General features: G+C 73.6%; 38 protein-coding genes. 8 read left to right on the top strand and 30 right to left on the bottom strand.

The genetic code is table 11. The features are described from left to right. Positions 1–285: 285 nt before the first annotated feature. The 9 genes from ACFWIC_RS33255 to eccD form a co-directional block, all read right to left on the bottom strand. The gene (locus ACFWIC_RS33255; RefSeq protein WP_329877570.1) at positions 286–1,971 is read right to left on the bottom strand and encodes a ribonuclease J; all 1,686 of its coding nucleotides are present in this window, start codon (positions 1,969–1,971) and stop codon (positions 286–288) included. Between the two features lie 173 nt (positions 1,972–2,144). Next, a complete protein-coding gene (dapA, locus tag ACFWIC_RS33250; RefSeq protein WP_329877568.1) occupies positions 2,145–3,044 on the bottom strand; it encodes a 4-hydroxy-tetrahydrodipicolinate synthase in 900 nt (299 codons plus the stop codon). A 239-nt stretch (positions 3,045–3,283) separates the two neighbouring features. Then, positions 3,284–4,015, bottom strand: a complete 732-nt coding sequence (thyX, locus tag ACFWIC_RS33245; protein ID WP_380520725.1) for an FAD-dependent thymidylate synthase — start codon at positions 4,013–4,015, stop codon at positions 3,284–3,286. Then, positions 4,012–4,518 (bottom strand): hypothetical protein, encoded by a 507-nt coding sequence (locus tag ACFWIC_RS33240; protein ID WP_380360658.1) that lies wholly within the window; start codon positions 4,516–4,518, stop codon positions 4,012–4,014. The genes thyX and ACFWIC_RS33240 overlap by 4 nt, the downstream gene beginning before the upstream one ends. A gap of 25 nt (positions 4,519–4,543) precedes the next feature. Continuing rightward, positions 4,544–5,290, bottom strand: a complete 747-nt coding sequence (gene dapB / locus ACFWIC_RS33235; protein WP_329877562.1) for a 4-hydroxy-tetrahydrodipicolinate reductase — start codon at positions 5,288–5,290, stop codon at positions 4,544–4,546. 14 nt (positions 5,291–5,304) lie between these two features. Next, positions 5,305–6,681, bottom strand: coding sequence for a M16 family metallopeptidase (locus ACFWIC_RS33230; RefSeq protein ID WP_380360661.1), 1,377 nt, complete (start codon positions 6,679–6,681; stop codon positions 5,305–5,307). An 86-nt stretch (positions 6,682–6,767) separates the two neighbouring features. Continuing rightward, positions 6,768–8,975, bottom strand: coding sequence for a polyribonucleotide nucleotidyltransferase (locus ACFWIC_RS33225; protein ID WP_329877558.1), 2,208 nt, complete (start codon positions 8,973–8,975; stop codon positions 6,768–6,770). A 471-nt stretch (positions 8,976–9,446) separates the two neighbouring features. Further along, entirely contained in the window at positions 9,447–9,737 is a 291-nt protein-coding gene (gene rpsO, locus ACFWIC_RS33220) for a 30S ribosomal protein S15 (RefSeq protein ID WP_329877556.1), read from the bottom strand. 196 nt (positions 9,738–9,933) lie between these two features. Then, positions 9,934–11,394, bottom strand: a complete 1,461-nt coding sequence (gene eccD, locus ACFWIC_RS33215) for a type VII secretion integral membrane protein EccD (protein ID WP_380520724.1) — start codon at positions 11,392–11,394, stop codon at positions 9,934–9,936. Positions 11,395–11,908: 514 nt separating this feature from the next. Here eccD and eccCa point away from each other — a divergent pair. Both eccCa and ACFWIC_RS33205 read left to right on the top strand, forming a co-directional pair. Continuing rightward, complete coding sequence (gene eccCa / locus ACFWIC_RS33210) at positions 11,909–15,856, top strand: type VII secretion protein EccCa (RefSeq protein ID WP_329952538.1); 3,948 nt, start codon at positions 11,909–11,911, stop codon at positions 15,854–15,856. Positions 15,857–16,351: 495 nt separating this feature from the next. Further along, complete coding sequence (locus ACFWIC_RS33205; protein ID WP_329877550.1) at positions 16,352–17,764, top strand: APC family permease; 1,413 nt, start codon at positions 16,352–16,354, stop codon at positions 17,762–17,764. A gap of 90 nt (positions 17,765–17,854) precedes the next feature. Here ACFWIC_RS33205 and ACFWIC_RS33200 read toward each other — a convergent pair whose 3' ends face one another. From ACFWIC_RS33200 to ACFWIC_RS33175, 6 genes are all read right to left on the bottom strand, one after another. After that, positions 17,855–19,126, bottom strand: a complete 1,272-nt coding sequence (locus ACFWIC_RS33200; protein ID WP_380520723.1) for a hypothetical protein — start codon at positions 19,124–19,126, stop codon at positions 17,855–17,857. Between the two features lie 183 nt (positions 19,127–19,309). Continuing rightward, the gene (locus tag ACFWIC_RS33195; RefSeq protein WP_329952540.1) at positions 19,310–19,852 is read right to left on the bottom strand and encodes a SigE family RNA polymerase sigma factor; all 543 of its coding nucleotides are present in this window, start codon (positions 19,850–19,852) and stop codon (positions 19,310–19,312) included. Positions 19,853–19,948: 96 nt separating this feature from the next. Continuing rightward, complete coding sequence (mycP, locus tag ACFWIC_RS33190; RefSeq protein ID WP_380520722.1) at positions 19,949–21,208, bottom strand: type VII secretion-associated serine protease mycosin; 1,260 nt, start codon at positions 21,206–21,208, stop codon at positions 19,949–19,951. Between the two features lie 86 nt (positions 21,209–21,294). Then, the gene (locus tag ACFWIC_RS33185; RefSeq protein ID WP_329952542.1) at positions 21,295–21,588 is read right to left on the bottom strand and encodes a WXG100 family type VII secretion target; all 294 of its coding nucleotides are present in this window, start codon (positions 21,586–21,588) and stop codon (positions 21,295–21,297) included. Between the two features lie 76 nt (positions 21,589–21,664). After that, on the bottom strand, positions 21,665–21,964 hold the full coding sequence (locus ACFWIC_RS33180) for a WXG100 family type VII secretion target (protein WP_329952543.1): 300 nt from the start codon (positions 21,962–21,964) through the stop codon (positions 21,665–21,667). Between the two features lie 186 nt (positions 21,965–22,150). Further along, positions 22,151–23,812, bottom strand: a complete 1,662-nt coding sequence (locus ACFWIC_RS33175) for a type VII secretion protein EccB (RefSeq protein ID WP_380520721.1) — start codon at positions 23,810–23,812, stop codon at positions 22,151–22,153. A 170-nt stretch (positions 23,813–23,982) separates the two neighbouring features. Here ACFWIC_RS33175 and eccE point away from each other — a divergent pair, with 170 nt between their 5' ends. The 3 genes from eccE to ACFWIC_RS33160 all read left to right on the top strand — a co-directional run bounded on the left by eccE (position 23,983) and on the right by ACFWIC_RS33160 (position 28,511). After that, on the top strand, positions 23,983–25,377 hold the full coding sequence (gene eccE, locus ACFWIC_RS33170; protein ID WP_380520720.1) for a type VII secretion protein EccE: 1,395 nt from the start codon (positions 23,983–23,985) through the stop codon (positions 25,375–25,377). After that, a complete protein-coding gene (locus ACFWIC_RS33165) occupies positions 25,377–26,150 on the top strand; it encodes a hypothetical protein (protein WP_329877534.1) in 774 nt (257 codons plus the stop codon). Before eccE ends, ACFWIC_RS33165 begins: the two co-directional genes overlap by 1 nt. Before the next feature lie 129 nt (positions 26,151–26,279). Next, positions 26,280–28,511, top strand: coding sequence for a MinD/ParA family protein (locus tag ACFWIC_RS33160; RefSeq protein WP_380520719.1), 2,232 nt, complete (start codon positions 26,280–26,282; stop codon positions 28,509–28,511). A gap of 85 nt (positions 28,512–28,596) precedes the next feature. Here the strand turns inward: ACFWIC_RS33160 and ACFWIC_RS33155 are convergent, their stop codons facing one another. From ACFWIC_RS33155 to rimP, 10 genes are all read right to left on the bottom strand, one after another. Next, positions 28,597–29,541 (bottom strand): bifunctional riboflavin kinase/FAD synthetase, encoded by a 945-nt coding sequence (locus tag ACFWIC_RS33155; RefSeq protein ID WP_329877530.1) that lies wholly within the window; start codon positions 29,539–29,541, stop codon positions 28,597–28,599. Positions 29,542–29,607: 66 nt separating this feature from the next. Next, the gene (locus ACFWIC_RS33150) at positions 29,608–33,411 is read right to left on the bottom strand and encodes a serine protease (protein WP_380520718.1); all 3,804 of its coding nucleotides are present in this window, start codon (positions 33,409–33,411) and stop codon (positions 29,608–29,610) included. A gap of 319 nt (positions 33,412–33,730) precedes the next feature. After that, a complete protein-coding gene (gene truB, locus ACFWIC_RS33145; protein WP_329952548.1) occupies positions 33,731–34,669 on the bottom strand; it encodes a tRNA pseudouridine(55) synthase TruB in 939 nt (312 codons plus the stop codon). Positions 34,670–34,788: 119 nt separating this feature from the next. Further along, entirely contained in the window at positions 34,789–35,904 is a 1,116-nt protein-coding gene (locus ACFWIC_RS33140) for a bifunctional oligoribonuclease/PAP phosphatase NrnA (protein WP_329952549.1), read from the bottom strand. A gap of 2 nt (positions 35,905–35,906) precedes the next feature. Then, entirely contained in the window at positions 35,907–36,350 is a 444-nt protein-coding gene (gene rbfA, locus ACFWIC_RS33135) for a 30S ribosome-binding factor RbfA (protein ID WP_329877522.1), read from the bottom strand. A 153-nt stretch (positions 36,351–36,503) separates the two neighbouring features. Then, positions 36,504–36,800, bottom strand: a complete 297-nt coding sequence (locus ACFWIC_RS33130) for a DUF503 domain-containing protein (protein ID WP_030397729.1) — start codon at positions 36,798–36,800, stop codon at positions 36,504–36,506. Between the two features lie 134 nt (positions 36,801–36,934). Then, a complete protein-coding gene (gene infB / locus ACFWIC_RS33125) occupies positions 36,935–40,138 on the bottom strand; it encodes a translation initiation factor IF-2 (protein WP_329877516.1) in 3,204 nt (1,067 codons plus the stop codon). Between the two features lie 251 nt (positions 40,139–40,389). Beyond that, complete coding sequence (locus ACFWIC_RS33120; RefSeq protein WP_329877514.1) at positions 40,390–40,638, bottom strand: YlxR family protein; 249 nt, start codon at positions 40,636–40,638, stop codon at positions 40,390–40,392. 145 nt (positions 40,639–40,783) lie between these two features. Further along, on the bottom strand, positions 40,784–41,803 hold the full coding sequence (nusA, locus tag ACFWIC_RS33115) for a transcription termination factor NusA (protein WP_329877512.1): 1,020 nt from the start codon (positions 41,801–41,803) through the stop codon (positions 40,784–40,786). A 57-nt stretch (positions 41,804–41,860) separates the two neighbouring features. After that, positions 41,861–42,445, bottom strand: coding sequence for a ribosome maturation factor RimP (gene rimP / locus ACFWIC_RS33110; RefSeq protein ID WP_380361211.1), 585 nt, complete (start codon positions 42,443–42,445; stop codon positions 41,861–41,863). Between the two features lie 840 nt (positions 42,446–43,285). On the opposite strand from rimP, the gene ACFWIC_RS33105 reads away from it, so the two are divergent. Both ACFWIC_RS33105 and ACFWIC_RS33100 read left to right on the top strand, forming a co-directional pair. Continuing rightward, positions 43,286–43,909 (top strand): ferritin-like domain-containing protein, encoded by a 624-nt coding sequence (locus ACFWIC_RS33105; protein ID WP_380361215.1) that lies wholly within the window; start codon positions 43,286–43,288, stop codon positions 43,907–43,909. Positions 43,910–44,131: 222 nt separating this feature from the next. Next, the gene (locus ACFWIC_RS33100; RefSeq protein ID WP_380520717.1) at positions 44,132–45,055 is read left to right on the top strand and encodes an aminoglycoside phosphotransferase family protein; all 924 of its coding nucleotides are present in this window, start codon (positions 44,132–44,134) and stop codon (positions 45,053–45,055) included. Here ACFWIC_RS33100 and ACFWIC_RS33095 read toward each other — a convergent pair. The 5 genes from ACFWIC_RS33095 to dxr form a co-directional block, all read right to left on the bottom strand. Next, entirely contained in the window at positions 45,028–45,606 is a 579-nt protein-coding gene (locus ACFWIC_RS33095; protein ID WP_329877506.1) for a GNAT family N-acetyltransferase, read from the bottom strand. The genes ACFWIC_RS33100 and ACFWIC_RS33095 overlap by 28 nt on opposite strands. Before the next feature lie 88 nt (positions 45,607–45,694). Next, entirely contained in the window at positions 45,695–46,588 is an 894-nt protein-coding gene (locus ACFWIC_RS33090; RefSeq protein ID WP_329877503.1) for a GNAT family N-acetyltransferase, read from the bottom strand. Positions 46,589–46,722: 134 nt separating this feature from the next. After that, entirely contained in the window at positions 46,723–47,883 is a 1,161-nt protein-coding gene (gene ispG / locus ACFWIC_RS33085) for a flavodoxin-dependent (E)-4-hydroxy-3-methylbut-2-enyl-diphosphate synthase (RefSeq protein ID WP_329877501.1), read from the bottom strand. Between the two features lie 138 nt (positions 47,884–48,021). Continuing rightward, positions 48,022–49,326 carry a M50 family metallopeptidase gene (locus ACFWIC_RS33080; RefSeq protein ID WP_380520716.1) on the bottom strand — a complete coding sequence of 435 codons (1,305 nt, stop codon included), beginning with the start codon at positions 49,324–49,326 and terminating at the stop codon, positions 48,022–48,024. Positions 49,327–49,419: 93 nt separating this feature from the next. After that, on the bottom strand, positions 49,420–50,664 hold the full coding sequence (gene dxr, locus ACFWIC_RS33075) for a 1-deoxy-D-xylulose-5-phosphate reductoisomerase (protein WP_329952553.1): 1,245 nt from the start codon (positions 50,662–50,664) through the stop codon (positions 49,420–49,422). 136 nt (positions 50,665–50,800) lie between these two features. On the opposite strand from dxr, the gene ACFWIC_RS33070 reads away from it, so the two are divergent. Further along, positions 50,801–51,466: an NAD(P)H-binding protein gene (locus tag ACFWIC_RS33070; RefSeq protein WP_329952554.1), complete on the top strand. Its 666-nt coding sequence runs from the start codon at positions 50,801–50,803 to the stop codon at positions 51,464–51,466. Positions 51,467–51,528 lie beyond the last annotated feature (62 nt).

Below are 51,528 nucleotides of genomic sequence, written 5' to 3'. Positions count from 1 at the left end.
TCCTTCAGGCGGCTTTCACACCGGCCCTCCGGGCGCTTCGTTCTTTCGTGTTTCCAGCTTACCAGACGTTTTCCGCTCCGTTTTCCGGAGTTTCATTCATCCGATTTGCTTCGGCCTTTCGGCGCTCCCGAACTCTAGCAGAGTTTTTCGGGCCGTTTTCCGCGCTCCGTTCTCGAATTTCGTTCGAGAACTTCTGCCGGGGCCGTCCCGTGGGGCAACCCGGAGAACATTACGCACCGGGCTGCCCCACGTCAAACCGAGGTCAAGGGGTCGCGAGCCGAAGGCTCAGACCTCGACGACGACCGGCAGGATCATCGGTCGGCGGCGGTAGTTGTCCGCCACCCACTTGCCGAGAATCCGGCGGACGAGCTGCTGGACCTGGCGGACCTCCAGGACACCGTCGCCGGCCGAACGGTCGAGCGCCTCCTGCAGCTTGGCCGTCACGGGGGCGAACGCGGCGTCGTCGATACCCGAGCCACGGGCCTGGATGCTCGGGCCGCCCACGATCTTCCCGTTGGTGGAGTCGACCACCACGAAGCAGGAGATGAAGCCCTCCTCGCCGAGAATCCTGCGGTCCTTGAGCGAGGCCTCGGTGATGTCACCGACCGAGGAGCCGTCCACGTACACGTAGCCGGCCTGGACCTTGCCGACGATCCGGGCGACGCCGCCTTCCAGGTCGACGCAGACGCCGTCCTCGGCGATGACCGTCCGGTTGCGCGGCACGCCGGTGGCGATACCGAGATCGGCGGCGGCACGCAGGTGACGCCATTCACCGTGGACCGGCATCAGGTTGCGCGGCTTGCAGATGTTGAAGAAGTACAGCAGCTCGCCGGCCGAGGCGTGGCCGGAGACGTGCACCTTGGCGTTGCCCTTGTGCACGACCTTGGCGCCCCAGCGGGTCAGGCCGTTGATGACCCGGTAGACGGCGTTCTCGTTGCCCGGGATCAGCGACGAGGCCAGGACGACGGTGTCGCCCTCGACGATGCGGATCTGGTGGTCGCGGTTGGCCATCCGGGACAGCGCGGCCATCGGCTCGCCCTGCGAACCGGTACAGATCAGCACGACGTCCTTGTCCGGCAGGTCGTCCAGCTGCTTGACGTCGACGACCATGTTGCCGGGGACCTTCAGGTACCCGAGGTCGCGGGCGATGCCCATGTTGCGGACCATCGAGCGGCCGACGAACGCGACCTTCCGCTTGTACTCGTGCGCGGCGTCCAGCACCTGCTGGATGCGGTGCACGTGGCTCGCGAACGAGGCCACGATGATGCGCTTGTCGGCGTTCGCGAAAACGTTTCGCAGCGCGACCGAGATGTCGCGCTCGCTCGGGATGAAACCGGGGACCTCGGCGTTGGTGGAGTCCACCAGCAGCAGGTCCATGCCCTCCTCCGCCAGCTTGGCGAAGGCCGGCAGGTCGGTGAGGCGGCCGTCGAGCGGCAGCTGGTCCATCTTGAAGTCGCCGGTGGCGACGACCATGCCGGCGGGCGTGCGCACGGCGACGGCCAGCGCGTCCGGGATGGAGTGGTTGACCGCGATGAACTGGCAGTCGAAGGGGCCGATCCGCTCGCGGTCGCCCTCCTTGACCTCCAGGACGTACGGCCGGATGCGGTGCTCGGCGAGCTTCGCCTCGATCAGCGCGAGCGTGAGCTTCGAGCCGATCAGCGGGATGTCCGGGTTCTCCCGGAGCAGGAACGGCACGGCGCCGATGTGGTCCTCGTGGCCGTGCGTGAGGACGATGCCGTCGATCTTGTCGAGGCGGTCCCGGATGTAGGTGAAGTCCGGGAGGATCAGGTCGACGCCGGGCTGCTCGTCCTCCGGGAAGAGGACGCCGCAGTCGACGATGAGAATGCGGTCCCCGTACTCGAAGACCGTCATGTTGCGGCCGATCTCGCCGAGACCGCCGAGCGGAGTGATACGCAGGGCGCCCTGCTTGAGAGCGGGGGGTGCGCCGAGTTCGGGATGCGGGTGGCTCAAAAGACTCTCCTCACGGCGCACGCCATATGCCCGGGGGTCCTCCCCCGCGAGACATATGGCGTGCGTACTCAGTGTCGGTTTTTCCTACTGGGTCTGTGCATTCGCGCCTTCGGTCCGGTCCAGCGGCGAACCCGTGAGGGTCCGGCGAGCCGGGGCGCGCACGTCTGTGTCTGTTACAGGTCTACCCCGCCGGCGGCGAGATCCTTCTTCAGTTGCGCGATCTCCTCGGGAGTCGCGCCGACGAGGGGCAGCCGCAGCGGCCCGGAGGGGTGTCCCTGGAGCTCCAGTGCGGCCTTGGTGAGGATGACGCCCTGCGTGCGGAAGATACCGGTGAAGACCGGCAGCAGGCGCTGGTGGACGGCCGTGGCCTTGGCCACATCGCCGGACAGGAAGGCCTCGACCATGGCCCGCAGCTCGGCGGCGACCAGGTGTCCGACGACGCTCACCACACCGACGGCTCCGACCGACAGCAGCGGCAGGTTGAGGATGTCGTCGCCGGAGTACCAGGCCAGGTCCGAGCGGGCGATGGCCCAGGCGGCGGCGCCGAGGTCGCCCTTGGCGTCCTTGTTGGCGACGATCCGCGGGTGCTCGCCGAGCCGGACCAGGGTCTCGTGGCTCAGCGCGACACCGCTGCGGCCGGGGATGTCGTACAGCATGACCGGCAGGCCGGTGGCGTCGGCGATGTGCGTGGTGTGCCGGTACAGGCCCTCCTGCGGGGGCTTGCTGTAGTACGGCGTGACGACCAGCAGGCCGTGCGCCCCGGCGGCCTCGGCCTGGCGGGCCAGGTCGGCGCTGTGGTGCGTGTCGTTGGTGCCGACGCCGGCCACCACGTGTGCCCGGTCCCCCACCGCCTCCACCACCGCGCGGACGAGCCGGGCCTTCTCGGCGTCGCTGGTGGTCGGGGACTCGCCGGTGGTGCCGTTGACGACGAGGCCGTCGTTGCCCGAGTCGACGAGGTGCGCGGCGAGGCGCTGGGCGCCGTCGAGGTCGAGGCCGCCGTCGGCGGTGAACGGGGTCACCATCGCGGTCAGGACCCGGCCGAAGGGCGTCTGGGAGGTGGAGGTCGGAGCCATGCGTCCAAAGCTACTCGTAGGCGGTGGGGCGGTACCCAGGCCGGTCCAGGGTTCGGACAGGTGCGCCGCTCGGGCGGCCGCACCGGAGGCCGCGCCAACAGCGCGGACATGGGATTCCGGTGCTGCGTGCTCGGGGGTTCAAGCAGCACCGGAATCCGTGTTCACGAGCGTAGGGAGAGGTCAGAAATGCCGCAATCCAGACATGCTCGACACTCCGCCCATCTGCTCGTCTTCGCAGGTCAGGGGGCGACCCAGCCGTGCTTCTCGAAGGCCGCACGGGTGAGCGGCATGAGCTCGGCCCACCGCTCCTCCATCTGCTCGGCCACCATCTCGATCTCGCGCTGGGGGAACGACGGGACCGCCGAGTTCTCCCGCTTGGTGCGCAGCGACAGGAAGTGCATCAGCGAGCGCGCGTTGCAGGTCGCGTACATCGAGGAGAAGAGACCGACCGGCAGCACCGCACGGGCCACCTCGCGGGCCACGCCCGCGTCCAGCATCTCCTGGTACCGCTCGTAGGCCTCGCGGTAGGCGGCCTCCATCGAGGCGGTGACGGTCCTGTGCTGCTCCGCCGTGCCCTCGACGAACTCGTACCGGCCCGGGCGGCCCTGCTGGACCAGCTTGCGCTCCTCGGCGGGCACGTAGAAGACCGGCTCCAGCTCGCGGTAGCGCCCGGACTCCTCGTTGTAGGACCAGCCGCTGCGGTGGCGGTGGAACTCGCGGAAGACGAAGATCGGCGCGCTGATGAAGAAGGTCATCGAGTTGTGCTCGAACGGCGTGCCGTGCCGGTCCCGCATCAGGTAGTTGATCAGGCCCTTGGACTTCTCCGGGTCCTCCTGGAGCGCCTCCAGGGACTGCTCCCCCGCCGTCGAGACCCGGGCCGCCCAGATGACGTCCGAGTCGGCGGCGGCGCTGCGGACCAGGTCCACGGTCACGTCGCTGCGGAACTGGGGGGCCGTCGTGCGGTCGCTCACGCGTTACTCCTCGCGGATTCGGTGGTGCCGGTGGTGCCGGTGGTGCCGGTGGTACTGGTCGCGCCCGCGGTGCGGTGCAGCCGGATCGCGTGCTGCATGGTCTTGCGGGCGCGCGGCACGTCGCCCGCGTCGGCGTACGCGACCGCCAGGCGGAAGAAGACCCGCCAGTCCCCCGGGGCCGCCTCGGCCTCGGCCCGGCGACGGGCGAACACCGCATCGGCCGAGGCGCGGTCGATCCGCCCGCCGGTGGTGCGCTTCAGCTCGTCGACCGGCAGGCCGCCCTCGGCCTCCAGCTCCTTGGCGAGCCGCTCGCTGTACCGGCCGAAGCGGACCGTCTGGCGCAGGAACCAGACGCCGATCACCGGGACGACGAAGGCGCAGAGGCCCAGGCCGATGCCCAGCGGCTTGCCGGTGGCGAGCAGCTGGACACCCTCGCCCACGCAGACCAGGGCGACCAGCAGCAGGACGCCGGAGAGGACGAAGAAGCCGGTACGGGAGGTCACGACGCGCTCCGGGGGGCGGACACGGTCACAGGTCCAGGAAGTGTTCGAGGCCGAGGGTCAGCCCGGGCGTCTCCACGACCTTGCGCACGCCGAGCAGGATGCCCGGCATGAAGCTGCTGTGGTGCAGCGAGTCGTGGCGGATGGTGAGGGTCTCACCGGTGTCCCCGAACATCACCTGCTGGTGGGCGAGCAGGCCGCGCAGCCGGACGGCGTGCACGGGCACGCCGTCCACGTCGGCGCCGCGGGCGCCGGGCAGGCCGTGCGTGGTCGGGTCCTGCTGCGGCGGCCGGCCGGCCTCGGCGCGGGCGGCGGCGATCAGCTGGGCGGTGCGGGTGGCGGTGCCACTGGGCGCGTCGGCCTTGTGGTCGTGGTGCAGCTCGACCACCTCGACCGACTCGAAGTACCGGGCCGCGGTCTGGGCGAACTTCATGCCGAGCACGGCGCCGATGGAGAAGTTCGGCGCGATCAGCAGGCCGAGCTCCGGTGCCCCGTCGAGCCGGCCGCGGACGGTGGCCAGCCGCTCGTCGGTCCAGCCGGTGGTGCCGGTGACCACGTGGATGCCGTGCTGCAGGCAGTAGTCGAGGTTGTCCATCACGGAGTCGGGATGGGTCAGCTCGACGGCGACCTGCACGCCGGCGTCGGTGAGCTCGGAGAGCTCCGACCCCCGCCCGAGGGTGGCGACCAGCTCCAGGTCCGGGGCGGCCTCGACGGCCTTGACGGCCTCCGAGCCGATCCGCCCCTTGGCGCCGATCACGGCGACACGCAGCGTCATGGTGAGATGTCCCTTCAGACCAGCAGGTCGGCGAGCCGGGCGGCCCGCTTGTCGTTGATCGGACCGATCAGCGCGAGCGACGGCCGGTGGGCACCCAGCACATCACGGGCCACGGCGTGCACGTCGTCCAGGGTCACGGCCGCAATCTTCGCCAGCATCTCGTCCACCGACAGGTGGTGGCCGTAGCTGAGCTCCGCCTTGCCGATCCGGTTCATCAGCGAGCCGGTGTCCTCCATACCGAGCACGGTGGAACCGGAGATCTGGCCGACGGCGCGGTGCAGCTCCTCCTCGGTGATGCCCTCGGCGACCACCTTGGCGAGCTCCTCGCGGCAGATCCGCAGCACCTCCTCGACCCGCTTGGGCTGGCAGCCGGCGTAGATGCCGAACAGGCCGCTGTCCGCGTACGAGGAGGAGTAGGAGTAGACCGAGTACGCCAGGCCGCGCTTCTCGCGGACCTCCTGGAAGAGCCGCGAGCTCATGCCGCCGCCGAGGGCCGCGTTGAGCACGCCCATCGCCCAGCGGCGCTCGTCGTGCCGGGGCACACCGGGCACGCCCAGCACCAGGTGGGCCTGCTCGGTGGTGCGCTGGAGCACCTCCACCCGGCCGGCGGTGCGCAGCGCCTTGACGCCGCGCCGGGCCTCGGCGGGGGCGGCCTCGGAGCGGGCCAGCAGCGGGGCGAAGGCCTGCTCGACCTGCTTGACGACCTTGCGGTGGTCGAGGTTGCCGGCCGCGGCGACGACCAGGTGCTCGGGCTTGTAGCGGCGGTGGAAGAAGCCGGCGATCTGGTCGCGGGTGAGCGACCGGACGGTCTCCTGGGTGCCGAGGATCGGGCGGCCGAGCGGGCCGGTGCCGAAGATCACCTTGGCGAAGAGGTCGTGGACGACGTCACCGGGATCGTCCTCGGCCATCGCCATCTCCTCCAGGATGACGCCGCGTTCGGCCTCGACGTCCTCCGGGCGGATCAGGGAGCCGGTGAGCATGTCGCAGACCACGTCGATGGCCAGCGGGAGGTCGGTGTCGAGCACCCGCGCGTAGTAGCAGGTGTTCTCCTTCGCGGTGAAGGCGTTCATCTCGCCGCCGACCGCGTCCAGGGCGGCCGAGATGTCCAGCGCGCTGCGCCGCTCGGTGCCCTTGAAGAGCAGGTGCTCCAGGTAGTGGGTGGCGCCGTTGAGCTGCGGGGTCTCGTCACGCGAGCCGACGCCGACCCAGATGCCGAAGGTCGCGGAGCGCACCGTCGGCAGGGTCTCGGTGACGACGCGCAGGCCGCCGGGGAGGACGGTGCGGCGCACCGTGCCGGCGCCGTCCGCGCCCTTGAGCAGGGTCCGGGTCGTGCCGGGGCGCTGCTTCGCCGCCGGGGCCTGGGCCACGGTGGTACCTCCGTAGAAAGCAATCCGTAGAGAGCATGGGGAGCGGGACAACAGGGTGCGGCCCGCACGCCGACGGGGGCGTGCGGGCCGCTGGGTCAGCTAGCGGCGCTTCACTCGGAAGCGGCCTCGCCGGCCTCTTCGCCCTCGACGACCGGGATCAGGGAGAGCTTGCCGCGCGGGTCGATCTCGGCGATCTCGACCTGCACCTTGGCGCCGACGCCGAGGACGTCCTCGACGTTCTCGACGCGCTTGCCGCCGGCCAGCTTGCGGATCTGCGAGATGTGCAGCAGACCGTCCTTGCCCGGCATGAGCGACACGAAGGCACCGAAGGTCGTGGTCTTGACCACGGTGCCCAGGTAACGCTCTCCGACCTCCGGCATGGTCGGGTTCGCGATCTGGTTGATCGTGGTGCGGGCGGCCTCGGCGGCCGGGCCGTCGGCGGCACCGATGTAGATGGTGCCGTCGTCCTCGATCGTGATCTCGGCGCCGGTGTCCTCCTGGATCTGGTTGATCATCTTGCCCTTGGGGCCGATGACCTCACCGATCTTGTCCACCGGGATCTTGATGGTGATGATGCGCGGCGCGTTCGGGGACATCTCGTCCGGGGAGTCGATGGCCTCGTTCATCACGTCGAGGATGTGCAGGCGGGCGTCGCGGGCCTGCTTCAGCGCGGCGGCGAGCACCGACGCCGGGATGCCGTTGAGCTTGGTGTCCAGCTGCAGGGCGGTGATGAAGTTGCGGGTACCGGCGACCTTGAAGTCCATGTCGCCGTACGCGTCCTCGGCACCGAGGATGTCGGTGAGGGTCACGTAGTGGGTCTCACCGTCGATCTCCTGCGAGATCAGGCCCATGGCGATACCGGCGACGGCGGCCTTCAGCGGCACACCGGCGTTCAGCAGCGACATGGTCGAGGCGCAGACCGAGCCCATCGAGGTGGAGCCGTTGGAGCTCAGCGCCTCGGAGACCTGGCGGATGGCGTACGGGAACTCCTCGCGGGTCGGCAGGACCGGCAGGATCGCCCGCTCGGCGAGCGCGCCGTGGCCGATCTCGCGGCGCTTTGGCGAACCGACGCGGCCGGTCTCGCCGACCGAGTACGGCGGGAAGTTGTAGTTGTGCATGTAGCGGCGACGCGTCTCCGGGGAGAGCGTGTCCAGCTGCTGCTCCATGCGGAGCATGTTCAGCGTGGTGACACCCAGGATCTGGGTCTCGCCGCGCTCGAACAGGGCCGAGCCGTGCACCCGCGGGATGGCCTCGACCTCGGCGGCCAGGGTGCGGATGTCGGTGACACCGCGGCCGTCGATGCGGACCTTGTCCTTGATGACGCGCTCGCGGACGGTCTTCTTGGTCAGCGCGTTGTAGGCGGCGCTGATCTCCTTCTCGCGACCCTCGAACTCGGGCAGCAGCTTCTCGGCGGCCAGCGCCTTGACGCGGTCCAGCTCGTTGTTGCGCTCCTGCTTGCCCGCGATGGTGAGGGCCTGCGCCAGCTCGTCCTTGACGGCGGCGGACAGCGCGGCGAGCACGTCGTCCTGGTAGTCCAGGAAGACCGGGAACTCGCCGGTCGGCTTGGCAGCCTGGGCGGCCAGCTGGGCCTGGGCGGCGCAGAGCACCTTGATGAACGGCTTGGCGGCGTCCAGACCGGCGGCGACGATCTCCTCGGTCGGCGCCTCGGCGCCGCCCTCGACGAGCTTGATGGTCTTGTTCGTGGCCTCGGCCTCGACCATCATGATCGCGACGTCGCCGTCCGGCAGGGTGCGGCCGGCCACGACCATGTCGAAGACGGCCGACTCCAGCTCGCTGTGGGTCGGGAAGGCCACCCACTGGCCGTTGATCAGGGCGACGCGCACGCCACCGATCGGGCCGGAGAACGGCAGGCCCGCCAGCTGGGTGGAGGCGGAGGCGGCGTTGATGGCCACCACGTCGTACAGGTGGTCCGGGTTGAGCGCCATCACGGTGACGACGACCTGGATCTCGTTGCGCAGGCCCTTGACGAAGGACGGGCGCAGCGGGCGGTCGATCAGGCGGCAGGTGAGGATCGCGTCCTCGGAGGGCCGGCCCTCACGACGGAAGAAGGAGCCGGGGATGCGGCCGGCGGCGTACATCCGCTCCTCGACGTCCACCGTCAGCGGGAAGAAGTCGAAGTGCTCCTTCGGCTGCTTGGACGCGCTGGTCGCCGACAGCACCATGGTGTCGTCGTCCAGGTAGGCCACGGCGGAGCCGGCGGCCTGACGGGCCAGACGGCCGGTCTCGAAGCGGATGGTACGGGTGCCGAAGGAACCGTTGTCGATCACGGCCTCGGCGTAGAACACGTTCTCTTCCACCTGGAAGATCTCCTCTTTCGTACGTTCTCCGGGAGAGCGTCCCCGCGCATCGTCTGCCGGGGGCCCCTGGCCCTCTTTCGCAGAGGGGGGCAGTCGGGCCGGTCTTCGATCGAAGCCTCCGGTGCGCCCCGCTTCGGTCTGCGGGGCTTCCGGCGGCCACTACCGAGGACCGGCGCCTCTCGACTGGCCGGGTCCGGGTTGGCGGTCCGCGTCTGGACGCTCTCTCGGATGCGGGCGGCTTCCGTTTGAAGCCTTCGTCCCGCGGGGGGTCTGGGGTCTTTCTGCCTGGGTGGCGCTCGACAGCGCCATCACCGGCATTTCCCACAACCCTACGGTGCAATCCTCGGGCACCTGGGGAGGTGCGCGCGAGTTGTTATGTTCGGGCGCCGCCAGGGGCGCCCCGGGCCATCGGCCGCAGCATACGCGCGAGGGGCGGCCCCCCGGTGTGGGGAGCCGCCCCGAGCGGCGGTCTTAGCGGGCGCCACCGGCGGCACCGCGGCGGATGCCCAGGCGGTCGACGAGCGTACGGAAGCGCTCGATGTCCTTCTTGGCCAGGTACTGCAGCAGACGGCGACGCTGGCCGACCAGGATGAGCAGGCCACGGCGCGAGTGGTGGTCGTGCTTGTGGACCTTGAGGTGCTCGGTCAGGTCCGCGATGCGGCGGGAGAGCATGGCGACCTGGACCTCGGGGGAGCCGGTGTCGCCCTCCTTCTGGCCGAACTCGGCGAAGATCTGCTTCTTGACGTCAGAGGCGAGAGCCACGTGCAACTCCTTCGAAGTGATACCAAGCGGTCCTGGTCTACGGCACAGGACTCTGTGAGAACTCGGTGTCGTGACGGGCGCGGCCGGCGGTCGGCGCCCCCGACGGGGGCGGACACACGGCTGCGCTCGAAGGCCAAGCGTACCAGTGCCGGTGATCCCGCCCGACGACGGCCGGTGCCCGGCAGGACGGGGCGGGTCAGCCGGTGGCTCCGCGCACCAGCCGGTAGACGTCGAGGACCGCCAGCACCAGCGGGACCAGCGCCATCAGGGTCAGGCTGTCGACCAGGTCCAGGATCCGCCCCCAGAACGGGGAGACGCCGAGCCGGGGCACCACCAGGGCGATCGCGACGAGGACCGCGGCGCCGAAGGCGATCGAGGCGGTCAGCCAGACGGTGCGCAGGTCCGCACCGGTGGAGCCGACACCCGCGCGGAGGACGAACTGCGGGGTGTGCAGGGCGAGTCCGACGACCAGTAGGGAGAGTCCGGACAGGCCGGCCACGGTCAGGCCGAGGACCTGCGCGCTGTAGCGGAAGAGCCGGGCCCGGAGCATGGTGGCGAGCCCGAGGGCGAGGGCGAGCAGTTCGGGGAAGGTCCCGTCGGTGAAGCCCAGCACCGCGCAGGCGCCGACGATCACCGCGGCGCAGCCGCCGACCAGGCCCACCAGCACCTCGTGGCCGCGGCGGGCCTGGTGGGCGATCCGCTCGTACTGCACCAGTTCGGCGCGGTCGGCCTCCTCGTCGTGGTCGCGGCTGCGCGTGCGGGCCTGGCCGGGGGCGCTGAATCCGACGGGCAGCCGGGCGAAGCGGGCGGAGAGGCCGGGCAGGAAGCCGATCACGGCGACGGCGGTGACCCCGGTGACGGCGGCGATGTGGTCGGCCGGGGTGTCGGGCAGCAGGACGGCCGCGAAGGCGGCGAGCGCACCGGCGGCGGACAGGAAGGCGGCCGCGACGAACAGCGCGTCCTTCTCGGGCAGCAAACCGACCAGCAGGACGGCGACGACCAGGACGGTCACGCAGCCGGTGAGGAAGTGGAGCCGGCCGGGGCCCTCCAGGGGCGCGGCCGGGGCGAGGATCCCGCTGCCGGCGATCATGGCGTGCGGAAGGGCGCCGAGGCCGAGCGCGAGACCGGCCCAGGCGTCCCGGTAGACCCGGGCCCGCACGCCGGCGAAGGCGGTGAGCACGACGGCGACGACGCCGGAGAGCACGCCGGGCAGGCCGTGCATGTCGTGACGCAGGTCGGCGAACCAGAGCACGAAGCCGAGCAGGGCGAGCAGCACGCCCGCGCCGGTCAGGCCGAAGGCCCGCATCAGTTCGGGGCTCCAGAACCGGCGGTCGGTCTCACCGGCGGTGGCGATGGCGTCGGCGACGTCGTCGTAGACGGCGGGGGGCAGCGACTCCGCGAACGGGCGGAGGCTGAGCAGGTCGCCGTCGCGCACCTGCTGGGCGGCGAGCGACAGGCTGCCGTCGAGGACGGTGCCGTCGCGGCGGACGAGGTGGAATCCGGTGGGGGCGCCGTCCGGCCGGGTCTGGTGGGAGAGCCGCAGCACCTCGGGATACACGTCCGCGAGCGGGATGTCCTCGGGCAGGGCGACGTCGATCCGGCTGTCCGGGGCGACGACGGTGACCCGGCAGAAGCCGGTGGTGGCAGAGGTGTTCATGACCCGGACCTCGCGTTCGCTCGACGCACTGGGCGCTCCCCCTCGTCGGCCCTGCCGACCTGCTGACCTTGCCGGTTCCGCTGATGGTTCTGCCGGTGATTCCGTCGGCGTTTCCGTCGGCGTTTGCGTTGACGTTTCCGTCGGCGTTTGCGTTGACGGCGCGCCGTGCGCCGGCGGCCGGTTCGACCCGGTTCCGATCGCGGCCTGCGATCGGAACCGGTCCACCCGGGACGCACGTTGACGAAGCGTCACTTTACCGTCCGGCTCGCGCCCGTCCTCGACGCAGGGCGGCGGACGGGTGGGCGGACGGCGGTGTGGCGGGGCGGGGCGCCCAGTAGGATCGGCCCCTGCGCGAGGCGACGGGGGCGGGGCCGCGCTCCCCTCCCGGGTGCCTGCGGTCGGCGGAGCGGGGGCGGCGCCACACGGGGCGCCCTCACCCGTACGGATCCAGTGGCGTGAGGGCTGATGCCGTAGTGATCGAGCGAAGCGTTCGTGGTCGTGGGGTGGGGCGCGCATGGGCGTGATCACGGTGAAGCGGCCGCCCCGGGCCTATCCGCCGGCGGTGCCGGACGAGCCGGTGGAGCTGGTCGGCCCGCCCGAGCTGCCCCGTTCGGGCGGCGAGGACTGGGTGATGGGCGTCCTGCCGATGCTCGGGATGGGCGGGTCTGCGGTCTTCTTCTTCTCTCCGGGCGCCCCGGCCCCAATGAAGATCATGGGCGGTCTGATGATCGTCTCGACGGTCGGCATGGTGCTCGCCCAGATCGTCCGCGTCCGCCGGGGCGGCTCCACCGCCACCGCGGACGAGCGCCGCGACTACCTCAAGTACCTGCAGCAGATGCGCCGCCAGGTGCGCCGGACCGCCGAGCGCCAGCGCGGCGCGCAGCTGTTCCTCAATCCCGAGCCCGACCAGCTCTGGTCGATCGTGGCGGACGGCCGGCGGATCTGGGAACGCCGCACCGGCGACGCCGACTTCGCACAGATTCGGGTCGGCCGGGGGCCGGTGCAGCTGTCCACCCCGCTGGTCGCACCGCAGACGGCGCCGATGGACGAGCTGGAGCCGCTCTCGGCGGCCGCGATGCAGACCTTCCTGAAGGCCCACGGCACCCTGCAGGACCTGCCCTTGGCGGTCTCGCTGCGGGCGTTCTACCACGTCACGGTGTGCGGGGACCCGGACACCGTGTACGGCAACGTACGGGCGATGATCGCCCAGTTGACGACGCTGCACTCGCCGGACGACCTGCTGGTGGCGGTGGCCGCGGCGCCGGGCGCGGCGGAGGAGTGGGAGTGGACCAAGTGGCTCCCGCACAACCAGCACCGCAAGGAGTACGACGGCGCGGGTTCGCGCCGGCTGACCGCCACCGGCCTCGGCGAGCTGGAGTTCCTGCTGCAGGACGAACTGGCGGGCCGCCAGCGGTTCGTCCGGGACGCCGCGCCGTCCCCTGACCAGCCGCACGTCGTCGTCGTGACGGACGGCGCCGCGGTGCCGCACGACTCCTTGCTGGCCGGCGCCGAGGGCGTGCACGGGGTGACCGTCATCGAGGTGGTTCCCGGTGACCTGGACGAGCCGACCGGGCATCTGATCATGACGGTCACGCCGGACACGCTGGTGCTCCGCTCGGCGTCGGGCGCGACGTACTCCGGCAAGCCGGACGTCCTGTCGGCCTGGCAGTCGGAGGCGCTCGCCCGCCAGCTGGCCCCGTACCGGGCGTCGGCCGGCGGCGACGACGAACCGCTGCTCTCCGACCTCGACTTCACCGACCTGATGAACTCGGGCGACCCGGGCTCCTTCGACGTGACCCGCAGCTGGCGCCGGCGGGCGCAGCACGAGCGACTGCGGGTGCCGATCGGGGTCGGGGCCGGCGGCGAGCACATCCACCTGGACATCAAGGAGGCCGCGCTGGAGGGCATGGGTCCGCACGGCCTGTGCGTCGGCGCGACCGGCTCCGGCAAGTCCGAGCTGCTGCGCACCCTGGTGCTGGCGCTGGCGATGACGCACACCTCGGAGACCCTGAACTTCGTGCTCGCCGACTTCAAGGGCGGGGCCACCTTCGCGGGGATGGCGGACATGCCGCACACCTCGGCGGTGATCACCAACCTGGAGGGTCAGCTCACCCTGGTCGACCGCATGCGGGACGCGATCGAGGGCGAACTCAACCGCCGCCAGGAGCTGCTGCACCGGGCGGGCAACTACGCCAACGTCCACGAGTACGAGCGGGCCCGGGCGGCCGGCGCGGCGCTGGACCCGCTGCCCTCGCTGGTGCTGATCATCGACGAGTTCTCCGAACTCCTCACCGCCAAGCCCGACTTCATCGACATGTTCATCCAGATCGGCCGGATCGGCCGGTCGCTGGGGGTGCACCTGCTGCTGGCCTCGCAGCGCCTGGAGGAGGGCAAGCTGCGCGGCCTGGACACCTACCTCTCGTACCGGATCGGCCTGCGCACCTTCTCCGCGGCCGAGTCGCGGGCGGCGATCGGCGTGCCGGACGCCTACCACCTGCCGCCGGTGCCGGGCGTCGGCTACCTCAAGTTCGGCACCGACGTGATGGAGCGGTTCAAGGCCGCGTACGTGTCCGGGCCGTACCGGGCGCCGGGGCAGCAGCGGTCGACCGGCGGCCGGCTGGTGACCGCGCGGCCGGTGGTGTTCACGGCGGCCGAGGTGGCGGTGTCGGAACCGCCGGTGCAGGAGGTCGAGCCGCTCGCCGAGGAGCCGGACGACGCCCTGGTGGACACCGTGCTGGACGTGTTCGTGCAGCGGATGGCGGGCCGGGGCCCGGCCGCGCACCAGGTGTGGCTGCCGCCGCTGGACGCGCCGCCGAGCGTGGACCAGCTGCTGCCGCCGCTCCGGACGACCCCGGAACGCGGGCTGACCGCACCCGGGTACGGGGCGCTGGGCCGGCTGCGGGTGCCGGTCGGCACCGTCGACCGCCCGCGCGACCAGAAGCGCGACATCCTCGACCAGGACTACGCGGGCGCGGCCGGCCACGGACTGGTCGTCGGCGGCCCCCGGTCCGGCAAGTCGACGGTGGTGCGCACCGCGGTGGCCGCGTTCGCGCTCACCCACACCCCGCTGGAGGTGCAGTTCTACCTGCTGGACTTCGGCGGCGGCGGCTTCCAGTCGCTCCAGGACCTGCCGCACGTCGGCGGGGTGGCCGGGCGGCTGGACGTCGAGAAGGTCCGCCGGACCGTCTCCGAGGTGCACGGCGTGCTGAACCGGCGCGAGGAGCTGTTCCGGGCGACCGGACTCGACTCCATCGCGACCTACCGCTCCCGCCGGGCGGCCGGACAGCTGCCGGACGAGCGGTTCGGCGACGTCTTCCTGGTGATCGACGGCTGGAACACCTTCAAGCAGGAGTTCGAGATGCTGGAGGGCGTGATCGGGGACATCGCCCAGCGCGGCCTCGGCTACGGCGTCCACCTGATCGTCACCGCCGCCCGGTACGCGGAGGTGCGGCCGGCGCTCAAGGACCTGCTGCAGAACCGGACCGAACTGAAGCTCGGCGACGCGATGGAGTCCGAGGTGGACCGCCGGGTGGCGCAGAACGTGCCGGCCGTCCCGGGGCGCGGGGTCACCGCGGACCGGCTGCACTTCCTCACCGGCCTGCCGCGGCTCGACGGGTCGAGCGCGGTGGACGACCTCCGGGACGGCGTGGCCGGACTGGTCGCGGCCGTCGACGCCGCCTGGACGGGCCCGCGCGCGCCGCAGGTGCGGATGCTGCCGACGGTGCTGGACGGCCACGCGCTGCCGAAGGGCTTCGAGCACCCGGAGCGGGGCGTCGCGTTCGGCGTCGACGAGGCGGAGCTGGCACCGGCCTTCGTCAACTTCGAGACCGATCCGCTGTTCATCGTCTTCGGCGACACCGAGTCCGGGAAGTCGGCGCTGCTGCGGATGCTGGTCAAGCAGATCACCGACCGGTACACCCCGGACCAGGCCGGCATCGTGGTGGGCGACTACCGGCGGGCGCTGCTCGGCACCGTGCCGCCGGACCACCTGGTGGAGTACGCGGCCGCGCAGCCGGCCATGACCCGGGTGGTCGAGATGCTGCGCGGGGCGTGCGCCCGCCGTCTGCCCGGACCGGACGTGACCCCCGAGCAGCTGCGCAACCGCAGCTGGTACAGCGGCAAGGACATGTTCGTCGTCGTGGACGACTACGAGCTGGTGGCCACCGCCTCCGGCAACCCGCTGGCCGCGCTGACGGAGTTCCTGCCGTTCGCCCGCGACATCGGTCTGCGGGTGATCGTGGCGCGGAGCGCGGGCGGGGCCGGCCGGTCGCTGTACGAGCCGTTCATGCAGCGGATGCGCGAGCTGGGCGGCCAGGGCGTGCTGCTGTCCGGCAACCGGGACGAGGGGGCGCTGCTGGGCACGGTCAAGCCGCAGGCGCTGCCGCCGGGCCGCGGGGTGTTCGTCTCGCGCCGGGTGACCGGCGGGCAGATGGTCCAGACCGGCTGGCTGCCGGCGTCGTGACGCGCCGGCGTGGCTATGCACGACGGACCCGACACAGGTGACGGAGGGTGATCGACGGGCCGGATCCGCGGGGGTCAGGCCCCGCCCCACGTCCCATCTGCTGAAACGTTACCTAGATCTTTACGCCGGAGGGCTGCGGTTCCCGCACCTCCCGGAACGGCGGGCGGGCCACCCGGGGGCGGCCGATCGACCTGTCCTGACGTCGAGACGCCGCCTTTGAATGGGCGCACGCAATCCCGCGTTCACCTTGGATTCAGACCCAGGGTGGCGAAGGTAACAAGTCGGGCATGCATAGTGATGACGATCTGTGATCATGAGATCGCATGCTTATGCCGTCGACCGCAACGGATTCCGAAGCAATTCGACGATTGACTCGATCGATACGGGCAAGGTTCCATGGCGGCCCGGGAGCGACAGAACCAGAAACCGAGCAACCAGCCAGCGGAGGCGATACCGCTCCCTCTCCAGGACCGCACAGAGCCGATCGGAAGCCTCATGACCGACACGCTTCGCCCGCCACGCGCCGTAGCCCCCGCCACGGCGACCGCGGGCACCGCCGCCGCCCCGCAGACGCTCAAGCGCTCGATCGGCGTCGTGGGCGGCACGCTGCTCACGCTGTCCTGCGTCACCCCGGCCTCCACGCTCTTCGTGATCGTCCCGGAGCTGTTCTCCAGCATCGGCAGCGCCACCGCGCTGGCCATCGCGATCGGCTCGGTGCTCTGTATCGCGGTCGCCTTCTGCTACTCCGAGCTCGGCACCCTGATCCCCAGCGCGGGCGGCGAGTACGCGATGGTCGGCACGCTGGCCGGACGGCTGGCCGGCTGGCTGGTCTTCGTGCTCTCGCTGATCGTGGTGATGATCGTCCCCTCGGTGATCGCCCTCGGCACCGCCGACTACCTCGCGCCCGTGCTCCACGTCGACAAGCCGATCGCCGGCGCCGCGGTGATGCTCGCCGCCACCCTGGCCGGCCTGCTCGACCTGCGCGCCAACGCCTGGATCACCGGCATCTTCCTGGTCCTGGAGGTCATCGCCGCCGGGGTCGTCTCGGTGCTGGGCTTCGCCCACGCCAACAGCGACGCGCCGAGCATGCTGCACGGCGTCGTCACCGGCGAGGACGGCGTCACCACCACGGTGAGCATCGGCGCCGTCATCGGCGCACTCGGCATCGCGCTCTTCATCACCCAGGGCTTCTCCACCGCGGTCTACCTCTCCGAGGAGCTGGAGAACCCGCGCCGCAACGTCTCCCGCACCGTGCTGTGGACGCTGGGCATCTCCGCCGCCGTCATCCTCGTCCCGGTCACCGCGATCACCGTGGGCGCCCCCGACCTGGCGACGCTCAGCTCGGGCGACATCTCCGGCATGGTCACCGCCTGGAGCAACTCCGCGGTCGGCACCTTCATCAGCCTCTGCGTCGCCCTGGCCATCATCAACGCCGGCATCGTCATGGTCATCCAGAACTCCCGGGTGCTGTTCGCCTCGGCCCGCGACAAGGCCTGGCCCGACCCGGTCAACAAGGCCTTCGCCACCCTGGGCCGGTTCGGCTCCCCGTGGGTCGCCACCCTGGCCGTCGGCCTGCCGGGCGCCGCGCTCTGCTTCGTCGAGGGCGAGCTGCTCAGCGAGATCACCGGCGTCGCCGTCACCGGGATGTACCTGCTGGTCGCGATCGCCGCGCTGCTCTCCCGCCGCGACCGGCACAAGCACGCCGCCGCCTGGCGGATGCCGCTCTGGCCCGCCGTCCCGGTGGTCCTGATCGTCGTGCTGGTCTACATCATCACCCAGCTCGACACCGTGCCGCTGCTGTGGACCGGCGGCATCACCGCGGCCGCCACCCTCTACTGGCTGTTCTACCTGCGCCCCCGGCAGGACACCCGCTGGGTGATCAGCCTCCCCGAGGACCAGCAGGGCTGATCCGACCGGAACCCGACCTCCCCCTCCCCCACGCGGCAGTGCCCCGGGCCCCCCGGCCCGGGGCACTGCCGCGTCGTGGCCCGGCCGCCGCTACTTCTTGAGCTTCCACTGCGGGGCCGTGGCGACCGCCTTCAGCTGCTCGACGGTCAGCGCCGGGGTGGCCCGGGTGGCCGGGGTGCGCAGGCCGGCGCTGTTGAAGGCGCTGATCACCACCCGCAGGCCGTCCGCGTGGAGGGTGTCGACCGTCCACATGCCGCCCTGCTTGAGGACGGTCACCCGGGTGCCGTCCGGGAGCCTCTCGGCGTTGCCGAACAACTGCTCGACCGCATTGTCATGGCTCCCGTCCTGCACGTTGACCTGCACCAGGGACTTGCCCTTGCCGTCGTCCACCACGAAGTCGGCGAAGCCCGGCTGGCCGCCGGTCTCGGCCTGCTTCAGACCGGCCGGCAGCAGCCCGGCGGTGATCGCCAGGATCTCGTCCTTGCCGTACTCCTCGGTGTCGCGCGGCTTCACCGGCGCCGGGAGGGGGATGCCCGCGACGATCCGGTCCCAGGACTTGCCGGTGACCACCGCCGTCAGCTGCTCGGGCGTCAGCGGCGGGGCGGGCCGGGAGACCGGCGCCCCCTTCGCGGCCGGGGCGTTCCACTCGGTCAGCTGGACCATCCGGCCGTCCTGGCCGACCAGCCGGGCGAACCACCGCTTGGTCTCGGCCCGGTTGTCGGGGTACTCGTAGCCCTGGAACACGGTCAGCGAGCCGCCGCCCGGCAGGGCGGTCGAGGTGCAGGCGTCGAACCGCATCGCCTTCCGGTCCGGGCAGCCGTTCTCCGTACGGCGTGCGTCGCCCTCCCCGTACCGGTCCAGCGAGAGGCTCAGCACGGACCCGCCCTTGCCGTCGTCGAAGAGCAGCGGCCCGGCGGCATCACCGGTGCCGGTGACCTTGCCCGCGGGCAGCAGGGTCCGGAGGACGGCGATCGCCTCGGGGACGGAGTAGGCGCGGGCCGGGGCCCCGTCCTGGCCTCCCTGGCCTCCCTGGTCGCTCTGGTCGGTACCGGTGCCGGTGCCGGTGCCGGTGGCGCTCACGCTCGCGGTTCCGCCGCCCGCCGCGGGTGCGGTCTGCGGCGCGGTGGCCGGGGAGCCTCCGGTGCCCCCGGTGCCGCCGGTGAGGTACATCGCGCCGGTGCCGACCAGGGCCAGCGCGACCGCGCCGCCCAGCGACGCGGTGGCCGAGCGCCGGCGGCGGAGCCGGCGGCCCCGGGCCAGGCCACCGACCGCCAGCGCCTGCCGGCCCTCGCCTCCGAAGCCCTCACCCGTGCGGGTCATGGCGAAGAGAAGATCATCCTCGAACCTGTCCTGTTCGGACATGCGTGATCACCGTTTCAATAGGCGGCGGGTGGTGGCGGGTGGCACCGGGCGTCGGTGCGAGCGCGGGGCCAGAGGGGCGCCGGGCAGCGGTAGGGCGGGGGGCTCGGTGTGCGGTGTGCGGTGTGCGGTGTGCGACGTGCGGTCAGGAGACGTCCGGAAGCGACAGGAAGCGTCAAGGATCGGTCATCGAACGGCGAGCTCGGCCAGCGTCTCCCCGAACTGCGCCCGCAGCCGGGCCAGCGCCCGCGTGGTCCGGGTCCGGACCGCTCCCGAGGAGACCCGCAGCACCTCGGCGGTCTCCTCGACACTGCGATCCTCCCAGTAGCGCAGCACCAGCACCGCCCGGTCCTTGGGCGGCAGCCCGCCGAGCGCGTCGAGCAGGGTCAGCCGCAGCGCGCGGTCCGCCTCCCGGCCCGCACGCTCGGGCAGCTCGCCGGTGGGCCGCTCCCCGCTGGAACGCCGGCGCTGCTGGGCGAGGAAGGTCCGCACCATGACGGTGTGGGCGTACGCGCCGGGGTTCTCGACCCGGTACCGCCCGCCGGTCCAGGCACTGCGGCGCCACAGCACGTACATCCGCCCGAGGGCCTCCTGGACGAGGTCCTCCGCGTAGTGGGTGTCCCCACTGGTGAGCAGGCACGCCGAGCGGTACAGCCGCCCCGTGTGGCCCGCCACGAGCTCCAGGAACTCCCCGTCCTTGGCCTCGCGCGTGCCCCCGGTCCGTCCCATCCGACGTGCCTCCCCCGCCCGCTCACTCCCCCGACACGGGAGGGATGCGATGAGCGGGGCCGGATGTTACAGCCCGACCGGAAAAGATTCCGGAACTCAGTCCGAGGGCCGGCGGCGGTGGTCGCGGAGCACCACGGCGCCGCCGATCACCAGGGCCACCAGCAGGGCGCCGACACCCAGCACGTAGGTGGCGGTCCGGCCGTCCCGGTCGGCCCGGGTCTCGCCGAGACCGGGCGGCCGCGGCACGATCGGGGCGGCGGCCAGCCGGACCGGCGGATCCTCGGTGGCCCGGTCCGGCGGCGCGACGGGCGCGGTGGCCACGGCCTTCACCGGGTCGACGACGCCCCACCCGACGTACTCGTTGGGCTTGTGGTCGGTACGCTGCGCGGTCTGCTCGATCCAGGCCCGCACCTGGCTCGGCCGCCAGTCCCCGTGCGCGCCGACCAGCAGCGCGGCCAGCCCGGCCACGTACGGCGCGGCGAAGCTGGTGCCGTTGTCCACGCACTGGCCGCCGCGCGGGACGGTGGAGAGCATGTCGACGCCGGGCGCCGCGACGTCCACGAAGTCGCCGTACTGGGAGAAGTAGGTCCGCTCGTTGTTGCGGTCCGAGGCGCCGACGGCGAGCACGGTCGGGAAGGCCGCCGGGTAGGTGTCGCCCTTCCTGCCGTCGTTGCCGCTGGAGGCCACCACCACCGCGCCCCGGCTCTCGGCGTTCTCGATCGCGGCCTTCAGTTCGGCGTAGCCGACGAACCCGCTGTCGCCCGCGCCGCGCACGTCCTGGGAGATGTTGACGACCCTCGCGCCCTGCCGGACGGCCGAGTCGATCGCCTCGACCAGCGAGTGGACGTCCCCGTTGCCCTCCGCGTCGTTCTGCCGGATCGACAGGATGGTGGCGCCCGGGGCGATGCCGACGAAGCCGGTCTGCTCGCTGCGCCCGGCGGCGATGATGCCGGCGACCTTGGTGCCGTGCCCGACCAGGTCGTTCTTGCCGCCGCCCTCGATCCGGCGGCCCTCCTTGTCCTTCAGCAGCGATCCGCCGTCGATCACCCGGTGCGCGAGCTGCGGGTTCTGGTCGTCCACCCCGGTGTCGATGACCGCGACCAGCACCCCCGCGCCGGTGGTCGCGCCGCCCTGCCAGAGCTCGTCCAGCACCATCCGCTGCAGGGACCACGGCACGGCCTGCACGTTCGGCGCGGACCTGCCGCAGTCCCCGGCCGCGGCGATGCCCGGTCCGGCGGCGGCACCCGGTCCGGCGGCGACCGCCGGGGCCACCGCCGGGCCGCCGAGCACCGCCAGCGACGCCAGCGCCACGGCCGCCGTCCGGTACCTGGCCACCGGCACCCTGCCACCCCTCATGTCGTCCACCCCGGTTGCGCGCCAGGGGCGGGTGCCCGCCGGGCAACCCGCCCCTCGTCGAGTCGTGCTCGGGCCGCAGCCCGCCGTCAGCCCGTCCAGAGGGTGGCGTTGCGGTTCTCGGTGTTCTGGTAGCTCTCGGCCGCCTTGTCCAGGGAGTTGGCGATCTGCGCCAGCACCTGCTGCAGGTGCGCGGCGCGCTCGTCCCACTTCGTCTGGTGGGCCTGGTAGCCCTGCTGGGCGACGCCCTCCCAGCTGGTGGCGATCTTGGTGACACCCGCCTTCAGCTCCTCGAGCTGGGCGTTGATCGTCTGCGCGGTCCGCCGGACCTCGGAACTGGCGCTCTTGATGGTGCTGAAGTTGACGAGAATGTGTTCGGCCACGATGTCTCCTAGTCGAGGCTGCGAAGCACCCCATCACCCGAGGGGCGCGTCGCCGGGTGAGCGGACGGAACGGGGATCAGACCGTGCCGGCGCCGAAGGTCGCCTGCTGCTCCGCGTCGGCCTGCGCGTACTTCTGGGTCGTGAGCTCGATCGCTTCCTTGATCGCCACCAGCGACTTGTTGAGCTCCTGGGCGTCCGTGTTGAACTGGCCCTGGAGGTTCGTGTACGCCTGCGCGGCCTGCCCCTGCCAACCGCTGGTGATCGAGGTGACCAGGTTGTTGAGGCCGTTGATCTCGGTGTTGATCGCGCCGATGACCTCGTCCATGTGCTTGGTGAACGCCAGCATCTCCTGAGCGGTCGTCCTGAACTGACCCATGCTCCACCGTCCCCCACGAGACAGACCCTGTGTCCGGGGCGCCGGTTCCGAGCCCCCCGCGCATCACCGGTGTGATGTCCTGCAGCACTGTAGTCGGCACACGCAGCTCACCCAACCTCGCGCGGGGGCCGGTTACCAAGCCATGACATCACGTCAGTTTCCGTGCCCTGAAAGGCGATAGACCGATCATGCGTTCTGCTGCTGAGCTGCGCTCCCGGCATTGAGCGCGGGGCCGGCCGGCACCAGGTTCGACCACTGCCGGGGGACGGGGGCCGGCTGCAGGCCCTGGTAGCCGAGCCGGGCCTGGTTGCCGCCCGCCTCCTCCGCCCGGCCCGCCGCGGCCGGGGCCCCGGACTGTCCGGACGAGGCCGACGGGACCGGCTGGGCCGACGCCGCGGCCTGACCGCCCTTGCCGCTGTCGCCGCTGGCCGGCACCGCGTACCGCAGGCCCGTCTCGGTGATCAGGAAGTCGGTGCCGGAGCCGTCCGTCCCGTTGTCCAGCGCCCGGTAGAACAGGCCGTGGCCGGGCGTCACGTGCGCCGACGCCGCCCCGTTGCCGTACCGCGCCGGATAGTCCGGGCCGGCCCAGACGCTGCGCCGCGGGGACCTGCCGTCCTCCGCCACCCCGTCGAAGGTGCTGCAGACCACGGCCCTCGCGTCCTTCTGCGCCTGCCAGTCGTTGACCGGGGCACCCGTCCTGGTGGGCCAGTCGGCGGCGCCGTCGGCCGTCAGCGGAGTGCTGCTGTTGAGCGCGGCGTGCTCGGCCGGGGTGATGTCCTCGATCCGCGGGTTCCGGTTGGCGTCCTGGTCGTACAGCGGCTGCAACAGCGGGTTCTGCCTGATCAGTTCGGCCTGGAACGGGGTGATCAGCAGCAGCCGGCTCCTCCCCACCACGTAGTGCCGGTCACCGAACCGGACCAGCCGGCCCACCTTGCGGTTCTCCGGATTCTGCAACGCCACGGAGGAGTTGGGGGCCTTGGTGTCCGGCACCAGCCCGTCGATCCGCGGGAAGACGATGTCACTGCCCGGCGCCAGCGTGTCCAGCCAGTCCTTCTTCACCTTCTGCGGGCTGGCGGTCGCCCCGAAGACCGCCCCCATCAGCTGCGTCCGCGTGGCGTCCGAGTCCTCCGGACCGCCGATCGCGTGCCTCCGGCCCTTCGAGTCCACCAGGAACAGCCTCAGCCGCCCCCCGCCCGCACCGGCCTGCCCGGAGCGGGCCGCCACCTGCGGGTCGTCCGCCTGCTGCACCAGCAGCGCCTGGTCGACGTCGAGCAACCGGTCCGGCGCCTCCAGCGCCCGGGCGTCGGCGCCGCCCGCCACGAAGACCGCCTGGTTGACCGTGTTCCCCTCGTCGTCCGCGCCCGGACGGTCGCAGACCGACCACTTCATCGGCCGGCTCGCGTTCTCCCTCGACGGCAACTTGTCCGGGGCGTAGGGGATGCCGATCGTCGGGCCGTGGTTGGGGTACTTGTCGAGCACCCCGTCGGCGACCACCACCACCTTGGCGCCCACCGGCAGCACCAGCCGCGCCGACGACATGTTCAGCACCTGGTGCAACCGCTTGGTCCGGCCGTCCGGATCGGTCAGCACGACGTACCGGGTGGTGCTCTGCTTGCCCTGGACGATGAACCTGCCCTCGTCCCAGCCGAGCGGCGCGCTCGGCCGGAACACCCCCCATAGCCCGAAGCCACCGACCACCAGCGCCCCGACGACCACGCTCGGCAGGACCGCCCTCACCGGACGCGGCGCGTCCTCGTCGCTCCCCCCGCCACCGGGCAGGAGGAAGGCTCCGACCGTGCGCCTGCGGGCGAAGGTGTAGGCGTTCAGCTCGTCCCGACGCGATGCCATGCTCGTCGTCCCCCCTGTCAGACCGACCTGCCCCGTGGTCCGCATCCGCCGGGCGAGAACGTGCTCGAACCTCTACGATGCGGCAGCAGACGGTGAGTACGGTACGGGCACGGATCGCGAACGGGCCAGCGGGACAAGACAACTGACTTAGCGAAAGGGGCCACCGGGGGATGCCAGGCCAGACCGCTCCAGGACGTCGCAGCACGGCACGCAACAGCGGACCACGCCGCCCCGGACCCCGCCCGCAACCCAGCACCGGCACCTCCGCCGCCCCGACCCGCCCCGACCCGGCCGACAGCCCCGTCCCGGTCCGCATCCACCCCCGCCCCGGGCTCCTGGGCGGTCGCCTGGCGCTCCACCAACTGGTGCTCGTCGAGGTCGCGTCGGCACTGGCCGCAGTCGGCTGGACGATCAGCCGACCGGTCGCCGCCGCGTTCGGCGCGATCGCCCTGGTCCTGCTGGTGCTCGCGGTCGTGCCGGTCCGCGGCCGCACCGCCCCCGAGGCGCTGCGGGTCCGGGCCGCCCTGCGGGCCCGCCGGAAGCGCGCCCGGGCCGACGCACCGCCGGCCGGCACCGACCCGGCGCTCGCCCCCGCGCTGGAGCTGGAGCCCGCGCTGCGCACCTGCACCCACACCACCGAGGCGGCCTTCGGCGGCCGTCCGGTCCGCCGGGAGACCGGCATGGTCGGCGACGGCACCTTCCTGAGCACCGTCCTGCTCGTCCAGACCAAGGACCGCCCGCTGCGCCCCGCCCGCACCGCCCGGCCGCTCCCCCTGGACGTCGTCTGCTCCGTGCTGCGGGTGGACGACATCACCCTGGAGTCGGTCCAGCTGGTCCAGCACACCCGGCCGGCGCCCGCGCCGCACCTGCCCGAACAGTCGCTGGCCGCCCGCGCCTACCGGGAGCTGCCGGACGGCGCAGCCACCCCCGGCCTGCGGCTCACCTGGGTGGCGCTCAAGCTCGACCCCGAACGGGCGGCCACCGCGGTGCGCGCCCGGGGCGGCGGCGAGGAGGGCGCCCGCAAGGCACTCCAGCGGGTCACCGACCAGCTCGCCGGGCGTCTGAACAGCGCGGGCTTCGACGCGACCGTGCTCGACGAACGCGAGCTGATCGCCGCACTCGCCACCTCCGCCTGCGTCAACCCCCTGGCCACGGCCGGACGCCGGGGCACGGGCGGCGGCGGCAGCGGGCGGCGCACCCAGGAGGGCAACCGGTTCTGGCGGGTCGACGACCGCTGGCACAGCACCTACTGGATCTCCCGCTGGCCGCAACTCGGCCGCCCCGGCGGCGCCCCCGGCCGGATCGCCGTCCCCGACCTGGTGAACCTGGTCACCGGCGCACCCGCGCTGGCGAGCACCTTCAGCCTCACCGCCGGGCACGGCACCGGCGGCTCGGTGACGCTCAGCGGCCACGTCCGGGTGACCGGGCGCAGCGAGAGCGAGGCCGTCCGGATCGGACGCCGGGTCGAGGCCCGCGCGCAGAGCGCCGGCCTGGGGCTGACCCGGCTCGACCTGGAGCAGGCCCCCGGCGTGCTCGCCACCCTCCCGCTGGGAGGTACCGCCTGATGGCGTACCAGGGCTACCGGCCGACCGGTGCGCCGACCGGAGCCGGGCGGCGGCCGAGGATCCCGTCCCGGCTGCTGCCCGGCTTCGGGCTTCGCGGCCCGCGGCGGGAGAAGCACGTGCTGGCCGTCGGGGATCTGGCCGCGCTGGCCTTCCCGGTCGGCGACGACGGCGTACTGATCGGCCAGGACGTGCACCGGGCGCAGCCCGCCGTGCTCGGACTGTTCCGGCCCGGCGCCTACGACCTGGTCCTGGTCGGCGGCGTCTGGACGGCGCAGGTCATCGCGCTGCGGGCGGCCGCCACCGGCGCCCGGGTCGCCGTGGAGACCGCCCGCGCCCACCTGTGGGGCCCGCTCGCTCAGGCCGCCGGCGGCGGTCAGCCGTGCGTCACCGTCCACCAGGTCGGCAGGCTCGGCCCGCAGGGCGCCTCGGTCACCTCGCCGGTCCTGGTGGTGCGCGACCTCGGCGCCCGCCCGCCCGGCAGCCGGCTCTCCGCCACACCCTGGCAGACCACCCTGACCGTGCTGCCGTACCTGGGGCCGAACGCGGCCCGGGTGCTCAACGCGGCCGACCTGGTCGGGGTGCAACGGGTCTCGCCGCAGGAGGCGGAGCTGATCGGCCGGGTGCTGTCGCTCGGCCCGCCCGAGGTCGGGGCGCTGCCCACCCTCGCCGAGGACCTGACGCTCTGGACGACCCGGATGAGCCGGCAGTACGTACGGGTCGTCGCCGGGCAGGCGGAACGGCAGGTCCTGGGCGGCCCGCGGCGGATCGACTGACCCGGCCGATCCCGGTCGCGGCCCGGTCGGAGATGAGATACCGCCTTCAGTGGGGGGTGGCTCACGGCCTAGGCTGTGATGCGGCAACGGCACCGCGAACGTGCGGCGGCGAACACGAGGGAGCCTCAGGTGAGTAGCGATCGGGACGGCGTCTACGTCGGCGACAACGCGGCGGAGGACGACGACGACTGGTCCGACGCGCCCGACTACACTCCCCCGTCCTGGTACGTGCAGACAGACGCCCCGGGTGCTCCGGCGGCTCCCGGTCCGGCTCCGACGCCTGCCCCTGCCCCCGCCCCTGCCGCCGCCCCGACGGCAGCGGCTCCGGTGGCGCCGCCCGCGCCGGCTCCGGCTCCGGTTCCGGCCGTCGAGCCCGCTCCGCAACCCCAGCCGCCGGTCCAGCCCCAGTTCCAGCCGCAGCCGGCGCCCGCGCCGGCCGTCCCTGCCGCACCCACCGCCGGGATAGCGGCGCCGCACCCCCCGTTCGCCGCTCCGCCGACCCACCCGGCCGTGCCCGCGCCCGCCCCGGTTCCCGCCCCGTACGCGGAGCAGCCGCCGGCCGTCGCCCAGCCCTGGCCCGCGGCCGACCCGTCGGTGCAGCCGCAGCCCTACCCCGGTGGACCCCACCCGCCTGCGCCCGCCCCGGCGCCGCTGCCGGCGCAGCCGGCCCTGCCGTACCCGGACCCGCAGCAGCAGGCCCAGGGGTACCCGCAGGCCCAGCCCCAGCCTCAGCCGTACTCCCAGCAGGCCCAGCAGGTGCAGCAGCCGCAGGACCCGCAGGCCGCCGCCTGGGCCGCCGCGCAGCAGGCCGCCCAGCAGGCCCCGGCTCCGCAGCCCGGCCCGCAGCCCGGCCCGCAGGCCGCCGCCGACCCGCGCGCGGCCGGCTGGCCCCAGCCGAACACCTACCAGCAGCAGCCCCCGCAGCCGGGCCCGGGCCTGCCCGCCCAGCCCTGGCAGCAGCAGCCCGACGCCCCGCAGGCGCCCGCCGCGATGCAGCAGTCCGGGGCCCCGCAGCAGACCGCGCACGGCGCCCCGCTCGGCTACACGGCCGCCGTCGAGCTCTCCTCGGACCGCCTGCTGCGCAGCCAGCCGAAGCAGCAGCGCCAGCAGCCGCGGTTCCAGTTCGGCGGCAAGGCCGCCGCCGCCGAGAAGTCCCGCAAGCTGGAGATCATCCGCACCCCGGTGCTCAGCTGCTACCGGATCGCCGTGATCAGCCTCAAGGGCGGCGTCGGCAAGACCACGACCACGACCGCCCTCGGCGCGACGCTGGCCAGCGAGCGCCAGGACAAGGTGATCGCGATCGACGCCAACCCGGACGCCGGCACGCTCGGCCGCCGGGTCAAGCGGCAGACCGGCGCGACCATCCGCGACCTGGTGACGGCCATCCCGCACCTGCGCAGCTACATGGACATCCGTCAGTTCACCTCGCAGGACCTGCACTCGGGCCTGGAGATCCTGGCGAACGACGTCGACCCGGCCGTCTCGACGACCTTCAACGACTCGGACTACCGGCAGGTCATCGACGTGCTGGGCCGCCAGTACCCGATCATCCTGACCGACTCCGGCACCGGCCTGCTGTACAGCGCGATGCGCGGGGTGCTGGACCTCGCCGACCAGCTGATCATCGTCTCCACCCCCAGCGTGGACGGCGCCTCGTCCGCCTCGACCACGCTGGACTGGCTCTCCGCGCACGGCTACGCCGATCTGGTGCAGCGTTCGATCACCGTGGTCTCCGGGGTCCGCGAGACCAGCAAGATGATCAAGGTCGAGGACATCGTCGCGCACTTCCGGACCCGCTGCCGGGGCGTGGTCGTGGTGCCGTTCGACGAGAGCCTGGCGGCCGGCGCCGAGGTCAACCTCGACATGATGCGGCCCAAGGTCCGCGAGGCGTACTTCGACCTCGCCGCGCTGGTCGCCGAGGACATCGTCCGCGCCCAGCAGGCCGCGGCCCAGCAGGCGAGCTGGCAGCACCCGGGCGCACAGCAGTACGCCGCCGCACCGCAGCCCTACGCCCCGCAGCAGCAGCCGGCCCAGCAGCCCGGCCCGCTCCACCCGGACCCGCAGCAGCAGCCGTACCCGCACCAGCAGCCGGTGCAACCGTGGCAGCAGCCGGGCCCCCAGCCCGTCCCCGGTGCTCCCTGGGCGCAGCCGGGCCAGACCCCGCCGCCGGCCGGCTACGGCTACCCGCCGCAGGGTCCGCCCCAGCCGGCGCCGGAGTGGCAGCAGCCGCAGCAGCCCGCGCCGCCGGGCGGTGGATACGGCTACCCCCAGCCCGACGGCGGGCAGCAGCCGCCGCCCGCCGGGTACGGCTACCCGCCGCCGCCCGCACCGCCCCAGCAACAGCAACAGCAACAGCAGTAGGAGCAGTAGGAGCAGTAGGAGAGCGCACCGCGCGCAAGGGCCCGCCGACTCCGGTCGGCGGGCCCTTGCGCGCGGATCCGGCGGGTCAGCCGGCGTCGGTCAGCTCGCGCGACCGCTTCACGTCGTCGGCCATCCGGTCCAGCAGCGCCTCGATCGAGTCGAACTTCTCCATCCCGCGCAGGTAGACGAGGAACTCGACGGCCACGTGCAGCCCGTAGAGGTCCAGCCCGACCCGGTCGATGGCGTACGCCTCGACGGTCCGGGCGGTGCCGTCGAAGGTCGGGTTGGTGCCGACCGAGATGGCCGCCGGCATCCGCTCGCCGTCGGCCGTCAGCCAGCCCGCGTACACCCCGTCGGCCGGGACGGCGCTGTGCGGCACGGTGTCCACGTTGGCGGTCGGGTAGCCCAGCTCACGGCCGCGCTGCGCGCCGCGCACCACCTCGCCCTCCACCCGGTGCGGACGGCCCAGCACCTCGCCGGCCCCGGCCACGTCGCCCGCGGCGACCAGCCGGCGGGTCAGGGTCGAGGAGAACGGCTCGCCGTCGCCCGCCGCCCCGCGCACCCGGAGGTCGACGACCTCGACGCCGCAGTCGGCCGACCGGCCCAGTTCGGCCAGCAGCGCGACGTTGCCGGCCGCCCGGTGGCCGAACCGGAAGTTCGGCCCCTCGACGACCAGGCACGCGTGCAGCGCGTCCACCAGCACCTGCCGGAAGAACTCCTCCGGGGACTCCTTCGAGAACTCGGTGGTGAACGGCAGCACCAGGACGGCGTCCACGCCGAGCGCCTCGATCAGCTCCGCGCGGCGCGGCTGCGGGGCCAGCAGCGCCGGGTGGCTGCCCGGACGGACCACCTCGCTCGGGTGCGGGTCGAAGGTGACCACGACCGACCGGACCCCGAGCTCGCGGGCGCGCTCGACCGCCCGGCCGATGATCAGCTGGTGCCCACGGTGCACTCCGTCGAACGAGCCGATGGTGACGACGCTGCGTCCCCAGTCACCGGGGATCTCCTCCAGGCCACGCCAGCGTTGCACCCTGACCGCTCCTTGTTCCGTACGACGCGTACCTTCTGTACGCTCAAACGCTCAAAACCCGAACCCCTATAGCGTGCCATGCGCCTGTCCCGAGTTCGGCACCGGAAGGCGGGTTGGACGCACCGCCGGGTGCCGGGCCCCGGTGCCGGGTGTACGAAGCGACCCCGTCCCGGACCCCGGGCCGGCCCCCCGCCCGGCCTCGGCAGCCGCGTCCCGCGGGTCCCGGCCCGCCGCCACCAGGTCGCGCAGCCGGTCCAGGCGGGGACCGGCGGGGCGGGCGGGCCTGCCGTCCGCCGGCCACCGTGCCAGCAGCAGCGCGAACGCCGCCGACCCGCCGGCGCAGCGGACCAGCAGCCCGTCCGCGTCCGGCAGCCCGGCCGCCGCCCGCACCAGGACGGCCCGGGCCCTGACCGGCCGCTCGGCCGCGCAGTGCTCGGCGAGCGCGGCCACGGCGGCGGCCAGCACCTCCGGATCGCCCTCGGTGGCCAGCAGGGTGTCCAGCAGCTCACAGCGCAGGGCGTCCGCCACCGGGTCGGCCACCGGGCGGGACAGCACCTCGGCGAACGGCCGCCGGACGGCCACCGCCCGGGCCGCCAGACCACTGCTCAGGAGCACCCGGAGCTCCAGCCGGGCGGCCGCGCCCTCGACGGCCCCGCCCGCCAGCCTGCGGCCGAGGTAGTCGACCGCCACCGGCCCGGCCAGGGCCGGACGCTCGCGAAGCAACCGGGCCACCAGCTCGGCGCCCCGCCGGACGGCCAGGGGTGCCCGGGCGTCCGCCAGCACCCGGAGCGTCCCGGCGACCGGGGCCGCCCGACCCGCCTCATCCGCCCGGCCTGCCGGACCCGTCCGACCCGCTGCCCCCTCCGGCCCGCCCAACCGGGCGGCGAGGGCGGCGAGGACCGGCTCCGGGTCGCTCTCCAGGGCCGGCGCCAGCGCCGCCGCGGTGAGGAAGCGGTCCTCCCCTCGCCGGTACGCGGCCAGCGCCGCCGGGAGGTGGGCCGTCCGGGTCCGCCCGTCCCGGACCAGCAGGGCGAGCGCGGCGCCGTGCAGGGCCGGCTCGTCCTCCCGGGCCAGCAGGGTCAGCGCGGTGAACCGCAGCAGCTCCGGCCCGGCGCCGCTCGCGTGCGGGGCGGTGCGCAGCGCGTGCACGGCGGCGGCGACATGGCGCTCGGGGCGCCGGTCGTGGCTCCAGCGGTCCACCGCCCGGCAGAGCGCCGAGGGCTCCTCGACGGCCAGGACGGCGAGGAGCGCGTCCGCCCTCGGATGCGCGGCGCCGGCCAGCGCCTCGGTCAACTCGTCCAGGGCCAGGGCACGGTGGGAGTACAGCAGATCGTGGACGAGGTCCGCGACGGTGCTGCCGGGGCCGACGGGCAGGCCCCGCGGGTCGTCGAACCAGGCGCAGAGCAGCGGGAGGGTGCCCGCCGGGTCGGCACGCAGCCGGTCGGCCGTCGCCGCGAGGAAGCCCCGGTCGGGGCCGTCGGCGGCCACCAGCCTTCGGTACAGCGCGAGTTCACGCTCGACGGGCAGGCGCAGGCCGGTCCAGAAGTCCGGGCCGAACCGGCCGAGCCCGGCCTCCGGAAGACGCTCGAACCCGCCCTCGGCCGCGGCGCGTTCGACGATCCGGTCGGCCAGCTGGTCGAGCAGGGCGCGGTGCTCGGCGAGATCGGGGCTGGCGGCCAGACCGGCGATCAGCAACCTCCCGGCCCACCAGCCGGGTTCGCTGCCGGGCGGGCGCAGGTCCAGCGCCCGCCAGATCCGGTGCAGCCACGGGTCCAGCGCCGGCGCGCCCCAGGTGTCGGCGATCCGCCGGAGCGCGGCGGCCACGGGACCGACCCGGGAGCGGGACACCGTCCGGACCTCGCCGGCCGGGCGGGTGTCCTCGGTCTCGCCGAGCAGCAGCCGCAGTGCCTCGTCCAGGTCCAGGTGCCGCCCCTGCAGCCAGTCGGCGAACTCGCCGTGCGCGAACCGGTAGCCCGGTCCGGCTGGCACGAACAGCCCCTCCGCCAGCACCGCCGCCGCCCAGCCGCCGGCCACCGGGAACAGCTCCTCGAACACCGCCCGGCCCAGCCCGCCCTGCTCGGCGCCCAGCATCCGCCGGGCCGCCTCGTGCACCCGGCCGGCCACCGCCGCCGCCAGCCGCCGCACCCGCCCGTGCCCCGCCCGGCGGACGGCACCCCTGCGGTGGGCTCCCGACCGGCGGGGCCGCCCGTCCTCGGCGAGCCGCTGCGCCACCCGCAGGCAGCACAGGTCGAGACGGGCGCCGAAGAGCTCGCCCCGCCGGGCGGGCTCCCCCCGCAGGCCCTCGGCCCACAGCTCCCCGGCCAACCGGACCGCGAGCGGGTGACGGGCGTCCGCCTCCTCCGGCCACCCCGGCGGCAGCCCGTACCGCCGCCGGACCCGGTCCGCCGCCTCGGCCGGGAGCGGCCCCAGCCGGCGGACGGCGACCCGGACGGCGGGGGAGGACGGCGGCGACCCGCCGTACCGGGCCGCCGCTCCGCCCACCGGGACCAGGAAGTCCCCCGCTCCGCCGCCCGGCGCCAGCCGCTCCCAGGCCTCGTCCCCGCAGGCCGTGAGCAACCGCGCGCCGCAGGCCGCCAGCCACCGCGCGGTCACCCGCAGCCAGTCGGCGTCGAGCGGCACCGGCGCCTCCTCCGGCCCGTCCAGCACCACCAGCAACGGCCGCCCGGCCGCCGCGCAGAGCCCGGCCGCCGTGCCCGGTCCCGGCGGCGGTGTGCCCGGTTCGGCCGCCCCGGCGAACGCCCGCTCCACGGCCTCCGCGAGCGAGGCGTCCCCGGCGCCCAGATCGGCGCCGCGCAGCCACAGCGTGGGCCGGGGCCGTTCCCCGCCGCCGCGCCGCACGGCGAGGGCCGCCAGCTCGGTGCTCCGCCCCGACCCGGGCGCCCCGACCAGCGCGACGATTCCCACCCCCGCCGGGCCCCCGGGTGGACCGGCCCACCCGTCCGGACCGTCACCGGCGGCGCCGCCGTCCTCGCCGTCACCGGGCCACTCCCCCAGCCCGTCCGGCCGGTCCACCCGGTCGGCCGCCAGCCCGGCCACCCGGCCCGGCCCGGCGCCGGCGGCGGCCAGCTGGGCCGCGGCCAGCCGCAGCACCCCGGCCAGGTTGAGCGCGCCGCCGTAGGCGGGCACCCCGGCCGCGTTGCGGGCCAGTACCTCGGCCAACTCCGACCCGCCGTACCCGGTGTCCGCTCCCGCACCCGCCGCACCCGGGCCGGATCCCGGCCCCGCCACCGGTACGGCGACGGGTGCCCCGGGCCGGCCGGGGGCCCGCAGCGCGGGGGCGACCACCGCGACCACCGCGCCGGTACGGGCGTCCAGGACGGGCGCGCCGGCCGGCACCACCGCCGCGTCGCCGGGCGGCGGCACGTCGAGCAGCAGCGCGCCGGCGATCAGGTGACAGCCGCCCGCCCGCGCGTAGAGGGCCCCGGTGGTCTCGGCGACGCCGCAGCGCAGCAGCACCGTCCGCCCGTCGGGGCGGCCGTCCGCCCAGACCGGTACGGGCACCAGCAGGACGTCCCCGGCCTGCGCCGCGGGGGGCGCCGAGACCGGCAGCGGCGGCACGGGGACACCGCCGACCGCGTCGGTGCGCAGCAGGGCGAGGCCGTACCCGGGCAGCGGCCGGACGTGGTCCGGGCCGAGGACCCGGGTCTGGCCGCCGGGGGTGTGCAGAACGATCCGGTCGAGTCCCTCGACGGTCTCGTGGGCGGTGAGGACGGTGCCCCGCAGGTCGACCACGAAGCCGAGTCCGCGCGGGCGCCCGTCCCGGTCGCGGATCCGCAGCAGCCGGTGGCCGGTGTCGCCCGCCGCCCCGTCGTCCGCCGGCAAGCCCAGGAAGCCCAGCAGTCCCGGCATCGAGCAGCCCCTCCCGGCAGGGCCGGCCGGCCCCGGAGTGGACTCGTCGCGGCGACCTGTCCGCCGCCCGGGAGCCTGCCCGGCCAGGGTGCGGGCCGACCACACCCACGCCGTTCACGACTGCCGTTCACCTCGCGCGCTCCCTCGTGCGGGTGAACTCCGGGCGGTACGAACCCCTGCGCGCCCCCGCCCGCCCCCTCCGCCCGCCCCCTCCGCCTCGCACGACCGGTCGCCGAGAGACCGTGGCCGGAAAGCACGGAACCCCGGAAGCCCCGAGCCCGAGGGCCCGGCGATTCCGGGGCCCTGCCCCGGGCCGTCCTCAGCCCACGAAGACGGCGACCGGCCTGGCCTGGCCGCCCTTCTCCTCCACCAGCGCGAGGAACCCGCCGTCCGGCCCGAACACCGCGATCGGCCCGTCCACGTCCAGGCCCGGTGCCTTCAGCCGGGCGCCGTGCGACAGCTGCTTCGCCTGGTCGGCGTCGAGGTCCCAGCGCGGGAAGGCCGCTGCGGCGGCCTCGCCGATCGGCAGCACCTCCAGCGGCGCGCCGGAGCCGTCGGAGCCCCCGGTGACCGCCTCCTCCAGCTCCTCCAGGGTCCGCGCCGACTCCACCCCGTACGGGCCGACCCGGGTGCGCCGCAGCGCGGTCAGGTGGCCTCCGACGCCGAGCGCCGCTCCGAGGTCGCGGGCCAGCGCCCGGATGTAGGTGCCGGAGGAGCACTCCACGGTGACGTCCAGGTCGATCACCGGCGTGCCGTCCTCGGCGACGGCGGCGCGCTGCTCGTGGACGGTGAAGGAGTGGATCGTGGTCGGTCGGGCGGCCAGCTCGAAGTCCTCGCCCTCGCGCACGCGCGCGTACGACCGCTTGCCGTCGATCTTGATCGCACTGACCTTGGACGGCACCTGCATGATCTCGCCGGTGAGGGCGGCGATCCCGGAGTCGATGTCCTCCCGGCGCACCGCGTCGGCCGGGGCGGAGGCGGTGACGTCGCCCTCCCGGTCGTCGGTGACGGTGGTCTGACCGAGCCGGACGGTGGCCTCGTAGGTCTTGGCGGTGAGCATCAGGTGGCCGAGCAGCCGGGTGGCCCGTTCGACCCCGATCACCAGCACGCCGGTGGCCATCGGGTCGAGGGTGCCGGCGTGGCCGACCTTCCGCGTCCCGGCCAACCACCGCAGCTTGGCGACCACCCCGTGCGAGGTGATGCCCTCCGGCTTGTCGACGATGACCAGGCCGTCCGGACCGGTGCCTTTGCGCTTCATCAAGTTCTTTCTCTAAGGATGGTCAACTACACGGGACGGGCCGCGTCCGGGCCGGCCGAACGGGCCGGCCGTGCCGGACCGCCCCCCGGCGCCCCGCGCGCCGTCCCCACGGCGGCCGGTCACACGGGCCGCAGCGCGCCCCGGAACCGCTCCACCACCGCGGTGACATCCTCCCGGACGGAGAAACCGGCCGCGAAGGTGTGCCCGCCGCCGCCGAGCGCGGTGCAGGCCGCCGCGACGTCCACCGCGCCCTTGGAGCGCGAGGAGCCGCGCAGCGTGCCGTCCGGGTCCTGCTTGAGCACCAGCGCCACCTCGGCCTCGGCCGGGCGGCGCAGGATGTCGATCAGGCCCTCGATCTCCTCGACGGTGACACTGAACAGCACCAGGTCCTGGTAGGGCACCCAGGTCCACACCAGGCCGAGCCCGCCGGCCGCGGCCGGCTCGTAGACGGCCCGGTCGAGCGCACCGGCCAGCACCTTGAGGTAGCCGAAGGAGGAGGTGTCCCACAGCTGCCGCGAGATGAGGTCCTGCCGGATGCCGGTGGCCAGCAGCCGCGCGGCGAGTTCGTGGGTGGCGGGCGTGGTGGCCCGGTACTTGAACGAGCCGGTGTCGGTGGCGACCCCGGTGTAGAGGCAGGTGGCCAGGTCCTGGTCGAGTTCGACGCCGAGCCGGCGCAGCAGCTCGTCCACCAGGACGGCGGTGGCCGGGGCACCCGGGTCGATCAACTGGTGGGTTCCGAACCCGGGGTTGGAGGCGTGGTGGTCGAAGACCACCAGCACGGGCGCCGCGAAGGCCTTCCCGTGCAGCAGCCCCAGCCGGCTCTCCGCGGCGACGTCGAAGCAGAGCACCAGGTCCGGGGCCTCGGGCACCTCGGAGGCCGGCACGATCAGCTCCCGGCCGGGCAGGAAGGCCAGCGACTCGGGCACGACCTGCGGGTCGTCACCGAAGGAGACCCGCACCTCCTTGCCGAGGCCGCGCAGCGCCAGCCCGGCCGCCAGGGCGGAACCGAGCGCGTCGCCGTCCGGGCAGATGTGGCAGATCAGGTCGACGGAGCGGGCCCGCCCGATCTCCGCGACCACCTGCTGCCACACCAGCTCGAAACCGCTCTCCTCGGCACGCGGTCCCGGAAGCACCGCGAGGGCACCCTCCACCGTGTCGGTGGAGGATGCCCCCGTGGCCGTACCGGCCGTGGTCGTGCCGGTTGTCGAACCGGCCTCCGCCGGCTCACCCGCCATGACTACTCGTCCTCGTCGTCACGCTCGGACGCCGGAACCTTGTACGGGTCCGCGTCACCGGCGTAGACCGCGCCCGCGGCGGTGGTGCGCACCGCCGCGTCGATGGCCCTGGCCCGGTCGAGCAGGTCGTCGATGTTCCGGGCGTTCTCCGGCAGGGCGTCCGCGATGAAGGTCAGCGTCGGGGTGAAGCGCACCCCGGTCTGCTTGCCGACCTCGGAGCGGAGCACGCCCTTGGCGCTCTCCAGCGCGGCGGCCGTGGCCTCGCGCTCGGTGTCGTCACCGTAGACGGTGTAGAAGACGGTGGCCTCGCGCAGGTCGCCGGTCACCCGTGCGTCGGTGATGGTCACGAACCCCAGCCGGGGGTCCTTGATCCGCCGTTCCAGGGTCTGGGCGACGACCACCTGGATGCGGTCGGCGAGCTTGCGCGCCCTTGCGGTGTCGGTCACGTTGCCTCCTCGTGCAGTGGGCCGGGTGGTCGGGCATGTTGCGCGCCCGTCGGGGCCCCAGCCCCAAAGTACCGGCCCGCGCCCAGCCTTGTGGGCGCTCTCGGTCCTGATCTGTGTGAGAACGGCGACTCGCGCCGGTCTGCTCCGCAGATCTCATTCGTCGTCGTCGTTGTGGTAGCGCCTCCTGGCGGAGAGCAGCTGAACCTCGGGGCGGCCGGCGACCAACCGCTCACAGCTGTCCAGGATCTCGGTGACGTACCCGGCTTCGCCGGACACCACCGCGAGGCCGATCTCGGCCCTGCGGTGCAGATCCTGGTTCCCGGTCTCGGCAGCGCACACGCTGTACTTGCGCTGCAGTTCGGCCACGATGGGCCGTACGATCGACCGTTTCTCCTTGAGCGAGTGGACGTCGCCCAGCAGCAGGTCGAAGGTGAGTGTTCCCACGAACATGTGTGACAGGTCCAGCCGACCTGAAGGCCTCGGTGACAGCCCGGGAGCGGGCTGGTCTACGAGGACCCTACACAGCGAGACCGGGGCCGGTCGACGGGAATTCCACCCGCCGACCGGCCCCGGACACCACTCGCTTACGCGCGCGGCTTCTCGCGCATCTCGTAGGTCTCGATGACGTCCTCGACCTTGATGTCGTTGAACGAACCGAGCGTGACACCGGCCTCGAAGCCCTCGCGGACCTCGGTCGCGTCGTCCTTGAAGCGGCGCAGACCCTCGATGGTGAGGCTCTCCGCCACGACCTTGCCGTCGCGGATGAGGCGGGCCTTGGCGTTGCGGCGCAGCAGGCCCTCGCGGACCAGGACACCGGCGATGTTGCCGAACTTGGAGGAGCGGAACACCTCGCGGATCTCCGCGGAGCCGAGGCGAACCTCCTCGTACTCCGGCTTGAGCATGCCCTTGAGGGCGTTCTCGATCTCCTCGATCGCCTGGTAGATGACCGAGTAGTACCGGACGTCCACGCCTTCCTTGTCGGCCGCGGCGCGCGCACGACCCTCCGCGCGCACGTTGAAGCCGATGATGATGGCGTCCGAGCCCATCGCCAGGTCCACGTCGGACTCGGTGATGGCACCCACACCGCGGTGCAGGACCCGGAGCTCGACCTCCTCGCCGACGTCCAGCTTGACGAGGGCGTCCTCAAGGGCCTCGACCGAACCGGAGACGTCACCCTTGATGATGAGGTTGAGCTGCTCGATGGAGCCGGCGGCGATGGCCTTGTCCAGGTCCTCCAGGGACACCCGGACCCGACGCTGCGCGAAGGCGGCGTTGCGGTCACGGGCCGAGCGCTTCTCGGCGATCTGGCGGGCGGTGCGGTCCTCGTCGACGACGATGAAGCTGTCGCCGGCGCGGGGCACCGAGGTCAGACCGAGCAGCAGCACCGGGCGGGACGGGCCGGCCTCGGCGACGCTGTTGCCGTTCTCGTCCAGCATCGCGCGGACGCGGCCGTAGGCGTCGCCGACCACGATCGAGTCGCCGACGCGGAGGGTACCGCGCTGCACGAGCACGGTCGCCATGGCGCCGCGGCCCTTGTCGAGGTGGGCCTCGATGGCGATGCCCTGCGCGTCCTGGTCGGGGTTGGCCCGCAGGTCGAGCGAGGCGTCCGCGGTGAGGACCACGGCCTCCAGCAGCTGGTCGATGTTGAGACCCTGGCGCGCGGAGATGTCGACGAACATGGTGTCGCCGCCGTACTCCTCGGCCACCAGACCGAACTCGGTCAGCTGACCGCGGACCTTGGTCGGGTCGGCGCCGTCGACGTCGATCTTGTTGACGGCGACCACGATCGGCACACCCGCGGCCTTGGCGTGGTTGAGCGCCTCGACCGTCTGCGGCATGACACCGTCGTTGGCCGCGACCACCAGGATCGCGATGTCGGTGGACTTGGCACCACGGGCACGCATGGCGGAGAACGCCTCGTGACCCGGGGTGTCGAGGAAGGTGATCGGGCGCTCTTCGCCGTTCACCGTCGTCGCCACCTGGTAGGCACCGATGTGCTGGGTGATGCCACCGGCCTCGCCGGCCACCACGTTCGACTTGCGGATCGCGTCCAGCAGTCGGGTCTTACCGTGGTCGACGTGACCCATGACGGTGACGACCGGCGGGCGCGCGGCCAGCTGGTCCTCGTCGCCCTCGTCGGCACCGAAGTCGATGTCGAACGACTCCAGCAGCTCGCGGTCCTCGTCGTCCCGGCTGACGATCTCCAGGACGAAGCCCATCTCGTCCGCCAGCAGCTGCAGCGTGGCGTCGGAGACCGACTGGGTCGCGGTGACCATCTCACCGAGGTTGAACATGACGGAGACGAGCGCGGCCGGGTTGGCGTTGATCTTCTCCGCGAAGTCCATCAGCGAGGCGCCGCTCGACAGGCGAACGGTCTGACCGTTGCCGCGAGGCAGCATCACACCGCCGACGGACGGGGCCTGCATGGCCTCGTACTCCTGGCGCTTCGCCCGCTTCGACTTGCGACCACGGGCCGGACGGCCACCGGGGCCACGGCCGAAGGCACCCTGCGTGCCACCACGGGCACCCGGGCCACCGGGACGGCCGCCGAAGCCACCCGGACGCGGGCCGAAACCGCCGCCGCCACCCGGGGCACCGCCACCGGGACGGGGGCCGCCGAAGCCGCCACCGGCCGGACGCGAGCCCGGACCTGCCGGACGACCGGCGAAACCGGGACGGGCGCCACCGGCACCACCCGGACCACCCGGACGGCCACCGGGGCCACCCGGACCACGGCCACCGGGGCCGGGACGCGGGCCCGGACCGGCCGGACGCTGCGGCATCATGCCCGGGTTCGGACGCGGCATGCCCGACGGGGTCGGACGCGGGCCGGCCGGACGCGGCATGCCGTCGGGACGCGGGGCGCCACCCGGACGGGGGGCACCGGCACCCGGGGCACCGGGAGCGCCACCGGGACGCTGCGGACGGTCGCCGCCGGGGCGCGGGGCACCACCGGCACCGGGAGCGCCACCGGGACGCTGCGGACGGTCGCCACCCGGACGGGGAGCGCCACCACCGGGAGCACCGGCACCCGGACGGGCCGGACGGTCGCCACCGGGACGCGGACGGTCGCCGCCCTGGCCACCCGGACCGGCCGGACGCGCACCGGGCGCGGCCGGACGACGGTCACCGGGGCGGGCCATGCCGGTCGCACTGCCCGAGGTGAACGGGTTGTTGCCCGGACGCGGGCCGGCCGGACGCGGGCCCGGACGGGCGCTGCCACCGGCGGGGGCGCTGCCGCCACCGGCCGGGGCACCCGCCGAACGCGGGGCCTGCGGGGCCTGCGAGGCCGGGCGCGGGGCCTGGGTCTCGCCGGACACCGGGGCGGGCGAGGAGAACTCGGCCGCCGGGGCGGCCGGGGCCGCGGGAGCGGCCGGACGCGCCGGGCGCGGGCCCGGAGCGGGGGCGCCGGCCGGCTTGGGCGCGGCGGCGGGGGTTGCGGGGGCGGCCGGGGCGGCGGGAGCCGCGGCGGCCGGGGCCGGACGGGGACCCGGGGTCGCGGCAGGGCGCGGTCCCGGGGTGGGCCCACCCGGCCTGGGTGCGGCCGCACCGGCGGCGGCGCCACCGGTGGGCTGGGGCGCCGCGGGCTTCCGCGGGCCCGGCTTGGCAGCGGAGCCCCCACCGGTGGGGGCCACTCCCAGCGCGTCAGTCAACTTGCGTACGACCGGCGCCTCGATGGTCGAGGACGCCGAACGGACGAACTCACCCAACTCGGTGAGCTTGGCCATCACGGCCTTGCTCTCCAAACCGAGCTCCTTGGCGAGTTCGTAAACCCGGACCTTAGCCACTTCACTCCTGATCTATGAGTCCGGGGTGTCTCGTCCGCCGGACCGTCGCTACTTCATGGGCGTACCCATCGCGTACTCATCGCGTACTCATCGAGTGCTCATCGCAATCTCGACCTACTTCCACATCGCGAGGTACCTGACTGGTGGCACGGCGTGCGGCTGCCCGCCCGCCGTGCTTGTTGCGGTGGTTCTCCGCCGCGCGAGCGGCGGCCGTGACGAGGGGGTGCCCCACCGGACCTGGCCTGGGAAGCTCAGGGCTCCGGGGTGTCGCCCGCCCGTTCCCCGAGGTACTCGCGGATCCGCTCGGTGTCGAGCGTGCCCTGGAGCCGGAAGGCCCGGGGGAACGCCCGTCTGCGGACCGCGAGGTCGAGGCAGGCCGGTTCGGGGTGCAGGTGAGCGCCCCGGCCCGGCAGTGCGCCACGGGGGTCGGGGACGCAGACGCCCTCGACCGCCGTGACACGCAACAGCAGGTGCTTGGCCGCGCGCTTTCGGCAGCCCACGCAGGTGCGTTCCGGGCGTGCTCGGACGTGCGTCCGGCCAGACGAAGGCAAGTCTACCCCTCCGGAGGGACATGGCGCCGCCCCGCCGATCCGGGGAGGATCCGCGGGGGGCTCGTGCGGTACCGACCGGCCGGCAGAACCGCGGTCAGTCACCGGCCCGGTCGCCGGCCTCGGAACGGCCCTCGGGCTGGCCCTCGGTGTCCGGACGGATGTCGATCCGCCAGCCGGTGAGACGGGCGGCGAGGCGGGCGTTCTGCCCTTCCTTGCCGATCGCCAGCGACAGCTGGTAGTCCGGCACGATCACCCGTGCGGAGCGCTGCTGGAGGTCCACGATCTCCACGCTCGTCACCCGCGCGGGGGACAGCGCGGCGGCGACCATCTCGCGTGGGTCCTCCGACCAGTCGACGATGTCGATCTTCTCGCCGTGCAGCTCGCCCATCACCGCGCGCACCCGGGAGCCCATCGGGCCGATGCAGGCGCCCTTGGCGTTCAGGCCCTGGCGGCGCGACCAGACCGCGATCTTGGTGCGGTGGCCGGCCTCGCGGGCGATCGCCGCGATCTCCACGCTGCCGTCCGCGATCTCCGGGACCTCCAGCGCGAACAGCTTCTTGACCAGGCTCGGGTGGGTCCGGGACAGCGTCACCGACGCACCGCGGACGCCCCGGCGGACCGCCACGACGTAGCACTTGAGCCGGGTGCCGTGCCGGTAGTCCTCGCCCGGGACCTGCTCCTGCGGCGGCAGGATGGCCTCCAGCTTGCCGATGTCGACCAGCACGTTCTTCGGGTCGTTGCCCTGCTGGACGACACCGGTGACGATGTCGCCCTCCTTGCCGGCGTACTCACCGAACGTCTGGTCGTCGGCGGCGTCGCGCAGCCGCTGCAGCATCACCTGCATGCCGATGCTGGACGCGATCCGGCCGAAGCCGTTCGGGGTGTCGTCGAACTCCTTGGGCTCGACGCCCTCGTCCAGCTCCGCCGGGTCCTCGGTGGCCCACACGGTCACGTGGCCGGACCTGCGGTCCAGGTCGACCCGGGCCCGGCGGCGCGAGCCCTCGGTGCGGTGGTACGCGGTGAGGAGGGCCGACTCGATCGACTCGACCACCAGGTCGAAGGGGATGTTCTTCTCGCTGCTCAGCGCGCGCAGGGCACTCATGTCGATGTCCACGGCTACGCCTCCTCGTCTTTCGTCACGTTCATCATGGTGCGGTCGGTGCGAAGGTCGTCACTGCGCACCGTCGTCCCCCTCCTCCGAGGAGTCGCCCGCCAGGGCGTCGTCCGCGTCGTCCGCGTCGTCCGCGAAGTCCGGGGTCTCGTCGAGAAGCTGCTCGTCCTTGCGGTTGAACTCCACCTGGACGCGCGCCCGGTCGACCTCGGTGTACTCCAGACGGCGCTCCTTGGGCCGGCCGCGGCCCTTCACGGGCTGCACCTCGACCAGTGCGCCGTCCTCGTCGGCCGACAGCACCCGGGCGACGATCTCCCCGCCGTCGACCAGGTTGATCTTGGCCAGTCGGCCCTCGGCGCGGATCCAGTGCCGCGGTGCGCCCAGCGGACGCTCGGCACCCGGCGAACCGACCTCCAGCACGTACGCGCCGGCGCCCATCACGTCCGACTCGTCCAGGGCCTCGCCGACCACGCGGCTGAACTCCGCGATGGCGTCCAGGTCCACGCCGCCGTCGGCGTCCACGTCGATCTGGACCTGCCGGCGGTTGCCCGCCTGGGTGACCTTCACGTCCTCCAGGTCCAGGCCCGCCTGCGCGGCCAGCGGCTCCAGCAACGCACGCAGCCGGTCGGTGTGGGTGGTGCTCATCCGGGTGGACTCCTCGGCCGCGTGTGCTGTTGTCGGAAGGGCGCGCCGCCTTCCCGGGCGCCGGTCCGGCGCACGCCGGGTCTCGGCAGCTCGGCCCAAAGCGTAACCGGTGAAGCGCCCAACCACCGATTCCGGACCCGTGCGCCCGCCCGGCCCGCACCCGGTGCGAGCAAGGTCACACCGGCCCCGCGCCCCGACCGGCAACGCAATCCCCGCCCGGGGACGTGAGGATTCTGTAATCATTCACGCCAACGAGGGCAGGCGGGCAGGCCGTCCTCCCGTACACGCCCCGGAGTGACGCCGATGCAGCCGCCCAGCCGACGGACCTTCCTGGCCCTCGGGCTGCTCCTCGCCGCCGGCGGAGCCCTCACCGCCTGTACGGACGGGCCGGACGCCGGCACCGGCGGCACCGCCGGCGAGCACCGCCGCCCCGACCCGGACGAGCCCGTCCGGCTGCGCGCCGTCGCCGCCACCGACGCGCTGCTCGCCGGGTACGACGCGCTGCTCGCCGCGCCCGGCGCCGGGCAGGCGGCGCAGCTCCAGCCGTTGCGCGCCGAGGTCGTCCAGCACCGGGCCGCGCTGGCCGCCGGACTGCCGGAGGCCTCGTCCAGTCCGTCCGGCGTGGCCGGCCCGTCCGGTTCCGGGTCCGCCGCTCCCACGGCGTCCGCCTCCTCCGCCTCCCCCGGTGCGACCGGCACCACGGGCACCACCGGCACCGCCGTGACCAGCGCCGCCGCGCTCGCCTCGCTGGAGCGGCAGACCGCCCAGGCCAGGCTGGCCGACCTCGGCGCCGCCTCCCCGCAGCTGGCCCGGCTGCTCGCCTCGGTCTCCACGGCCGGGGTGCTGCACGCCGTCGCCCTCGGGGACACCCCTCCGCCGACCGTCCCGGCCCCGGCGCCGACCGACCCGCCCACCGGGTCCGCCTCGACCGGGTCCGGCAGCCCCGAACCCGCCGCGACGGCTTCCGGCACGCCCGTCGCCACCGAGGCGGTCGCCGCGTTCCAGACCGCGCTCGGCGCCGAGCACGCCGCGATCTACGGCTACGGCGTCGTCGGCGCCCGCCTGCCCGACGACCAGCAGCGCGCCGACGCCCGTACCGCGCTCGCCGCGCACCAGGCCCGGCGGGACGCCTGGCAGCGGCTGCTCGGCGCGGCCGGTGCCACCCCGAGTGCCGCGGCGGCCGGCTACCAGCTGCCGTTCGCCGTCACCGACGCGGCGGGCGCCGCCCGGCTGGCCGCCCACGTCGAGACCCGGCTCGCCGGCGTCTACGCCGACCTGGTCGCGGCCGTCGCCACCCCCCGGCGGGCCACCGCCACCGACGCGCTGCGCGAGTGCGCCCTCCGCGCCCGTCGCTGGGGCGCCGCGCCCACGGCGTTCCCCGGCATCCCCGAGCCCGACGGCACCGCGTCCCCGACGGCCCCCGGGAGCGCCTCCCCGACCGCGGCGGCCTCGGCCACCGCCTGACCCGTCCCCGCCGTCCGGGCCCGTCCCCCGCCTGTCCCCCCCTGTCCCCGCCGCACGCCGCCGCACGCCGCCGTGCGTCGCCCCACCCCCGCCGACCTGCGCCTTCACCGCCGCCCGGGCGGCTCCGGCCCACCCCCGCCCGCAGCACTGACCTGCGGTTTCGGCCCCATGGTCGACAATGGACGGGTAACACCACGGGGGAACGGCTACCGGAAGGCCAGCATGTCGGCAGCACCAGGGCAGATCAGCGTCCCCGCGTGGCTGGCGCGGAGCGTCGTCGCCGGCCGGGGCGAGGAGGGACGGCGCTGGGTGGCGGAGCTGCCCGACCGGGTGGCGGCGCAACTCGCCCGCCGGGAACTCACGCTGGAGAGGATCCTCGACCCGGGCGGCAGCCTGAGCCTGGTCGCCTACGTCCACCGCGACGACCTCTCCCCCGCCGTCCTCAAGATCGGTCTCCGGACCCCCGAGACCGCCCGCGAACCCGACGCCCTCGCCGTGTGGGCCGGCCGCGGCGCCGTCCTGCTGCTGGAGGCCGACCCCGCCGAGGGGGTGCTCCTGCTGGAGCGGCTGCACGGCGAGATCCCGCTCCGCTCGCTGGCCGAACCGAAGGCGATGCTGGAGGCGACCAGCCTGCTGCACCGGCTCTGGGTGCCGCTCCCCGAGGGCCACCCCTTCCCGCTGCTCGCCGACCGGACGGCGGGCACCGCCGAGGCCCTGCACCGGCACCGCGGGCTGCCCGGCGCCGGGGAGGCCGACACCCTCGTCACCGAGGCGCTGGAGACCGCCGAAGGGCTGACCGCCTCGGCCACCGAGGAGTTCCTGCTGCACGGCGACTTCCACCACGGCAACGTGCTCGCCGCCGACCGGGCCCCCTGGCTGACGATCGACCCGCGGCCACTGGCCGGCGAACGCGCCTACGACCTGGCCCGGCTGACGCTGGACCGGGCGGACACCCTGATCGGTTCGCCGGGCGTGCCGGCCGCCGTCCGGCGCCGGCTGCACCAGCTCGCCGACGCGCTGGAGGTCGACCGGGAGCGGCTGCGCGGCTGGACCCTCGTGCGCGCCGTCGAACTGGGGCTGGGCGCCCTGGCGGCCGACCGCCGGCCGGACGCCGAGCTCTACCTGGAGTTCGCGGGCGCGCTCTGAGCCGATCCGGTCGGTGCCTGCAACGGCAGCCGGGCGCCCATCACCGCGTAGAGCCGGTCGGTGTTCGGGAAGTGCACCGCGCGGGCGAGGTCCCGGTAGCCGAGCGCGCGGTAGAGCCGGCGGGCGGGCGTCTCGGCGTCGATCGCGGAGAGGATGCTGCGGTCCAGCCCGGACCGCTCGCAGAGGGTGCGGATCAGCGCGGAGCCGACGCCGCGGCCCTGGAACTCCGGCAGCACGTGCAGCTCGGTGATGGCGAACACCCCGTCCAGCCAGTCGCCGTGGCCCCGGGCGACCAGGTAGGGCTCGATCACCGAACTCCACCAGTGCTCGCGCCGGTTGGGCATGCCGTACCCGAAGCCGACCAGCCGGCCGCCGCTCAGCGCGCCCAGCGCGACGACCCCGGGCTGCTGCGCGTGCCGGCCGACGATGTGCAGCCGGACCATGACCTCCTCGGGCGTCAGCCCGAACGCCACAGCCTGGACATCGAGCGCCTGCGGAGCCCACGCCGCAAGGTCGATGGCCTCGATCGTCACCCCGGTCAGCTGATCCATGACCCGGACGTTACTACCCGTCCGGCCCGCGCGCGGGCCGGGTCGGGGACGCCGGTCCGCCGGGCGGTTCCCGGTGCCACGGCGCCGGTCAGAACAGCACGCTCATGAACGCGCCGACCTCGCGGAAGCCGACCCGGCGGTAGGCCGCGCGGGCCCGCAGGTTGTAGTCGTTGACGTAGAGCGAGGCGACCGGGGCGATCTCGCGCAGGGCGATGTCGAGGACGGCCGCCATACCCGTCTCGGAGTGGCCGCGACCGCGGTGCCCGGGGGCCACCCAGACGCCCTGGATCTGGCAGGCGCCCTCGGTGACCGCTCCGATCTCGGCCTTGAACACCACCTCGCCGTCCTCGTCGAAGCGGGCGAAGGAGCGTCCCGAGGCGACGAGTTCACCGACCCGGGCCTGGTAGAGCAGCCCGCCGTCACCGGCCAGCGGGGAGACGCCGACCTCCTCCGTGAACATCGCCACGCAGGCCGGCATCAGCGTCTCGACCTCGTCCCGCCGCACCCGCCGCACCAGCGGGTCGGGGGCGATCTCCGCGGACGGCACGGCCGTGGCCAGCAGCGGCTGGTGGGCACGGACCTCCCGGGCCGGGCCCCAGCTGCGCTCCAGCAGGGCCCAGAGGGCGGCGGTGGGGCCGGCCGGGCCGACGACGGAGGAGCAGCGGCGGCCCTGACGGCGGGCCCGCTCGGCGAACGCCTGGACGGCCTGCGGTCCGGCTTCGACCAGCACGAGGTTGGCGCCGGCGTAGCAGAGCGCGTCGAGTTCGCCGCGCTCGTCGTACCAGCCCCACATCTCGCCGCCGAGGCGCCAGGGATCGAGGCCGACCGTCTCCACCCGGGTGGCGACGAAGGCGTTGGCGACCGGGTCCCGGCGGAGCACCGCGAGAGCGTCGGCGAGGTCCGACGGCTCCAGTACGCGAGTGGTCGCCAGGGCGCGGGCGGCCTGGAACGAGCTGGGGAGCATCACACCTCGATCGAGCATCGAGACAGCACCTTACTGAGACGACTCTGGCCGCACCCTACTCCCCGGCCCCACCCGGCTACGGCCGCGGGGCCGTCCGCGCACGGACGGCCCCGCTTCCGGAAGAACGGCGAACTACCGGGCACCAGGGCCGGTCACTCTCCGGCGATGACGGTCGGCGCACCGGACTCGACGCCCGCGGCCTGCATCTGCTCGGCGAGCTTGAGGGCCTCCTCGATCAGGGTCTCCACGATCTTCGACTCGGGGACGGTCTTGATGACCTCGCCCTTGACGAAGATCTGGCCCTTGCCGTTGCCGGAGGCGACGCCGAGGTCGGCCTCGCGGGCCTCGCCCGGACCGTTGACGACGCAGCCCATGACGGCGACGCGCAGCGGCACCTCCATGCCCTCCAGGCCGGCGGTGACCTCCTCGGCGAGCTTGTAGACGTCCACCTGGGCGCGGCCGCAGGACGGGCAGGAGACGATCTCCAGGCCGCGCTCGCGCAGGCCGAGGGACTCCAGGATCTGGTTGCCGACCTTGATCTCCTCGGCCGGCGGGGCGGACAGCGAGACCCGGATGGTGTCGCCGATGCCCTCGGCGAGCAGCGCACCGAACGCGACCGCGGACTTGATGGTGCCCTGGAAGGCGGGGCCGGCCTCGGTGACACCGAGGTGCAGCGGGTAGTCGCAGGCGGCCGCGAGCTGGCGGTAGGCGTTGATCATCACGACCGGGTCGTTGTGCTTGACCGAGATCTTGATGTCGCGGAAGTCGTGCTCCTCGAAGAGCGAGCACTCCCAGAGCGCGGACTCGACCAGCGCCTCGGGGGTGGCCCGGCCGTACTTCTCCAGCAGGCGCTTGTCGAGCGAGCCGGCGTTGACGCCGATCCGGATCGGCACGCCGGCGGCCCCGGCGGCCTTGGCGATCTCGCCGACCTTGTCGTCGAACGCCTTGATGTTGCCAGGGTTGACCCGCACCGCCGCACAGCCGGCGTCGATCGCGGCGAAGACGTACTTCGGCTGGAAGTGGATGTCGGCGATCACCGGGATCTGCGACTTCCTGGCGATGATCGGCAGGGCGTCCGCGTCGTCCTGCGACGGGACGGCGACCCGCACGATCTGGCAGCCGGAGGCGGTCAGCTCCGCGATCTGCTGCAGCGTGGCGTTGATGTCCGAGGTCAGGGTGGTGGTCATGGACTGCACCGAGACGGGAGCGTCACCACCGACCGGTACGTTGCCGACCATGATCTGACGGGAGACACGGCGCTTGGCGAGCGGCTTGAGCGGCAGAGACGGAATACCGAGCGAGATCGCGGTCATGTGCGCAGGGTTCCCCGGGGTTGAGGTGTGGTCGGCCCGGTCGAAGACGGCCGAACCCGGGCGCGCCGACGATCGCACACCCGGGCTCCAACGGTACGGCACCGGGACCGGCACCCGTGCACCACCGGTCCCGGCGGGTTAACTGATCTTGACCGGGTTCACCAGGTCGGCGACCAGCACCAGCAGAGTGAACCCGATGAACACGCTGGCCACGACGTACGCCAGCGGCATCAGCCGGGCCACGTCGAACGGACCCGGGTCGGGCCGCCGGAACACCTGTGCGAACCGGCGGCGGATCGACTCCCAGACCGCGCCCGCGATGTGACCGCCGTCCAGCGGCAGCAGCGGCAGCATGTTGAAGAGGAAGAGCGACAGGTTGATCCCGGCGAGCAGGTTCACGAAGTAGGCGACCCGCTGGGTGCCCGGGATGTCGAGCGCGAACACCTCACCACTCACCCGCGCCGCCCCGACCATGCCGATCGGCGAATCGACCTCGCGCGGCGTCCCGTCCACCACCGAGTGCCAGAGACCGGGGACCTTGCCGGGCAGCGCCGCCAGCGACTCCACCCCGTTCTCCGCCATGTCGTACATCCGGTCGAGGGACTGCCCGAAGCCCAACCGGACGATGCCGGAGGCCGGCGTGAAGCCGAGGAAACCGGCCCGCACCGTCTCGCCCTTGACCGGCAGGCCCTCGGCGTCGTACTTCTGCACGTCGTTGACGGCGATGGTGGGGTTCAGGGTCAGCTCCTTGCCGTCCCGCTCCACCACCAGCTCCACCCGCTTGTCCGCCGACTTCCGGATGTCGGCCTGGAGCTGTTCGTAGTCGGTGATCCGGTCGCCGTCGAAGGAGATCACCTTGTCCCCCGGCTTCAGCCCCGCCTGGAACGCCGGCGCCGGCAGCGCGTCCGCCGGGCAGGTGTCGGTGGGCTGCCCCGCCTTCACCACGCACTCCGAGACGGTGCCGATGGTCGGCACGGACATCGGGACGCCGAAGCCCATCATCACCGTCAGGAAGAGCCCGAAGGCCAGGATCAGGTTCATGAACGGGCCGGCGAACATCACGATCACGCGCTTCCACGGCTTGCGCGTGTAGAAGAGCCGCGTCTCGTCGCCCTCCTCGACCTCCTCGTACGAGGCCTCCCGGGCGTCCTCGATCATCGTCCGCCAGGGCGAGGTACTGCGCTGGGTGATCCGCCCGTCCGCACCGGGCGGGAACATCCCGATCATCCGGATGTACCCGCCCAGCGGAACCGCCTTGAGGCCGTACTCGGTCTCGCCCCTGCGCCGCGACCAGATCGTCGGGCCGAAGCCGACCATGTACTGCGGCACGCGGATGCCGAACAGCTTGGCCGTGGAGAGGTGGCCGAGCTCGTGCCAGGCGATCGAGAACAGCAGCCCCAGTGCGAAGACCAGGATGCCGACCACCGTCATCACCGTTGCCACTGCTGCTCCTCCGTCATGCCACTCCGCTCATCCTGTCGTCGTACCGGTCGTCCCGGTCGGCCCCGTCACCCGGGTCCGGTCCGGGGACCGGCGTCAGCCGGCCGCCAGCTCGCGGGCCCGGGCGCGCGCCCAGTCCTCCGCGTGCAGGACGTCCTCGACCGTCAGCGAAGTTCCCGTCGCCGGCCGTCCACCGTCGTACTGTCCGTGCTCCGCCACGACCTTCGCAACAGTGTCCACGATTCCGGTGAAGGCGAGACGGCCGCCCAGGAAGGCCTCCACACACTCCTCGTTCGCCGCGTTGAAGACCGCCGGGGCCGTCCCGCCCAGCGTCCCCACCTCGCGGGCCAGCTCCACCGCCGGGAAGGCCTCGTCGTCCAGCGGGAAGAACTCCCAGGTCGCCGCCTTGGTCCAGTCACAGGCCGACGCCGCGTCCGGCACCCGGTCCGGCCAGCCCAGGCCCAGCGCGATCGGCATCCGCATGTCCGGCGGGCTCGCCTGGGCCAGCGTGGAACCGTCCGTGAACTCCACCATCGAGTGGACGACCGACTGCGGGTGGACCACGACCTCGATCCGGTCGAACGGCACGTCGTACAGCAGGTGCGCCTCGATCACCTCCAGGCCCTTGTTCACCAGGGTGGCCGAGTTGATCGTGACGACCGGGCCCATCGCCCAGGTCGGGTGCGCCAGCGCCTCCGACGGGGTGACACCCGCCAGCTCCGCACGGCTGCGGCTGCGGAACGGACCGCCGCTCGCCGTCACCACCAGCTTGCGGACCTCCGCCCGAGTGCCGCCGGCCAGCGCCTGGAACAGCGCGGCGTGCTCGGAGTCCACCGGGACGATCTGACCCGGCCGGGCCACCGCCTTCACCAGTGGACCGCCGACGATCAGCGACTCCTTGTTGGCCAGCACCAGCACCCGGCCGGCCCGCAGCGCCGCCAGCGTCGGACGCAGGCCGATCGAACCGGTGATGCCGTTCAGCACCGAGTGGCACTCCACGCCCGCCAGCTCGGTCGCCGCGTCCGGACCGGCCAGCACGGCCGGCAGCGGACGGCCCGCCGCCTTCGCCGCCAGGGCCTCGCGCAGCGCCGGCTCGGCCGCCGGATCGGCCACCGCCACGGTGTGCACGCCCAGCTCCAGGGCCTGCTCGGCGAGCAGTTCCACCCGGCCGCCGGCCGCCGACAGGGCGACCACCCGGAACCGGTCCGGGTTACGGCGCACCACGTCGATGGCCTGGGTACCGATCGAACCGGTGGACCCGAGGATCACCAGCTCCCGGGGGCCGGAGGGGTCGTTCACCTCGGGGGTGAACCGCAGCTGCGGGTGGGCGAGCGAAGTCATGCGCCCATTGTGTCCTGCCCGGCCGTCTCCCCCGGACGCCGGGCCGTCCCCGCGCGGCTCCGGAGCTCCCGGCCGCCCGGGGATCCCCCGGCGGCTCCCCGGGCACCGGACGGACTCCCGGGCTACCGTCGGAACCATGCGTACCGTCATCGCCGGAGGCCACGGACAGATCGCGCTCCGGCTCGAACGGCTGCTCGCCGACCACGGCGACCGGCCCGCCGGCATCATCCGCCGCCCCGAACAGGCCGAGGACCTGGCCGCCGCCGGGGCCGAACCCCTACTGCTCGACCTGGAGACCGCCACCCCCGCCGCCCTCGCCGACCTGCTCACCGGCGCCGACGCGGTGGTCTTCGCGGCCGGCGCCGGACCGGGCAGCGGAGCCGACCGCAAACTCACCGTCGACCGGGACGCCGCCGTCCTGCTCGCCGACGCCGCCGAACTCGCGGGCGTCCGCCGCTACCTGATCGTCTCCTCGATGGGCGCCGACGCCGGGGCGGCGTACCCCGACGACGAGGTCTTCGAGACCTACCTGCGGGCCAAGGGCGCCGCCGACGACGCCGTCCGGGCGCGCACCGCGCTGGACTGGACGGTGCTGCGCCCCGGGCGGCTCACCGACGGCCCGGGCACCGGCCTGGTCCGGCTCGCCCCCTCGACCGGCCGCGGCGCGATCGACCGGCAGGACGTCGCCGCCGTCCTCGCCGCCCTGCTGCACGAACCGGCGACCGCCGGGCAGACCCTCGAACTGACCGCCGGCGACGCGACCGTCGCGGAGGCCGTCGCCGCCGCCGCCGGCCGCGACTGACCACGCCGTTACCCCTTCCTCCCCGGACGTGCGAGGGGCCCGACAGCACAAGGCTGTCGGGC

Source organism: Kitasatospora sp. NPDC127035 (assembly GCF_042726075.1).
In the GTDB taxonomy this organism is placed as follows: Bacteria; Actinomycetota; Actinomycetes; order Streptomycetales; family Streptomycetaceae; genus Kitasatospora.
This window is presented reverse-complemented; position numbering and strand designations above follow the sequence as displayed.

Coding starts and splice junctions, on each gene's coding strand:
- dapA (WP_329877568.1), bottom strand. CDS start 3,044: ATGGCTCCGACCTCCACCTCCCAGACGCCCTTCGGCCGGGTCCTGACC.
- dapB (WP_329877562.1), bottom strand. CDS start 5,290: ATGACGCTGCGTGTCGCCGTGATCGGCGCCAAGGGGCGGATCGGCTCG.
- eccD (WP_380520724.1), bottom strand. CDS start 11,394: ATGAACACCTCTGCCACCACCGGCTTCTGCCGGGTCACCGTCGTCGCC.
- eccCa (WP_329952538.1), top strand. CDS start 11,909: ATGGGCGTGATCACGGTGAAGCGGCCGCCCCGGGCCTATCCGCCGGCG.
- ACFWIC_RS33205 (WP_329877550.1), top strand. CDS start 16,352: ATGACCGACACGCTTCGCCCGCCACGCGCCGTAGCCCCCGCCACGGCG.
- ACFWIC_RS33200 (WP_380520723.1), bottom strand. CDS start 19,126: ATGTCCGAACAGGACAGGTTCGAGGATGATCTTCTCTTCGCCATGACC.
- ACFWIC_RS33195 (WP_329952540.1), bottom strand. CDS start 19,852: ATGGGACGGACCGGGGGCACGCGCGAGGCCAAGGACGGGGAGTTCCTG.
- mycP (WP_380520722.1), bottom strand. CDS start 21,208: ATGAGGGGTGGCAGGGTGCCGGTGGCCAGGTACCGGACGGCGGCCGTG.
- ACFWIC_RS33180 (WP_329952543.1), bottom strand. CDS start 21,964: ATGGGTCAGTTCAGGACGACCGCTCAGGAGATGCTGGCGTTCACCAAG.
- ACFWIC_RS33175 (WP_380520721.1), bottom strand. CDS start 23,812: ATGGCATCGCGTCGGGACGAGCTGAACGCCTACACCTTCGCCCGCAGG.
- eccE (WP_380520720.1), top strand. CDS start 23,983: ATGCCAGGCCAGACCGCTCCAGGACGTCGCAGCACGGCACGCAACAGC.
- ACFWIC_RS33165 (WP_329877534.1), top strand. CDS start 25,377: ATGGCGTACCAGGGCTACCGGCCGACCGGTGCGCCGACCGGAGCCGGG.
- ACFWIC_RS33150 (WP_380520718.1), bottom strand. CDS start 33,411: ATGCCGGGACTGCTGGGCTTCCTGGGCTTGCCGGCGGACGACGGGGCG.
- truB (WP_329952548.1), bottom strand. CDS start 34,669: ATGAAGCGCAAAGGCACCGGTCCGGACGGCCTGGTCATCGTCGACAAG.
- ACFWIC_RS33140 (WP_329952549.1), bottom strand. CDS start 35,904: ATGGCGGGTGAGCCGGCGGAGGCCGGTTCGACAACCGGCACGACCACG.
- ACFWIC_RS33130 (WP_030397729.1), bottom strand. CDS start 36,800: ATGTTCGTGGGAACACTCACCTTCGACCTGCTGCTGGGCGACGTCCAC.
- rimP (WP_380361211.1), bottom strand. CDS start 42,445: ATGAGCACCACCCACACCGACCGGCTGCGTGCGTTGCTGGAGCCGCTG.
- ACFWIC_RS33100 (WP_380520717.1), top strand. CDS start 44,132: ATGTCGGCAGCACCAGGGCAGATCAGCGTCCCCGCGTGGCTGGCGCGG.
- ACFWIC_RS33095 (WP_329877506.1), bottom strand. CDS start 45,606: ATGGATCAGCTGACCGGGGTGACGATCGAGGCCATCGACCTTGCGGCG.
- ACFWIC_RS33090 (WP_329877503.1), bottom strand. CDS start 46,588: ATGCTCGATCGAGGTGTGATGCTCCCCAGCTCGTTCCAGGCCGCCCGC.
- ispG (WP_329877501.1), bottom strand. CDS start 47,883: ATGACCGCGATCTCGCTCGGTATTCCGTCTCTGCCGCTCAAGCCGCTC.
- dxr (WP_329952553.1), bottom strand. CDS start 50,664: ATGACTTCGCTCGCCCACCCGCAGCTGCGGTTCACCCCCGAGGTGAAC.
- ACFWIC_RS33070 (WP_329952554.1), top strand. CDS start 50,801: ATGCGTACCGTCATCGCCGGAGGCCACGGACAGATCGCGCTCCGGCTC.